Source organism: Pseudomonas asturiensis, assembly GCF_900143095.1.
GTDB lineage: Bacteria > Pseudomonadota > Gammaproteobacteria > Pseudomonadales > Pseudomonadaceae > Aquipseudomonas > Aquipseudomonas asturiensis.
In genome coordinates this window covers 120,431-178,101 of the sequence record NZ_FRDA01000007.1, presented here as the reverse complement: position 1 = coordinate 178,101, position 57,671 = coordinate 120,431, and the positions used below count along the sequence as shown (strand labels likewise).

The following is a 57,671-nucleotide window of genomic DNA, read 5'->3' as shown; positions in this document are numbered from 1 at the left end:
TGGCTGGCGCGCCTGCTCCGGTGCTGGCTGCGCTGGACGATCTGGTGAGCATTGCCGATCGCCTGGCTGCGCGATTCCCGCAGTTGCCGCTGTATTTCGACCTCGGCGAGCTGCGTGGTTATCACTACCATACGGGCGTTGTGTTCGCGGTGTTCGTGCCGGGTGTCGGGCAGTCGATTGCTCAGGGCGGTCGTTACGACGACATCGGTGCCGACTTCGGTCGTGCCCGTCCGGCGACTGGCTTTTCCACCGACCTGAAAACCCTGGTCACCCTGGGTCAGGCAGAAATCGTATTACCGTCCGGCGGTATCTGGGTGCCGGACAGTACGGATGCGGCACTCTGGCAGCAGGTATGCCAGTTGCGCAGCGAAGGTCAGCGTGTGGTTCAGGCCTTGCCTGGGCAGCAGGTGAGCGCCGCGCGTGAAGCCGACTGTGACCGGCAATTGATTCAGCATGGCGAGCACTGGCAGGTCATGCCGCTGGCTTATTGAGTATTCCTGCCGGCCGCTGCCGGCACCAAGTTTGCGTGAATGAGGACGAGTGTTATGGGTAAGAATGTCGTAGTCCTGGGCACCCAATGGGGTGATGAGGGCAAAGGCAAGATCGTTGATCTGCTGACCGAACATGCTGCCGCCGTAGTTCGTTATCAGGGTGGCCACAACGCGGGTCACACCCTGGTGATCGACGGTGAGAAGACCGTATTGCACCTGATTCCGTCCGGTGTACTGCGCGAAGGCGTGCAGTGCCTGATCGGCAACGGTGTCGTGGTTGCTCCCGACGCATTGCTGCGCGAAATCATCAAGCTGGAAGAGAAAGGCATTCCGGTGCGCGAGCGTCTGCGCATCAGCCCTTCCTGCCCGTTGATTCTGTCTTATCACGTTGCGCTGGACCAGGCGCGTGAAAAAGCCCGTGGCGAGTTCAAGATCGGCACCACCGGTCGCGGCATCGGCCCGGCTTACGAAGACAAGGTTGCACGTCGTGGTCTGCGCATCGGCGACCTGTTTCACCGTGAGCGTTTCGCGTCCAAACTGGGCGAGTTGCTGGATTACCACAACTTCGTACTGGTCAATTACTACAAAGAGCCTGCCATCGATTTCCAGAAGACGCTCGACGAGTGCATGGAATACGCTGACCTGCTCAAGCCGCTGATGCTCGATGTGACCGCCGAACTGCACGGCATGCGTCGCGACGGCAAGGACATCATGTTCGAAGGTGCCCAGGGTTCGTTGCTGGACATCGATCATGGTACATACCCGTACGTCACCAGCTCCAACACCACCGCTGGCGGCATCGCCACGGGGTCGGGTTTCGGTCCGATGTACCTGGATTACATCCTGGGTATCACCAAGGCCTACACCACTCGCGTCGGTTCCGGTCCGTTTCCGACCGAGCTGTTCGATGATGTCGGTGCGTTCCTGGCCAAGCGCGGCCACGAGTTCGGTGCAACCACGGGCCGTGCTCGTCGTTGCGGCTGGTTCGATGCGGTCATCCTGCGTCGTGCTATCGAAATCAACAGCATTTCGGGCCTGTGCCTGACCAAGCTGGACGTGCTCGACGGTCTTGAAACCATCAACATTTGCGTGGGTTACAAGAACGAGAACGGCGCTGTGATCGAAGCTCCTACCGATGCCGACAGCTACATCGGCCTTGAGCCGGTCTACGAGCAGATGCCAGGCTGGACCGAATCCACCCTGGGTGCCCGCACGCTGGAAGAACTGCCTGCCAACGCACGCGCTTACATCAAGCGTGTCGAAGAGCTGGTAGGCGCACCTATCGACATCATCTCTACCGGTCCTGATCGCAACGAAACCATCGTTTTGCGTCACCCGTTCGCGTGATACCTCGTTAGCTGCAAAAAGAAGGGCCGCCATGTGCGGCCCTTTTTTTGTCTGCAGCGCTCCAGGAGAGTCGGGTTTCGCGTCCGCTACTGCCCGGCCAATAAAATGTGAATTGCATCACGGCACGGCGCTTGCTATACAAACGACAAATTAGTGCCACTATTTTAATGGCGCTCAAGGTGGAGGGATTCTCCTGTGTCGGCTGTGTTATCTCTGTTGCGAAGTCGTTTGTTGCGCCCTGTCTTTATTGCGCTGGGTATCGCCCTTTTGGTGCAGGTCGTGGTCGCGGTTGCGCTCACCCGGAGCACGGTCACTGCGCTTGAAGCGGATCTTGCCAATCGGTTGGGGGTAGATTCGCAACATGTGTCGTCCGAACTGGAACGTGCGAGTAGTGAGGTGACATCCAGTCTGGACGCACTCTCGTCCAGTACACGCCAGCGACTCAGTGGCGGCCTGTCCACACGCCTGAAGGAAGAGCAGGCGCAACTGCGCGCCACGCTGGAAAAAGACCTCAGGGAATCCGCTACCGACATGGCCGAACTGCTGGCTGCCGTTGCGCCTCGCGCCATGTGGGATAACGACACGCCGACCCTGTCCGAGTTTGCCCGTCGTGCCCAACGCAACCCAAACGTACTGTTCGTGGTGTATGACGATGCTACGGGCGAGCACCTGACGCGGTACATGAATCGTGACAATCCTCTGGTCAAAGCGCTTCTCGCCAAAGGTGAGGGTGAGCGGGCCATGGACAAGATCCTCAATGCCGCGAAAAACGACCCTTCGGTTTACTACGTCGAAGCCTCCATCAGTCCTAATGGTGTCGAGATCGGCAAGGTGCGCATGGGCGTCTCCACTGCATCGGTCGAAGAAAATCTGGCCGCACTGGACAAGCGTTTCGCGACCTTGATCACCAGTGGCGAGCAACTGGTCTCCGAGAGTCTGGCGGGGGCTTCCAAAGACAGCTCGGCGGCGTTGCGCACTCGTCTGGAGTCAGCGCAGTCGGCCGCGACGGCGATGGCCAGCAATACCCGTTCTGCTGTTCAGGAGGCGGCTGAGACCCTGCGTTGGAACATCGGCCTGGGACTGGCGCTGATCGGCCTGGCGGTGTTGCTGCTGCTGGCCGTTGTGCTCGGCCGTCGTGTGGTCAACAAATTGCACCTGCTGATTGCTGCGCTCGATGATCTGGCGGCGGGCGAGGGGGATCTGACGCGTCGCGTCAAGCTCGACAGCAATGACGAAATCGGCGACATGTCGGCAGCGGTCAACCGGTTCATCGACAAGCTTCAGCCTATCGTTCGCGAAGCGGGAGAGGTCGCTCAACTGACCGGTGTCGAGATTGGTGCGATGAGCCAGCGAAATGCCGGTGCAGACGCCGCGGCGGCCTTGCAGCGTGACGAAGTGGCGGCCAGTCTGCAGGCGTTGGCGCAAATGGCCGATGAGGCTCAGGCGGAAAGCCAGGCCATGCAGGAGGCGTTACGGCAGGTGATCGACATTAAGCAGGCCACGGATGAGAACACGCGTACGTCCAACCAGGTCGGCGGCTTGATCGAGGCATTGGCCGGTCAGGTCGAAACCGGCTCGCAAGTGATCGAGCGTCTGGCACGGCAGAGCGAACAGATCGAAGTGGTGCTGGAGGTGATTCATGGCATTGCCGAGCAGACCAACCTGTTGGCCCTCAACGCAGCGATTGAGGCTGCGCGAGCGGGCGAGACGGGTCGCGGTTTTGCGGTGGTGGCCGATGAGGTTCGCGCGCTGGCCAGCAAGACCCAAAGTTCGACCGGTGATATTCAGGAGCACATCACCAAGTTGCAGGCCGGTGCCAAAGAAGCGGTGGCAACTATCGGTCTGGCCGGTCGACAGGCGAAGGAAGGTCTGGCCGTTCTGCGCGACAGTGCGCGACTTCAGCAGACGGTGCAGACCTCGGTGGAGCAGGTTCATGCCGCTATCGGTCTGGCCACGCGTGCCGCCGAGCATCAGGCACAGGGCGCTCAGGCTGTGAGAGGGCGTGTGGAAGTGATTCATGCCCAGGCCGAGAAGGCCGCTCAGGCTGTCGTGGAGACGACGGCCAGTGGCCGGACGCTCGACAAGCTGTCTGCGCGCTTGAAGGCGAGCCTGGGGCAGTTCCGGGCCTAGTCCAGGCCTGCTTGATTGCCTGTTATAGCGTGTTTTTGTTCACGTGCAACTATAGGTTTTGCCAGTAGCAAGTACGGGATTCGGGCAGGTTAATACTCCATGGGGATCGTCACCGAGAGATCGACGATCCAGCGTTTCAACGCACAAACCATGGAGCGTATTCGATGGCCATCAAGAAAAAAAACAGTAAAAAAGTAATTCCTACGACCAGGCCGTTTCCCCCGTTCATCGGGGAATTGCCTGATGTCGTGCACAAGTGGGTCGGGGTTGAGGTGGATCTGGACGCCAGTTCAACGCCTGCCGGGCCTTCGGGGGCGACTTACAACATGGCGGGCGGGCCACTGCCGGTAAGTGTGACGGCGGGCACAACGCCTGCGACCAATCAACTTCCTTTCGTTGATGGCGATGCGGTCACTGTCGAGCTCTCGGTGGAGGGCGTTGCAGGGATTGTCTGGAGTGACTCATTCACCGCCAGGTTCAGGTACATCCCCGATCCAAGGCGCAGTTACTTCGGTGATTACCGCACGTTTTATATTCCTGCTGATGAGGTGAAAGCCTATGCAGGGAAAAAACTGGCCCTCAAGTGCATTGCACAAAGTCCGCGCGGCAAGCTGCGTGTTTCTAATCCGTTGGCTTTTCTGGTCAGAGGACTGCCTGCGTCCGATAAGGATGCCGGGACAACGCCAGGGGAGGGCAGTGTTGCCTTGCCTGAGCCGGTGGTGCTGGAAGCTATCAGTGATACGGTCGATCCTGACAGCCTTGGCACTCAAGGCGAGTCGAGGTACCTGACCGTCGCGATTGACTACGCGATGGAGCCTGGCGATATCGTCAGGTTTTCCATGACAGGCCGGGATGTCGAACAGAAGGAAATAGTGTTTACGGACAGGGAGGTTCTGATCAACGAGTCCAGCCTTGCGAAGCGTCCGCTGACCATCACTTTCCCTGAAGAGCAGATCAAACCCTTGATTGGAGGGATCATCGTTCTCTCGTATCAAGTGGGAAGAAAGGGCGCATGGCAGCGTTCGCCCGTAAAGACCATCGGCATCGGCATCGGGCCGAGCCTGACCGGGTTGCCGCCTTTCGTTAATGAGGTTAAAGAAGGTCGGCTGGATCCGGCCAGCGTTACCCAGTCCGTTGATGTGCATATCCCGTCAGCGGGCACGAGAGTGGGGGACAAGCTCACGCTCTACTGGAATGACACCTCAAGAAAACGTCCGTTTACGGCTAACACTGTGGTCACGCAGTTGAATGTGGATGGCGACGTTTCATTCAAAGTGCCGGTGGATCAGGTCGTGAGTTTCAATCGCGGCAAGGTGGTCATCCTGTTTTATACGATCGAACGCGGGTCGGATGACGGCAAGAAAGCCTCCTATCGTTCAGGCGACTACCGCTTCTTTGTGGGTGATGAGCACGAGCAACGTCTCGCAGGCTCGGCCGTTCTCACAGCTCCCAAGGTCGATGGCATTAATGCCGGGGCCATTGATCCTTCGCTCCTCAATGCGGGAGTGGGCATCACGGTGCCTTTTTCGGGGACTCAGGAGGGGGACAGCGTATCGGTTTTCTGGCAAACAGGTAGCGATGCGCCGGCATTGATAGGGACCGTTCAGGTCGATGCTACAAACGTTGATGTGAATCTGTCATTCCTGGCGCCTGCCGAAGCGGCGAAGGCAGCGCTCGATAAGAAAGTCACGGTCTACTATGTGATCACGCGCCAGTGGCTGGAAGGCCGGTCGCAAAAATTCCGCTCGCAGGAAGTGCTATTCAGCGTGGGTGTCGTGGCAGAGTCCGGGCAGCCTCCTGCGCCGATCATCAAGCACGCGTACGAAGACTGGCTCGATCCAATGGCTGTCCTGGCCGGCGAGACGGTGACGGTCCAGCCTTATCCTTCGATCGCTGTGGGAGATGAGGTCAGGCTCACCTGGTTGGGGATGCCGGGCGCAGGAACGCCGGAACTGCCGCCGCAAACGGTCAGTGACGTCAGCAAGCCGCTGGTGTTTACGATCCCGCCGTCGGCGGTGGGCTGGAGCATGGGGGCGCAAGTCTGGGTCTACTACGAGATAACCCGTAAGGGTCGCGCTGAGCTCGTGACGTCCGAGGCGGCAGTCATTGATGTCGATATGCTGGGCCATGATCATTTGAGTGTGCCGGTGGCCGATCAGGCGTCCTGGGATTTGCTCGATCTGTCCCGGCCCTTCGAGTATGTAACGTTCTCGCTGAAAAAATGGCCGTTCATACAGGCTGGCCAGAGAATATGGCTGTCCCTTGAGGGGGTAGACAAGAATGACGCTCCCTGGAAAGTTCATCTCTGGATCGCGAAGCGGGTGACGACGGCGCAGGCTTCTCAAGGGATTATCGCGAAGATTCCTTACAGCAGGTTCGTCAGTGTCAAGGACGGCAGCAAAATCAGGGTGTTTGCGAAGGTCACGTATGATGGTGATATCGGTCCCAAGTATGCTGATCACTTTCCCGTGCTGATCTTGAGCGTGCAGCAGCCCTCTCTTGTCGTTCCTGTCAGTTTGAGCATTTTGCCGACTCACATGACGCTGAAGGCCTCATATCCACCTGAAGGCAATACCCCTGTCGGTGCGACGGCTGAGCTCAAGCCGCAAGGGGGGACCGTGCCTTACCGCTTTGAGTCCGATGATGCGAGCGTTGCCGACGTGAGCCCGAAGGGTGTCGTCAGGGCTATGAGCAATGGCGAGGCTGTGGTCGCCATCCATGATGCTGCCGTTGCCAGGGTTGAGGTGGGCGTCTACGTCGAAGGTTTTCCAGAGCTCTATCTGCTGGAACGAGGCACGTATGAAGAATGCGAGGCTTGGGCAAAGGAGGATGGGCTGACGATTCCGACACTGAGTGATTTAAGGCGCGTGTGCACCGATCCGGCCAATCCGGTGGATTTCAGTGATATTTCTCCCGCCATTCTCTGGACGAGTGATACGGACGATTCGCAAACGTACCGCACGCTGTATCTGCCAGTGGATGATCTGGAGCGCGTCGTCGACAGGGCGAGCGCAGATTTGATGATGGCCTATGGTTCGGTCATCGTGTTCGAGGCTCAGTACGAGGAGAGTGAAGAGGACGACGAGGTGTCCGACGTCTGAAAGGAGCGGGCAAAGGTGGGGGTGAAGAAGTCATTACCCGGAAAGCAAAAAACCGAGCCATTGGCTCGGTTTTTTTGAATTGGTGCCCAGAAGAAGACTCGAACTTCCACGACCTTGCGGTCACCAGCACCTGAAGCTGGCGTGTCTACCAATTTCACCATCTGGGCAGCATCAGCGACGTCTCCGTTGCTGATGGGGCGCACTATACGGCTATCGTTTTATTCTGTAAACCCCTGTTTTGATTTAATAATCAAAACCCCGGAATGCAAAAACCCGCTTTCGCGGGTTCTTGTGAGGCGTCAACCTGTTGTAGGCTGTTGCCTTGAATTGGTGCCCAGAAGAAGACTCGAACTTCCACGACCTTGCGGTCACCAGCACCTGAAGCTGGCGTGTCTACCAATTTCACCATCTGGGCAGTATCTTGAGGCATCAGCCTGTCGATGGCGCGCACTATACGGAGCGCCTTTTGGGCTGTAAAGCCCATGGGTGAAAAAAACTTCAAATAATTCGCCAGCGGTGTGTATCAGGTGTTTCAGAGCAGTCCAGGGCGTTTTTCGGTGAGCTGTTTGAGCGTGAAATTTCCCGTTTCATAAGGTCTATGCCAAACTAACCCCCATATATACAAGGTGAAAACTATCTAATGGCCGATTGGCAGTCCCTCGATCCCGAGGCCGCTCGTGAAGCGGAAAAATACGAAAACCCCATTCCCAGCCGTGAGCTGATCCTTCAGCACCTCGCCGAGCGCGGCTCGCCAGCGAGTCGTGAGCAACTGGTCGAAGAGTTCGGCCTGGTCACTGAGGATCAATTCGAGGCTCTGCGCCGTCGCCTTCGTGCGATGGAGCGCGATGCTCAACTGATCTATACCCGCCGGGGTACTTATGCGCCAGTGGACAAGCTCGACTTGATCCTCGGTCGCATTTCCGGTCACCGCGACGGCTTTGGCTTCCTGGTGCCCGACGACGGTTCCGATGACCTGTTCATGAGCCCGGCGCAAATGCGTCTGGTGTTCGACGGCGACCGTGCTCTGGCACGTGTTTCCGGTCTGGATCGTCGCGGACGTCGTGAAGGCGTGATCGTCGAGGTCATTTCCCGCGGTCACGAATCCATCGTGGGCCGTTACTTCGAAGAGAGCGGCATCGGTTTCGTCATCCCGGACAACCCGAAGATTCAGCAGGAAGTGCTGGTCACACCCGGTCGCAACAATGGCGCGAAGATCGGTCAGTTCGTCGAGGTGAAGATCACCCATTGGCCAACGCCACGCTTCCAGCCGCAAGGCGACGTGATCGAGGTGGTGGGCAACTACATGGCGCCCGGCATGGAAATCGACGTTGCGCTGCGCACCTACGACATTCCTCACGTATGGCCTGAAGCCGTGCTCAAGGAAGCGGCCAGGCTCAAGCCGGAAGTCGAAGACAAAGACAAGGAACACCGCGTCGATCTGCGTCATCTGCCGTTCGTGACCATCGATGGCGAAGATGCCCGCGACTTCGACGATGCGGTCTATTGCGAAGCAAAACCTGGCAAGCTGCGCCTGTTCTCCGGTGGCTGGAAGCTCTACGTGGCGATTGCCGACGTTTCCAGCTACGTGAAGATCGGTTCGGCGCTGGACGCCGAGTCCCAGGTGCGTGGCAACTCGGTGTACTTCCCCGAGCGCGTCGTGCCGATGCTGCCCGAGCAGTTGTCCAACGGTCTGTGCTCGCTGAACCCGCATGTCGATCGTCTGGCCATGGTCTGCGAGATGACCATCTCCAAGACCGGCGAGATGACGGACTACGTGTTCTACGAAGCTGTCATCCACTCCCATGCGCGCCTGACCTACAACAAGGTCAGCACGATTCTGGAGCAGCCGAAAACCGCTGAAGCGAAGAGCCTGCGTGGCGAGTACGGCAATGTGGTGCCGCACCTCAAGCAGCTTTACGCCTTGTACAAGGTGCTGCTGGGCGCACGCCATGTGCGGGGTGCCATCGACTTCGAAACGCAGGAAACCCGAATCATCTTCGGCTCCGAGCGCAAGATCGCCGAGATTCGTCCGACTACACGCAACGATGCTCACAAGCTGATCGAGGAGTGCATGCTGGCGGCCAACGTGGCCACGGCTGAATTCCTGAAAAAGCACGAGATCCCTGCGCTGTATCGCGTGCACGATGGTCCGCCACCAGAGCGTCTGGAAAAGCTGCGCGCCTTCCTGGGCGAGCTGGGGCTGTCGTTGCACAAGGGCAAGGAAGGGCCGACGCCGAAGGATTATCAAGCGCTGCTTGAAACCGTTCGCGATCGCCCGGACTACCACCTGATCCAGACCGTGATGTTGCGTTCGTTGAGTCAGGCGGTGTACAGCTCGGACAACAACGGCCACTTCGGTCTGAATTACGAAGCCTATACGCACTTCACCTCGCCGATCCGTCGTTACCCGGACCTGCTGACGCACCGTGCGATCCGCAGCGTGATCCGCTCCAAGCAGGACACACCGCACGTACGCCGTGCCGGTGCGGCAACCATACCCAAGGCGCGCATCTATCCTTACGACGAAGCGTTGCTGGAGCAGTTGGGCGAGCAGTGCTCGATGAGCGAGCGTCGAGCCGACGAAGCCACGCGCGATGTGGTCAACTGGCTCAAGTGCGAGTACATGAAGGACCGCGTGGGTGAGTCGTTCCCTGGCGTGATCACAGCTGTAACCGGGTTTGGTCTGTTCGTTGAGCTGACCGATATCTACGTCGAAGGCCTGGTGCACGTCACTGCATTGCCGGGCGATTATTACCACTTCGATCCGTTGCACCACCGCCTTGCCGGCGAGCGCACAGGCCGTAACTTCCGCCTGGGCGACACGGTTGAGGTGAAGGTCATGCGTGTCGATCTGGACGAGCGCAAGATCGACTTCGAAATTTCCGAGCAGTCTGCAGCGACCACTTCCTCGCCCGGGCGCAAGCGCCGTGGTCAGGAGGCCGCAGCACCTGCGACGACTGCCGAGAAGGAAAAGGCTCCGGCCAAATCCGGACGCCGTACGGCCGCCACCAAGGAAGCACCGGTCGAGGCTTATCGCCCGAGCGATGCGGCGGCGAAGAACGCAGAAGTGCGCAAGAGTCGTGAAATGAAAAAAGCCCTTCTGGCTGAAGCGAAGGGCGGTAGCAAGGCATCGTCGGGAAAGTCTGACAGGCCCGCTTCGGGCTCTGCACCTTCCTCAGGCAAAACCAGCAAACATCGTAAAGGGGGCTCGTCGAAAACGGGCTCCGCGTCATCGTCGAAAAGCGGCGGCGCTCGTAAACCCAAGGCTAATTCATGAGTCAGTTGGAAAAAATCTACGGCGTGCATGCCGTGGAAGCGTTGCTTCGTCATCATCCGAAGCGGGTCAAGCACATCTGGCTGGCAGAGGGGCGTAGCGACCCTCGCGTCCAGGTGCTGGTCGAACTGGCCGGTCAGAATCGCGTCACCATCGGCCAGGCCGAGCGTCGCGAAATGGACGCCTGGGTCGAAGGTGTACACCAGGGCGTTGTCGCGGATGTAAGCCCGAGCCAGGTCTGGGGCGAGGCGATGCTCGACGAGCTGCTTGATCGCACTGAAGGCCCGCCTCTGTTGCTGGTGCTCGATGGCGTGACCGATCCGCATAACCTGGGCGCCTGCCTGCGTACGGCGGATGCGGCGGGTGCGCTGGCGGTCATCGTTCCCAAGGACAAATCCGCAACACTGACGCCAGCTGTACGAAAAGTGGCATGCGGTGCGGCGGAAGTGATTCCGTTGGTGGCCGTGACCAACCTGGCCCGCACGCTGGAAAAGCTCCAGCAGCGCGGTCTTTGGGTGGTGGGTACGGCGGGGGAGGCTGAGCAGGAGTTGTATCAGCAGGACCTGACCGGGCCGACCATCATCATCATGGGTGCCGAAGGCAAGGGCATGCGTCGCCTGACCCGCGAGCACTGCGACTATCTGGTACGCCTGCCCATGGCGGGTAGTGTCAGCAGCCTTAACGTCTCGGTTGCGACCGGCGTATGCCTGTTCGAAGCGTTGCGCCAGCGCAGTGCCAAGGCGACTGGCAAGAAAGGCTGATTGTCAGCGTTTGATCGTCCCCATGCTTTGCGTGGGGCGCGATCGCTCTCCTGGTCCGGCGTGCCTGCTCAAATAATCACCAATTGCCTTGCGCCGCCCACGACCCTTCTCTACAATTGCGCCCCTTGCTGTCATGGCAGGCGCGCATGTGCCTGTTCCTGAGCAAGACTAACAGTGTCATTCACTCCTTGTCTGACCGCTTTCAGCGGCAGGCTACAACCCGTAAGGAGCATTCATGCGTCATTACGAAATTATCTTTTTGGTCCACCCGGATCAAAGCGAGCAAGTCGGCGGCATGGTAGAGCGTTACACCAAGCTGATCGAAGAAGACGGCGGCAAAATCCACCGTCTGGAAGATTGGGGCCGTCGTCAACTGGCTTACGCAATCAACAATGTTCACAAGGCTCACTACGTGATGCTGAACGTTGAGTGCTCTGGCAAGGCTCTGGCCGAGCTGGAAGACAACTTCCGTTACAACGATGCTGTGATCCGTAACCTGGTCATCCGTCGCGACGAAGCCGTCACTGGCCAGTCCGAGATGCTCAAGGCTGAAGAAAACCGCAGTGAGCGCCGTGAGCGTCGTGACCGTCCTGAGCACTCCGACAGCGCCGATGGCGATGACGGCGACAACAGTGACGTTAGCGATAACGCTGACGAGTAATCCACGGACCTTTTGAGGAGCCAATTACATGGCACGTTTCTTCCGTCGTCGTAAATTCTGCCGCTTCACCGCTGAAGACGTCAAAGAGATCGATTACAAAGATCTCAACACTCTGAAAGCTTACGTATCCGAGACCGGCAAAATCGTTCCAAGCCGTATCACCGGTACCAAAGCACGTTATCAGCGTCAGCTGGCCACCGCTATCAAGCGCGCCCGCTTCCTGGCCCTGCTGGCCTACACCGACAGCCACGGCCGCTGAGACCGGGTAGTCGACAAAACGTAACAAGGGATAGAAAGCATGCGTGCCCTGGCTGAATTCATCATGCGCGGCCGCATGCAAGCCACTCTCGTAGTGGCTGGATGTGCGGCATTGCCGCTGTTTTTCTGGTTGAGTGCTGCCGCAGGTTGCCTGGTGCTTCTGCGGCGCGGGTTCAGTGATGCCGTTGGTGTCCTGTCCTGGGCTCTGCTGCCGGCTTTGGTCTGGTGGTATTTCGGCGAACCGCGTACAGCCATGGTGCTGGCCGGTTCGCTGAGTTTGGCAATGGTGTTGCGTGCCAGCGAGTCCTGGGTCCGTGTGCTGCTGGTCAGCGTAGCGTTGGGTGTGGTGTACGCAGTGGTGCTGGGTGCGGTTTTTCGCGAACCCATTGAAGCGATGTCGCAGGAGTTGCAGAAACACCTGCCGGCAATGCTCTCTGGGCTCTACGAGCAAATGAACGTAGAAGAGCGCGCGCGTCTGGGAGCACTGATTGCACCCGTCCTGAATGGCCTGATAGCGGCTTTGTTGCAAATCGTCAGTGTGCTGAGCCTGATTCTTGGGCGCTACTGGCAAGCGTTGTTGTACAACCCTGGTGGTTTCGGGCGCGAGTTTCGCGCCGTGAGAATCCCGCTGGTGCCAGCATTGGTGCTGGTGGTGTGCATGCTGGTGGGGCCGAATTTCGGTCCTCAGATGGCCATGCTCACACCGCTCTGCAGCGTACCGCTGGTATTTGCAGGGCTGGCATTGATACACGGACTGGTCGCTGAAAAGCGCCTGTCCAGGTTCTGGCTGGTAGGGATGTACATCACGCTGCTGGTATTCATGCAGCTGATCTATCCGTTGCTCGTGGTGATAGCCATTGTCGACAGCCTGATTGATTTTCGCGGTCGCCGGGTATCGAAAGATTCCGGCAATGGTCCTGCGAACGGTGAAGGTTAAAAGTTAAGAGGATTTCCACATGCAACTGATCCTTCTGGAAAAAGTCGCCAACCTGGGCAACCTGGGCGACAAAGTAAACGTTAAGGCCGGTTACGGTCGTAACTACCTGCTGCCTTACGGCAAAGCCACCGCTGCAACCGCTGCCAACCTGGCTGCGTTTGAAGAGCGTCGTGCCGAGCTGGAAAAACTGGCTGCAGACAAGAAAGCATCTGCCGAAACTCGCGCTGCCCAACTGGCTGAGCTGGAAGTGACTATCACTGCCACTGCTGGTGACGAAGGCAAGCTGTTCGGTTCGATCGGCACCCACGACATCGCTGATGCACTGACCGCCTCGGGCGTTGAAGTTGCAAAAAGCGAAGTTCGTCTGCCGAACGGCACTATCCGCAACGTTGGCGAATTCGACGTAGCCGTGCACCTGCACAGCGACGTAGAAGCGACCGTACGCGTTGTCGTAGTGGCTGCTTAATAAGCAGTACGTGATCGTCTGGCGGCATTGCCGTCAGAGGATTAACATCGGGCACGATCCTGTTCACAGGTCGTGCCCTTTGTCTTTATGGCATCCCTATTCTGTAAACCTCGAATTCAAGTGGCCATGAACGAAATCTCCAGCCCTGAGCAATACGATCTGCAAACCGCTGCCCTCAAGGTGCCGCCACATTCCATCGAGGCCGAACAGGCTGTGCTCGGTGGTCTGATGCTGGACAATAACGCCTGGGAGCGGGTGCTTGATCAAGTTTCGGACGGTGATTTCTATCGACATGACCACCGCCTGATCTTTCGGGCTATCGCCCGTCTGGCCGACCAGAACAGCCCTATAGACGTAGTGACGCTGGCCGAACAGCTGGACAAGGAAGGGCAGACCTCTCAGGTCGGCGGGCTTGGCTATCTCAGTGAGTTGGCGAAGAACACGCCTTCGGTCGCCAACATCAAGGCGTACGCGCAGATCGTTCGCGCCCGGGCAACCTTGCGGCAATTGATCGGCATCAGCACCGAAATTGCGGACAGCGCGTTCAACCCCGAAGGCCGTACCGCTGAAGAAATCCTCGACGAGGCCGAACGGCAGATTTTTCAGATTGCCGAAGCTCGGCCAAAGACGGGCGGCCCGGTCAGCGTCAACGACTTGCTGACCAAAGCCATCGACCGGATTGATACGCTGTTCAACAGTGACAACGCCATCACCGGGCTGTCGACCGGCTATACCGATCTGGATGAAAAGACCAGCGGCTTGCAACCGGCGGACCTGATCATCGTCGCCGGTCGTCCGTCGATGGGTAAGACCACCTTTGCGATGAACCTGGTCGAAAACGCCGTGTTGCGCAGCGACAAGGTCGTGCTGGTCTACTCCCTCGAGATGCCAGGTGAGTCGCTGATCATGCGTATGTTGTCCTCGCTGGGTCGCATCGATCAGACCAAGGTGCGTGCCGGTCAGCTGGACGACGACGATTGGCCGCGCCTGACATCAGCCGTCAACCTGCTCAATGACCGCAAGCTGTTCATCGACGACACCGCTGGTATCAGCCCGTCGGAAATGCGCGCGCGTACCCGCCGGGTAGTGCGTGAGCATGGTGATGTGGCCATGATCATGATCGACTACCTGCAGTTGATGCAGATCCCGGGATCAAGCGGTGACAACCGGACCAACGAGATTTCCGAGATTTCCCGCTCTTTGAAAGCGCTGGCCAAGGAATTCAACTGTCCGGTCATTGCCCTGTCGCAGCTCAACCGCTCCCTGGAGCAACGTCCGAACAAACGCCCGATCAACTCCGACCTCCGGGAATCCGGAGCGATCGAGCAGGACGCCGACGTCATCATGTTCGTGTACCGCGACGAGGTGTATCACCCGGAGACCGAGCACAAGGGCATCGCCGAGATCATCATCGGCAAGCAGCGTAACGGCCCTATCGGCACCACGCGCCTGGCGTTCATCGGCAAATACACCCGCTTCGAGAACCTGGCGCCGGGCAGTTACAACTTCGATGATGATTGATATCAGGTGACAACTCATCCCTGTGGGAGCGAGCTTGTTCGCGAAGAGGTTGGCGCTGAAGCCATCCACTCAATTCCGACCATTGCCGTCGGACTTGATCAAAAAATGTGCTATATTCCGCGCCCGCGATTTTTCCAACGTGCAAACGTAGGTCCTGAACATGCAATCAGCCAAGCCGTTATTTGACTATCCCAAGTACTGGGCCGAATGTTTCGGACCAGCACCCTTCCTGCCCATGAGTCGGGAAGAGATGGATCTGCTTGGCTGGGATTCCTGCGACATCATTATCGTGACCGGTGATGCGTACGTGGATCACCCCTCGTTCGGCATGGCGATCATCGGGCGTCTGCTCGAGTCCCAGGGCTTTCGCGTCGGCATCATCGCCCAGCCCAACTGGCAGTCCAAAGACGACTTCATGAAGCTCGGCGAGCCGAACCTGTTCTTCGGTGTCGCTGCCGGCAACATGGACTCGATGATCAACCGCTACACCGCGGACAAGAAAATCCGCTCCGATGATGCCTACACCCCGGGCGGCATGGCGGGCAAGCGTCCAGACCGTGCGAGCCTGGTTTACAGCCAGCGCTGCAAGGAAGCCTATAAGCACGTGCCGATCGTGCTCGGCGGCATCGAAGCGTCCCTGCGCCGTATTGCGCACTACGACTACTGGCAGGACAAGGTTCGCAACTCGATCCTGATCGACGCCTGCGCCGACATCCTGCTCTACGGCAACGCCGAGCGCGCGATCGTCGAAGTCGCCCAGCGTCTGTCCTACGGTCAGAAGGTCGAAGACATCACCGATGTGCGCGGCACAGCGTTCATTCGTCGCGACACGCCGCAAGGCTGGTACGAAGTCGACTCCACGCGCATCGACCGTCCGGGCAAGATCGACAAGATCATCAACCCGTACATCAATACTCAGGACACTGAAGCCTGCGCCATCGAGCAGGACAAAGGTCCGGTCGAAGACCCGAACGAACCTAAGGTTGTGCAGATTCTCGCCAGCCCGCGCATGACCCGTGACAAGACCGTCATCCGCCTGCCATCGGTGGAAAAGGTTCGTAACGACGCTGTGCTGTATGCCCACGCCAACCGCGTGTTGCACCTGGAAACCAACCCGGGCAACGCCCGTGCGCTGGTGCAGAAGCATGGCGACGTGGATGTCTGGTTCAATCCGCCGCCCATTCCGATGACCACCGAAGAAATGGACTACGTGTTCGGCATGCCTTACGCACGTGTTCCGCATCCTGCGTACGGCAAGGAAAAGATTCCGGCCTACGACATGATCCGTTTCTCGGTGAACATCATGCGGGGCTGCTTCGGCGGCTGCACCTTCTGCTCCATCACCGAGCATGAAGGCCGCATCATTCAGAACCGTTCCGAAGAGTCGATCATTCGCGAAATCGAAGAGATCCGCGACAAGGTGCCAGGCTTCACCGGCGTCATTTCCGACCTTGGCGGGCCGACGGCGAATATGTATCGCATCGCCTGCAAGAGCCCGGAAATCGAATCCGCGTGCCGCAAGCCGTCCTGCGTGTTCCCCGGCATTTGCCCGAACCTGAACACCGATCACTCGTCGCTGATCCAGCTGTATCGCAGCGCGCGCGCCTTGCCGGGTGTGAAGAAGATTCTGATTGCGTCCGGTCTGCGCTACGACCTGGCAGTCGAGTCGCCGGAGTACGTCAAGGAGCTGGTCACGCACCACGTGGGCGGCTACCTGAAGATCGCCCCGGAACACACCGAGGAAGGTCCGCTCAATCAGATGATGAAGCCGGGCATTGGCAGCTATGACAAGTTCAAGCGCATGTTCGAGAAGTACACCAAGGAAGCAGGCAAGGAGCAGTACCTGATTCCTTACTTCATCGCGGCCCACCCAGGCACCACCGATGAAGACATGATGAACCTGGCGCTGTGGCTCAAGGGCAATGGCTTCCGTGCCGACCAGGTGCAGGCGTTCTACCCCTCGCCAATGGCCACGGCCACGGCCATGTACCACTCGGGCAAGAACCCGCTGCGCAAGGTCACGTACAAGAGCGACGCGGTCACGATCGTGAAGAGCGAGGCGCAGCGTCGTCTGCACAAGGCGTTCCTGCGCTATCACGATCCGAAGGGCTGGCCGATGCTGCGTGAGGCGCTGGAGCGGATGGGGCGTTCCGACCTCATTGGTCCGGGCAAGGATCAACTGATCCCGTTGCATCAACCTGCCACGGACAGCTACCAGAGCGCGCGCCGCAAGAACTCGACGCCTGCCGGCAGCCACAAGGTGGCCAAGGCGGCCAAGACCACGCTGATCCAGACCCAGCACACCGGTCTGCCGCCGCGCGGCAGTGACGGCAGCAAACCGTGGGACAAGCGTGAAGAAGCGAAGGCCGCCGCCATGGCACGCAACAAACAGGCGGCCAAGGAGCGTATGGAGGCGGCCAAGGGCGGCAAGGGCAAAGGCGGCAAGCCTGCTCGCAAGCCGGTCGTTCCGCGCTGACAGACGCGCGTCGCCAGGGTTGATCACGCTTGAGTGTGATCAGCCCTGGTGCTCGGCGTCGTTTCGTGTGTTCTGAGCCTCGAGTCGGCCCGCTTCGGCAACCAGCCTGCGGCTGACACCGACCCCGACGCGTACGGCCACGAACTTCCAGGTCACATGGTTCTGCACGAACTGCAACATGCCTGTAGTCATCTTCACCATCATGGCCCTGTCCGGTCTGCCAGACATGCGTGACGTGCTGTTCATGTACTGGGCCACTCGATGCTTCAGTCTGGACAGCTGTGTTTTCCCGTTGCGCGCCAATAGGCTTTTGCCAACGCCTTTGCCGATTTTTGCTATTCCGCCAAGCAGTTTTCCGGCGTGTCCTGCGTAGGGAATTACGAAGAGCGCCAAACCAAGGGATCCTGATCGCATTCGGGATTTTTCTCCGGATATAACGTCCTGGATTTCTGGCCATGGCGTGAGCCGAACAAGAAAGTTGCCTACCGCTTTAAAAAGGTCAGGGCCGGCCCTCTCCAGCTCTATTGGCGTAGCGCCTTTGCACTGCTCATAAAGCGCGTCGGTGTTTACATGAAACAGCCTGTCCTTGACCGTGTTTGCGATGGTGATGCAACGTTGAGTGAGTGTGGTGAGCGGCAGGTGCTGTGGCAGGTTTGCCGTCGACGGGGGCAGTGGAGGCGCGAGGCGTTCGGCGATCAAGACGGCGGTCGCGCCTTGTTGTGGTTCATGGCCCTGTAAATATGCACGCTGATCGAACGGCATCGGCGTGCCGGCACGGACCATGACCGGGGTCGTGATCACCGAGGCGATCGCCCATGACTCGATGTCAAAGATGCCGCCTTCCACGAGTGCTTCAAGATCAGGGCGGTGTCGAATAATCATCAGCAGCGGGAACACTTCATAGTAAGTGGTCATGTGTTGGTAGACAGTCTTGAGCACAAATCCACTGCGTCCTCGCAGTGGTTCGCGGTGCTGTTCGTTCTCGGTAGCGGCCATGACGTCCTTGACCGGCAGTCTCAGTGAATACAGCGTGACCTCGCCGTTTTCGATGGCGATCCGGTGCTTGAGCGGCAGGTGAACCAGCAGCTTTCTGATAAGGGTTGCGTAGGCCTGGCGGGTGTCTTTCAGGTGGTTTGCGAAGTCCTGTTCGAAAAGCGGGTTGATCGGTGGCAGGGATTTGTAGAGCAGCTCTGTTTCCCTGAAAACCGGATATGGTTTTTCATTCATGAAAAAGCCGGGGATTCTCCAGTCGTTGATGTCTTCACCGGACACGTAGACATCAAGCAACGTATACACCTTGCGATTGATCTCATGAGCGCTGTAGGGGTGACCTGTTACCGAGGCGGTGCCGTGGCCATTCAGGTAAACCGGCGGATAGCTTTTGGGGACCAGTTTTTGTCCGGCGGTCAGCGGGTAGGCGGGAATCTGGTAGTTTTCCTGTTCCAGTATTCGCGTGATTTCCGGCGTTCGGGTTGTCTGCGCCATGATCTCGATCGCCATTTCCCTGCGTTGAGGTGCCGGTCTGGCCAGCGCATTGACTGCCTGGAATGACTCGGCTTCGGCGTGTTCGAATGCGCTGATTGCCAGCTCGATTTCCTGTTGGGAGTAAGGCGGGTCTGCCTGGGCGCGAAGATGCCCATTGACCTGAGCCCACGTCAGCAAGGCTGGCATCCTGAGGGCGACATACGCGATCTGCTGCTCCTCGGTGTCCATCTTTTTGCTGAACACGGCAGGCATTTCAATCAGGGCATCAAAGCTCATCCAGCGTGATGAACCGAACTCGATGGACTCGGCAAGTGCGACGCCGTGCTGAAAACTCACCCACACCTCGGTACAGCCATAGGGCAGGTCGTCCGGGACATCGCTGATCAGCCATTCGGGATGATCATCAAGTGCGAGCATGACGCCGGCCACGACAGCCTCATTCATGGACGCTGCTTTTTGGGTCGCGATCAGGTGGTGATGCAGGTCGGTCAGGATTGCGCTGTGGCTGCGCCCCCAGTTGTCGTCTTGGGTGAAGGAGTACCCGGCGATGCTGTCAGGCTGCCGGGTTTCCTGAGCCTGAAGATTGTCGCTGATGGCATGCCACAGAATCCGGTCAGTCAGCGTTGCCAATGAGCGGGCTGTTTCAGACTCGGGCCATTGAAGCCTGGCCAGGATTGCCTGCCCCAGTGTCGTGGCCTGTTCGGAGCGCAGGATTTGAGCGATCACTGCTACCGGCGAGGTCCGGATATGCTCCTGCGTGTGAGTGGCGAGCAGGTGCGCCCCCAGTTTGCCGAGTAGCGTAGTGGGTTCATCGTTCAGGTACTCGGCACACGTTTGCCGGATTTTCGAGAGCATGTCGGGCGTGAGCAGGGCACTGATGTCGAACTGATCGAGAAGCCCCAGTTCCTGGCTGGCCTGCACCTCCGCGAGCGTGTTCAGCAGGCCATTGATGGTCGCTGTGTCGCGCGATTCGGGTAGCGAGATGCCGTAGTTGTAACGCAGCATCAGCGCCAGGCTCACGCTGCCATCGGTGCGTGCAGGTTCTGCGAGTGTTTCGGTCTGCTCTCGACGTCTGCGCAAAACCGTCGGTGGAATGTCGCTGGTCACACCTATGGCCTGTGCATCGTCAGTCAGCACTTTTACGCTATCGTCCATCTCGATGAACCAGTCCCTGAGCGTGCCGTCCTTGCGAGTGATCCGGCGGGTGAATTCAGGTGTCTGTATGGCGCGAAGCTGCAGGCTTTTCTGCGCGCAGTGCTTGCCGAACTCGGAGTCCGGGTCAGGCTTGATCCGGATCTGTTCCAGGCTGTTCGAGGGGCCGGTGTCTTTCAACGCATCCTGCAGTGCGGCCCGGGTCGTCTGGAAATCAGCGCGCTCAGCGGGTGGCAGCAGGTCAGGGTGAGCATTGGCGGGTTGAACGGGCGATGCTGCGGGTGCCTCTGTCGAGGTGGTGTCTGTCATTACATCTTCTCAATCAGTGAGGGATCATTGAGAAGGGATATAGTCAGAAGAGGGTCAGTCAGGGGGCGTAATTAAATATCACCCCTGCTCCTCGTGTTATTGCTCCTGTGCGCTTCATTTCCGTGCGACCCTTGCACCACTCGTCTGAGGCGGCACGATTTTGGTGCGCTGCGCCCCCAGATATGCAATACCCGCGTCGTTGGCGCAGGACTTTGACCGGATGGCATAAGTCTTGCGCGGATCATTTACCGTTCAGGCTCGCAGGAGGCACGCCGTGTCGATTCATATTGCCTTGCACCATGTCACGCATTACCGCTACGAACGCGCCGTCGAACTGGGGCCGCAGATTGTTCGCCTGCGCCCGGCCGCCCATAGCCGCACGCGTGTGCTGTCTTATTCGCTGAAAGTGCAGCCTGAAAACCACTTCATCAACTGGCAGCAGGATCCGCAGGGTAATTACCTGGCACGTCTGGTGTTCCCCGAGAAAACCGATGAGTTCCGCGTCGAGGTCGATCTGGTCGCCGAAATGGCGGTGTTCAATCCGTTCGATTTTTTCCTCGAACCTTATGCCGAGAACATTCCGTTTCTGTACGCCAGCGAAGAACAGCGCGAGCTGGCGCCGTATCTGGAAAAACTGCCGCTGACGCCCAGATTTCAGGCCTACCTGGACAGCATCAGCCGCGAGCCGATACCTGCCATCGATTTTCTGGTCGGGCTCAACCAGCGTCTGAGCCAGGACGTTGCGTACCTGATCCGCATGGAGCCGGGCGTGCAGACGCCCGAGTACACCCTGGAGCACGCCTCCGGCTCATGCCGGGACTCGGCCTGGTTGCTGGTGCAGTTGCTGCGCCACCTGGGCATGGCAGCGCGGTTTGTGTCGGGGTACCTGATTCAGCTCAAGGCCGACGTTGCGGCGCTGGACGGCCCTTCCGGCACCGACGTCGACTTCACCGACCTGCACGCCTGGTGCGAGGTGTACCTGCCGGGTGCCGGCTGGGTCGGCCTGGACGCCACCTCCGGCCTGTTCGCGGGCGAGGGGCATATTCCGTTGGCGTGCAGCCCGGAACCGTCGTCTGCCGCGCCGATCAGCGGGCTGGTCGAGCCTTGCGAAACACAGTTCAGCCATGAAATGTCGGTGGAACGGGTCTGGGAAGCGCCGCGTGTCACCAAGCCGTATACGGAAGAACAATGGCAGGACATTCAGGCCCTCGGTCATCAGATCGACGCTGACCTGCAGCGTGACGATGTGCGCCTGACCATGGGCGGTGAGCCGACGTTCGTATCGATTGATGACCGTGACGGTGCGGAATGGAACACGGCTGCACTCGGCCCTAAAAAGCGCGAGCTGTCTGCCGAGCTGTTCCAGCGGATGCGTGACCATTACGCGCCATTGGGCATCGTGCATTTCGGTCAGGGCAAATGGTATCCGGGCGAGCAACTGCCACGCTGGTCGCTGAACTGCTTCTGGCGCAAGGACGGCCAGCCGGTCTGGCGCAACAATGCGTTGATCGCCAGCGAGACCGAAAACTACGGTGTCACGGGCGAACTGGCGGGGCGTTTTCTGGCCAGCGTTGCCGAGCGGCTGAAGCTGCCGGCCCGCTTCGTGTTCCCGGCCTACGAAGACAATTACTACTACCTGTGGCGCGAAGGTGCGCTGCCGGTGAACGTCACAGCCGAGGATTCAAGGCTGGGCGACGAGATGGAGCGGGCGCGTCTGCGCAAGGTCTTCGCTCAGGGTCTGGACAAGGTCATCGGCCAGGTACTGCCACTGGCGCGCACGGCCGACGGCGACAGCTGGCAGAGTGGCCGCTGGTACCTGCGTGACGATCACTGCCGTCTGGTGCCGGGCGATTCGGCGCTGGGCTACCGCCTGCCGCTGGCTTCACAGCCGTGGGTCAAGGCGGCCGAGTACCCGTTCATTCATCCGACCGACCATAACCAGGCATTCCCGGAGCTGGCTGACAGCGATGCACTGATCGCGCAGTCCAAAGCCTCCGACACCGATGCCGAGCGTGCCCCGGTGCTCGACGAGTCCGCCGACTGGCTGACCCGCACGGCCCTGTGCGCCGAAGCGCGTGACGGGCGCTTGTACCTGTTCATGCCGCCGCTGCAGAAGCTTGAGGAATACCTTGAGCTGGTCGCGGTGATCGAAGCGACAGCCCAAGAGCTGAACTGTCCTGTATTGCTGGAAGGCTACGAGCCGCCGAGCGACCCGCGCCTGTGCAACTTCCGTATTACCCCGGACCCGGGCGTGATCGAAGTCAACGTGCAGCCTTCCGCCAGTTGGGATCAACTCGTGGAACGCACCGAGTTTCTCTATGAGCAGGCGCGTCTCACGCGCCTGACCACCGAGAAGTTCATGATCGACGGGCGTCACACCGGCACCGGTGGTGGCAACCACTTCGTCATGGGCGGCGCGACACCTGCCGATTCACCGTTCCTGCGCCGTCCCGATCTGCTGCGCAGCCTGATCAGCTACTGGCACAATCATCCTTCGCTCTCGTACCTGTTTTCCGGTCTGTTCATCGGCCCGACGTCGCAGGCTCCACGCATCGACGAGGCCCGCAACGATTCGCTGTACGAGATGGAAATCGCCTTCTCGCAAATGCCCAAGCCCGGCGAAGAGGTCGCGCCGTGGGTCGTCGACCGTTTGCTGCGCAACCTGCTGATCGACGTGACGGGCAACACGCACCGCGCCGAATTCTGCATCGACAAGCTGTACTCGCCCGACGGTGCCACCGGCCGACTGGGTCTGCTGGAGCTGCGTGCCTTTGAAATGCCGCCGCATGCGCGCATGAGCCTGGCTCAACAGTTGCTGCTACGTGCCTTGGTCGCGCGCTTCTGGCGTGAGCCTTACGCACCCGCCAAGCTGGCGCGCTGGGGCACGCAACTGCATGACCGCTTCATGCTGCCGCACTTCATCGAGCAGGATTTCGCCGACGTGGTGGCCGACCTCAACAGCGCCGGGTACCCGGTGCGCGCCGACTGGTTCGCCGCCCACCTGGAGTTCCGCTTTCCGAAAGTCGGCGATTACGCCGTCAACGGTATTCAACTGGAGCTGCGTCAGGCGCTGGAGCCCTGGCACGTGCTGGGTGAAGAGGGTTCGGGCGGTGGCGCGGTGCGCTACGTGGATTCGTCGCTGGAGCGCCTGCAGGTTCATCTCACGGGGCTGCCGCCACAGCGCTATATGCTGACCTGCAACGGTATTCCGGTGCCGTTGCAGCCGACCGGTCAGGCGGGGGAGTTCGTCGCGGGTGTGCGTTATCGCGCCTGGCAGCCAGCCAACTGCCTGCAACCGACCATCGGGGTGCACGCGCCGCTGGTGTTCGACCTGCTCGACACCTGGATGCAGCGCTCACTGGGCGGCTGCGAGTATCATGTCGCCCATCCGGGCGGGCGCAACTACGAAACCCTGCCGGTCAACGCCAATGAAGCGGAAAGCCGTCGCATGTCGCGTTTCTTCCGCATTGGCCACACACCGGGCAAATTGGAGGTCCCGTCGCTCAACATTAACGACGAACTGCCGATGACGCTGGATATGCGCCTGCATTCTCCTGGTTAACAGCGGCTCCACGAGTCGGGTGCGCACGGACGTGACACCCGACCACGCCCCTTGAAGTCCTTTTGCTGCCCTGCCGAGCCTTCCATGCCCGACTTGCTTGACCGATACCCGCTGTCCGAGGGTACCTACCACGAGATGCTCGATGCCGACGGCACGGTTCGTCCGCACTGGCGGCGTCTGTACGAGCACATGCGCCGCAGTTCGCCTGCGCAACTCACCCAGCGTCAGGCATTGCTGACCCGGCAGATTCAGGAAAACGGTGTGACGTACAACGTTTACGCCGATCCCAAGGGCGCTGATCGTCCGTGGGAACTGGATCTGCTGCCACACATTATTCCGGCTGACGAGTGGGCACATGTGGCGGCCGGTATTGCCCAGCGCGGGCGCTTGCTCAATGCAGTGCTCGCTGACCTGTACGGCCCGCAGACCTTGATCGCCAATGGCCTGCTGCCTGCCGAACTGGTGTTCGGGCATAACAATTTTCTGTGGCCTTGCCAGGGTGTGAAACCACCCGAAGGCACGTTCCTGCACATGTACGCCGTGGATCTGGCGCGCACGCCTGATGGCCGCTGGTGGGTCACGGCTGACCGAACCCAGGCCCCGTCCGGCGCAGGCTACGCGCTGGAAAACCGCCAGATCGTCGCGCGTGCCTTGCCGGAAGCCTATCGCGATCTGCAGGTCCGGCACCTCTCCGGTTTCTTCGGTGCCTTGCAGCAGACCCTGGCCCGTCAGGCCCCGACCAGCAATGAAGCACCCCTGATCGTGCTGCTGACGCCGGGGCGCTTCAACGAAAGCTATTTTGAACATCTGTATCTGGCACGCCAGTTGGGTTATCCCCTGGTCGAAGGTGGCGACCTCACGGTGCGCGATGCCACGGTATACCTGAAGACCCTCAGCGGCCTGCGCCGGGTTCACGCGATCATGCGTCGTCTGGACGATGACTTCTGCGATCCACTGGAGCTGCGTACCGACTCGGCGCTCGGCGTACCGGGGCTGCTGGAAGCGGTTCGTCGAGGCAACGTGCTGGTGGCCAATGCCTTGGGCAGCGGTGTGCTGGAGTCGCCGGGCCTGCTGGGTTTTCTGCCGAAGATCTGCGAATACCTGTTCGGCGAAGAACTGATCCTGCCTTCCGTGGCGACCTGGTGGTGCGGCGAGCCGCCGGTGTTGGCGCAGGCGCTGGAAAAGCTCCCTGAGCTGCTGATCAAGCCTGCGTTTCCGTCGCAACACTTCGTGCCGGTGTTTGGCCGCGACCTTGATGAAGCGCAGCGCAAGGCGCTGGCCGCCCGGATGCAGGCCCGACCTTACGCCTATGTCGCACAGGAGCTGGCGCAACTGTCGCACGCGCCCGTTTTGCAGGCCGATGGCGAGGCCTTGCAGCCACGTGCCATTGGCATGCGGGTCTATGCCGTCGCGGGCCTGGATGGCTACCGCGTACTGCCGGGCGGGCTGACACGCGTGGCGGCCGATGCAGATGCAGATGTGGTTTCGATGCAGCGTGGCGGTGCCAGTAAAGACACTTGGGTGTTGGGCGAGCGTTCCTACAGTGGTGTTCACCCTGGCGAACCCTTGAAAGGTCAGCGTGCGCTGGGCGTCTATGACCTCATCCGGCGCGATCCCTATCTGCCGTCGCGGGTCGTGGAAAACCTGTTCTGGTTCGGCCGCTACTGCGAGCGTTGCGATGACAGCGCGCGCCTGCTGCGCATCATGTTCACTCGCTACGTCGACGATGACGATCCGCAGGCCTTGCAGGCCGCCGTGACGCTGGCCGAAAGCCTGGGCGTGCTGCCAGAGGTCGAGGAAGACGAAACGCTGCAGCATCGCCTGCTGACCGCGTTGCTGGGCGAAGAATGGCCGTTCAGCCTGCGCGCCAACCTGCAGCGTCTGCAGTGGGCGGCCTCGCAAGTGCGCGGCAAGTTGTCTCGGGAGAACTGGCAAGCGCTGGTCGAACTGCAACGTGAAGCGCTGAGTCTGGAGACCGGGGAGCCGGACTTTGGCGAGTTGCTGGATTTCCTCAACCGTCTGGTGATGTCGCTGGCGGCGCTGTCCGGCTTTGCACTGGACGACATGACCCGCGATGAAGGCTGGAGCTTTCTGATGATCGGGCGGCGTATCGAGCGCCTGAAGTTTCTCAGCATCAGCCTGGCGGCTTTCCTGCGCGGCACCACTGTTTCGGATCAGGCAGGCCTGGAGTGGCTTCTGGAACTGGGCAACAGCAGCATCACCTATCGATCGCGCTATATGGCAGTGCCGCACCTGATTCCGGTGCTGGACCTGTTGTTGCTCGACGACCAGAACCCCCACGCCGTGCTCTTTCAGCTCAAGCTGGTGCAGCGCTCGTTGCGCCGCCTGAGCGATAACTTCGACGCGCCGCGTGACAACAGCCTGGCCGTTCTGGCCCAGCGTCTGGCCAGCTTCGACCTCGGCAGCCTCGAGAACCCGCTGTTTGGTCAGAGCAGTATCGACGCGGTGCTGGACGGGCTGGCCGACCTGCTGCAAGGCATCGGCGAGAGCGCGGGTCAGGCTTCTGATCGCCTGGCCTTGCGCCACTTTGCCCACGTCGATGATGTCAGCCAACGCACGGTATCTGTCTGATGAGCGCTCTCTACCAGATTTTTCACGACACGCACTACAAGTACGACAGCCCGGTGTCGCTGGCCCAGCAACTGGCGCACCTGTGGCCGCGCAGCAATCCATGGCAGCGCTGCACCGAGCAGAGCCTGGAGATTTTTCCCACGCCCACCTCGCGCCGCGATGAGCTGGACGTGTTTGGTAACCCGCTGACCCGGCTGGCTTTCGAGCGTCCGCACGATGAGTTGCAGGTCAACGCGCGCCTGCAGATCGAAGTGCTGGAGCGGCCTTATCTGGACTTCAACCTGTCGCCGGAATGGGAGGTCACGCGCAGTGCCTTGACCTACAGCGCCAAGCCGATGTCCGAGGATGTGCTTGAGGCCTGTCGCTACCGCTTCGAGTCACCGTATGTGCATTTGAAGCGCTCGTTCGTCGAGTTCTCGCAGGATTGCTTCCCGCCGGGGCGACCTTTGCTGCTGGGCGTGCAGGCGCTGATGGAAAAGATCTTCGACGAATTCACCTTCGACAGCGAGGCCACGCAGGTGGCGACGCCGTTGGTGGAGGTGCTGGAGCGGCGGCGCGGCGTCTGTCAGGACTTCGCGCACCTGATGCTGGCGTGCCTGCGTTCGCGTGGGCTGGCGGCGCGTTACGTCAGTGGCTATCTGCTGACCCAGCCACCGCCGGGTCAGCCTCGCCTGATCGGCGCGGACGCCTCGCACGCGTGGGTGTCGGTGTTCTGCCCGGCATCCGGCTGGGTGGATTTCGATCCGACCAACAACGTGCAGCCCGCGCTTGAGCACATCAGTCTGGCCTGGGGGCGCGACTTTTCCGACGTGTCACCGCTGCGGGGTGTGATTCTGGGCGGCGGGGCGCATGATCCCGAAGTGCGGGTCACGGTCATGCCGGTCGCGTGACGGGCGCTTAATTCCCTTCGCCCGCCAAACGTTTATTACTCGGCGGCCTCTAGCCATCAGACACTGTGCCGGGCCCGGTCGTACGCATCGTGCGGACAACTGGCGCTCGCCCCACAGGCGTAGGCGGCAAGCAAACTGCGAAACAGGCTATTGAGCTGCATGAAGGTCTTTCCATGAGGGGAGTGATAGGCCGATGGTAGAGTGGCGCTCGATGGCTGGCTGTTTGATTGTTTCGATGGCCCTGATAGTTCACGTGTTCGGCTCACGCTATTGGAACCCTGCCGCTGTTCGACGCTCTGTTTTCAATCGTCTGTTTTTAAATCTGAACAACTGCCCTGGAGATTCAAATGATTCGCAAGCTTGTAGCGATTTCTCTGTTGACGCTGGCCAGTGGTCAATTGCTGGCCGCTGAGTGCTCGACCACCATCGACTCGACTGACCAGATGATGTTTGACAAGAAAGCCATCGAAATCGACAAGAGCTGCAAGACCTTCACGGTCAACCTGACGCACTCCGGCAGCCTGCCGAAGAACGTCATGGGGCATAACTGGGTATTGAGCAAGAAGTCCGATTCCCAAGGCATTGCCACTGACGGGATGAGCGTCGGTATCGACAAGGACTACCTCAAGGAAGGCGACCCGCGCGTGATCGCCCACACCAGGCTTATCGGTGCTGGCGAGAAAGACGCAGTAACCTTCGACGTTTCGAAGCTTGATCCGGCCGAGAGCTATGAGTTCTTCTGCACGTTCCCCGGCCACATCACCATGATGAAAGGCAGCGTAACGCTGAAGTAACCCATCGGCGGGTTCTCGGCGTCGCTCGGCCTCCCGGCCAGCCACAGAACGTGGGAGGCGGCTTGCCGGCGATGGCGTCACTTCAGTCGCTTGCATGTCGTCTGAAACAACGAATCGCCAGCACACCACCCCCCACGCCAAGCGTGAGTCCGCGCCGCTGCATGAAGGCCTTACGGCGCGTAAGGCAGTTCGCGCTTGTGCTGGGTCTTGGCATAGGTGTCGCAGATGATCCTGAACGCCTCTTCGCGCACCGGCTCGCCATGCAGGAAAGCGTCGATCTCGGCATAGGTCACGCCGTGCGAGGCTTCGTCCGGCTTGCCGGGTGACAGGTCTTCCAGGTCTGCTGTCGGCACCTTCTCGACCAGCGATTCCGGCGCGCCGAAGTGACGAGCGATGGCCCGCACCTGATTTTTCACCAGACCACTCAATGGCGCGAGGTCGCATGCGCCGTCGCCGAACTTCGTGAAAAAGCCCATCACTGCCTCTGCCGCGTGGTCAGTCCCGATCACCAGACCCTGATACGCACCGGCAATGGTGTATTGGGCGACCATGCGCATCCGCGCCTTGGTATTGCCGAGCACGAAGTCCACCGTGCTGGCGTGATGCCCTTCAAACGCCTTCACTTCGGCCGCGAGTGCCTTGACGCTAGTGCCGATGTTTACGGTGTGGCGCTCGTCCGGCTCAATGAAATCAACCGATGCCTGGGCTTCGTGCTCGTCGGCCTGTACCACGTATGGCAGGCGCACGGCGATAAAGCGATAGGCGCTGTCGCCCGTGCTCTCGCGCAGTTCCTTGACCGCACGCTGAGCGAGCAGGCCGGCGGTCAGCGAGTCGACGCCGCCACTGATACCCAGCACCAGGGTCTTGAGGCGGGCGTTTTGCAGGCATTGTTTGATGAAGTCGACGCGGCGGGCGACTTCGGCCTGCAGGGCGTTCTGGTCCGCGAAAGGTGGCTGGACCTTGAGCTGTTCAGCAATCTGGCGCTGTACGGCGTGCATGATTCACTCCTCTTGAGTAGTCAGTTTCAAACGGGTTTATCAGAAGGCGGCAGATCCGGCACCTTGAACACATGCCGCAGGTAAGCGACGAAGTTCGGGTCCTTGCATTGTGCCTTGCCGGGCTCATCGGAAATCTTCGCCACGGGCTGGCCGGCGCAGGCGGTCATTTTCAGCACCATGTTCATCGGTGCGATGCCGGGAACGTCGGCCGTCAGGTTGGTGCCGATACCAAAACTGACATTGATGCGCCCGCGCAGTGCCCGGAAAATCTCCAGCGCCTTGGGCAGGTTCAGGCCGTCCGAGAACACCAGCGTCTTGCTCATCGGATCGATGCCCAGGTTGCGATAATGCAGGATGCATTTTTCGGCCCACTTCACCGGGTCGCCCGAGTCATGGCGTAAACCGTCGAACAGCTTGGCGAAGTACAGATCAAAATCGGTCAGAAACGCGTCCGTGGTGATGCAATCGGTCAAGGCAATGCCCAGCAGCCCGCGGTATTCACGCACCCAGCAGTCGAGGGCGGCAATCTGGCTGTCGATCAGGCGCGGCCCCAGTTGCTGGTGGGCCATGATCCACTCGTGAGCCATGGTGCCCAGCGGTTTCAGGTCAAGCTGGCGCGCCAGGTGGACATTGCTGGTCCCCACAAACTGGCCAGGAAAATCATGCTTGAGTACACCGAGGACTTCTTCCTGAACGCGATAGGAAAAGCGCCGGCGCGTGCCGAAGTCTGCGACCTTGAGTTCGGCCAACTCGTCGGGCGTGGCGTTGCAGCTCAGCCACTCGAACTTGTCGTAAAGCCGCTCACGCGCCTGGCTGAGCAGGATTTTCGGGTAACGGTGACGGTTGCGTACTTCGCTGACAATGGCCAGCAGCGGTACTTCGAACAGAATCACATGCAGCCATGGGCCGTGCAGACGGATGCACAGCTCATCGTTTTCGATGCTGGTTTTGACGTAGCGGGTGTTGAAGCGAAACAGCCCCAGAAAGCGCAGGAAGTCGGGCTTCATGAACGTGATGCATTCCAGAAAAGCCAGGTGTTCGGGGCTCAGTGACAGTTCGCACAGCAGCTCGATCTGCAGCCGTATTTCATCCAGGTACGGACGCAGGTCCTCGCCGTTGCGGCAGCGAAACTCCCACTCGACATCGACGTTGGGGTAGTTGTGCAGGACGGCCTGCATCATGGTCAGCTTGTAAAAATCGGTATCGAGCAGACTTTGCACGATGCGATTGGAAAAGGCGCTCTCGCTCATTGTTTCGGGTCTCCAGAGCAGCCGGAAAACAGGGGGCTCGCGACGTCCTGTCCTGTTGCCACGGACAGCTCACGGCCTGCTGGGTGGGCATTGTCGCCCTTAACTGACCGGTTGATCCAACTGTTCGAGCATCCATTGCAGGAACACCCGGATTTTGGGCACGTCAGCGGTGTGCTCCGGGTAAGACAGGTAATAGGCGCTGTTGGTGCTGGGCAATGCAAAATCCCAAGGAATCACCAGCTTGCCGTCGGCCAGTTCTTCTTCCACCAGAAAGCGCGGCAGCAAGGCAACGCCGCAACCGACCTGTGCGGCGCGGATGCACATGTAGAAGGTTTCAAAGCGCGGGCCGTGGTAGCTGTGGTCGGTGTGATGGCCCTGGCTTTCGAACCATTCATGCCACGCCTGAGGGCGGAAGGCGTTCTGCAGCAGGACCAGTTCGCTCAGTTGCGTGGGGTCGGTGAAGGGCTCGTCGGGCAGGCAGTCGGGCGAGCAGACCGGGATCAGTTCCTCGCCGAACAGCTTCACGCTTTCGGCGCCGGGAATGGCAGCCTGGCCAAAGTAGAACGACACGTCGCAGCGGCCCTTGATCAGGTCGTCGGACTCTTGTTCGTTGAGCAGGTCCAGGTGAATGTGCGGGTGACGCAGGCGCCAGCCCTTGAGGCGCGGCACCAGCCAGCGCGCGCCGAACGTTGAGGGCGTCGAGACGCGCAGCACTTCGGTCTCGCCGCCGTAGGAGCGCAGAAAGTGGGTGGACATCTCGACCTGATTGAGGATCTTGCGCACTTCTGCCAGGTACAACGCACCCGCCGGGGTCAGTTGCAGGCGGCGGCGCACACGTTGAAACAGCAAGTGCTGCACCAGCTCTTCAAGCTGCGCCACCTGCTTGCTCACCGCGCTCTGGGTCAGGTTCAACTCCTCGGCCGCACGGGTGAAGCTCAAATGCCGGGTCACTGCCTCAAAACATTGCAGCGCAGCGATCGATGGCAGATGACGTTTGTTGAGCATGGCGTGGCTTCTCTTCTACGGGGCGCGATGCGGGCATGAGCATCATGAATAATCGGAATGATATCTCGCCTAAAGGTCGTTTGTTGCCTGCCTGAAGGCCGGTTATTACTAAAGGTGCCGGCATCATCGCAGAGGAGGGCTGCGATTGGCTTGCAGGTATGCGGCGAGATAGCGGCATTTTTCGCCGGATCCACTAGCCTCAAATGGTGCGTCTCGTAGCGTTTGCGCACCGGGCGTGTGCACTTCGGTGACGCACGTTGTTACAGGCGGGTTGCACATCGGTCGATGTCGAGGTTGCTGTTCAGGTCTGTTCGGGTTGCGCTTTTTTATCGCTGGTTGCACCTTTTGCGGTGCAGACGGTTGCACGGCGTGTGCTCAATGAGATCAGGTCATTGAATGACAAGCTAAACATGACATTTTCCGGAACAAAAAAAGTGATGGCACGCCCCTTGCTCTAAGCATTGGCGTAGTCGCAGTGCCAATTAAAAAAATCCAGGAGCACCACTCATGTCGCATACGTTTTACAGGAAAGGTTTTCTGACAATTGCAGTAGCAACTGCATTGGGCGTGTCTTCGTTGGCGCAGGCTGACGTAAAAATCGGCGTTGCGGGGCCAATGACTGGCGCTAACGCAGCGTTCGGTGAGCAGTACATGAAGGGTGCGCAGGCCGCTGCCGACGTCATCAACGCGGCAGGCGGCGTGAACGGGGAGAAGATTGTGCTGGTTGCCGGCGACGATGCCTGCGAGCCCAAGCAAGCGGTCGCAGTGGCTAACCGTCTCGCGGATCAGGACAAGGTTATCGGCGTTGTCGGGCACTTCTGCTCGTCTTCGACCATTCCTGCCTCCGAGATCTACAATGACGCCGGCATCATTGCCATCACCCCTGGCTCCACCAACCCGCAGGTTACCGAGCGTGGCATGGACGCGATGTTCCGTATGTGCGGCCGTGATGACCAGCAGGGTATCGTGGCTGGCGACTACATCGTGGATGTCCTGAAAGGCAAGAAGATTGCGGTCATTCACGACAAGGACACTTATGGTCAGGGCCTGGCAGATGCCACCCAGACTCAGCTGAAAAAGCGCGGCGTGACGCCGGTGTTGTATGAAGGCCTGACCCGTGGCGAGAAAGACTTCAGCGCCCTGGTGACCAAGATCCGTTCGACCGGTGCCGATGTGGTCTACTTCGGCGGCCTGCACCCGGAAGCCGGTCCGCTGGTTCGCCAACTGCGCGAGCAAGGCCTCAAGGACGTCAGGTTCATGTCCGACGACGGCGTCGTGACCGACGAACTGGTGACCACCGCTGGCGGCGCCAAGTACGTGGATGGCGTGTACATGACCTTCGGCGCCGACCCGCGCATGCTGCCTGACAGCAAGGCGGTCGTGGAGCAGTTCCGCAAGGGCGGTACCGAGCCTGAAGGCTACACCCTGTACGCTTACGCTTCGATTCAGGCGCTGGCGGCTGGCTTCAACGGTGCCAAGTCTAACAAGGGTGAAGATGCAGCCAAATGGCTCAAGGCACACCCGGTCAAGACCGTCATGGGCGAGAAGGCCTGGGACAGCAAGGGCGACCTGAAAGTCTCCGACTACGTGGTTTACCAGTGGGACAAAGACGGTAAATACCACCAGCTTGAAAAACAGAAATAAAAACGTGCCTTCGTCAGCCGCGCTCGCTTGAGGTGAGCGTGAGCTGAAGGGTGGATGGGCTCGCCCATGAGCGAGCCTGCATTTTCTGTTGCTTTCGGACCTGTTCGCCGCGCCTCACGAGGGCTCGGCGGGCGGGATGCTGAGCTGCCTTTCAAGTGTGTGAGCGTGCGTGATGGACGGTATATTCCTGCAGCAAATGATCAACGGACTGACACTCGGGTCTGTCTACGGCCTGATCGCCATCGGCTACACGATGGTCTACGGCATCATCGGCATGATCAACTTCGCCCACGGCGACGTGTACATGATTTCCGCCTACCTGGCCGCGATCGGCCTGGCGGTACTGTCTTTCTTCGGACTGGAATCCTTTCCATTCCTGATTCTGGGAACGCTGATCTTCACCATCGTGGTGACGGGCGTTTACGGGTTTGTGATCGAACGCGTGGCCTACAAGCCGCTGCGCAACTCGACCCGACTGGCTCCACTGATCAGCGCCATCGGCATCTCGCTGATTCTGCAGAACTACGCGCAGATCAGTCAGGGTGCTCGCCAACAGGGCGTGCCCACGCTGCTTGAAGGTGCCTGGCGCTTCGAAATTGGCACCGGCTTCGTGCAGATCACCTACACCAAGATCTTCATCCTCATCGCCGCCTTCGTCGGCATGGGCGTGCTGACCTACATCATCAAGTACACCAAGCTGGGCCGCATGTGTCGTGCCACCCAGCAGGACCGCAAGATGGCGTCAATCCTGGGGATCAACACCGACCGGGTCATCTCCTACGTGTTCATCATCGGCGCGGCCATGGCGGCTCTGGCGGGCGTGCTGATCACCATGAACTACGGCACCTTCGACTTCTACGCAGGCTTCGTCATTGGCATCAAGGCATTCACCGCAGCGGTATTGGGCGGGATCGGTTCGTTGCCCGGCGCGATGCTCGGTGGCCTGATTCTGGGCGTTGCGGAGTCGCAGTTCTCCGGCCTGATCAACTCCGACTACAAAGACGTGTTCAGTTTCGGCCTGTTGGTGTTGATCCTGATTTTCCGTCCCCAAGGCCTGCTGGGTCGCCCACTCGTGGCGAAGGTATAAGTATGTCCGCTCCTATCGCTAAACCTGTTGATATCAAGAAAAGTCTGATCGACGCTGTGGTGGCTGGTCTGCTGGCGCTGATCGTGTTCGGTCCGATTGTGGGCATCGTGCTCGACGGCTACAGCTTCAACCTGCAGCCGACCCGTGTGGCGTGGCTGGTGGCGGTGGTCATGGCCGGGCGCTTCCTGATGAGCCTGTTTCTGCAGACACCCAAAGGCGTGCGCATTTCCCAGAGCTTCGAGAGTTCAGGGTCGGGTGTGCACGTGCTCAAGCCGGATCACAAATCGAGCCTGTACTGGATCATCCCGGCGCTGATCGTGATCGCCATTGTGTTCCCGATCTTCGCCAACAAGTACCTGCTGACCGTGGTCATTCTCGGGCTGATCTATGTGCTGCTGGGGCTGGGCCTGAACATCGTGGTCGGTCTGGCCGGGCTGCTTGACCTGGGGTACGTGGCGTTCTACGCCATTGGTGCCTACGGTCTGGCGCTGGGGTATCAGTACCTCGGGCTGGGCTTCTGGTCGGCGCTGCCACTGGCGGCGATTGCGGCGGCGTTGGCGGGCTGCATTCTGGGCTTTCCGGTGCTGCGCATGCATGGCGACTACCTGGCCATCGTGACCCTGGGCTTCGGCGAAATCATTCGTCTGGTGCTCAACAACTGGCTGTCGTTCACCGGTGGTCCGAATGGCGTACCGGTGCCTTCACCCACCTTCTTCGGCCTGGAGTTCGGGCGTCGTGCGAAAGACGGAGGGGTTCCGATCCACGAATACTTCGGCTTCGATTACAACCCGGACCTCAAATTCCTGTTCATCTACACCGTGCTGTTCCTCGTGGTGCTGGCCGTGCTGTTCATCAAGCACCGCCTGACCCGCATGCCGATCGGCCGTGCGTGGGAAGCCCTGCGTGAAGACGAGATCGCCTGCCGCTCGATGGGCCTCAACCACGTGCTGGTCAAGCTGTCGGCGTTCACCATCGGTGCATCGACCGCGGGCCTTGCAGGCGTGTTCTTCGCCAGCTATCAGGGCTTCGTCAACCCGACCTCGTTCACCTTTTTCGAGTCGGCGCTGATTCTCGCCATCGTGGTGCTCGGTGGCATGGGATCGACTGTCGGTGTGGTGATCGCAGCCTTTGTGCTGACCGTTGCGCCCGAACTGCTGCGCAGCTTCTCTGAGTACCGCGTGTTGCTGTTCGGCATTCTGATGGTGTTGATGATGATCTGGCGGCCACGCGGCTTGATCCGCATCAGCCGCACCGGTGTGGTTCCGCGCAAGGGTGCGCTGGTCAAAGAAGGAGCCGCGCAATGAGCAACGAAGTGATTCTTTCCGTCGAGCACCTGATGATGCATTTCGGCGGCATCAAGGCCCTGAGTGACGTGAGCCTCAAGGTTCGCCGCAACTCGATCTTCGCCCTGATCGGCCCCAATGGCGCGGGCAAGACCACGGTGTTCAACTGCCTGACCGGCTTCTACAAGGCCACCGGCGGCCGCATCGAGCTGCATACGCGTGACAAGACCACCAACGTGATCAAGCTGCTGGGCGAGCCGTTCAAGGGCACCGATTTCGTGTCGCCGAAAAGCTTCCTGAGCCGCGTGTATTACAAGATGTTCGGCGGCACCCACCTGGTCAACCGGGCAGGTCTGGCGCGGACGTTCCAGAACATTCGCCTGTTCAAGGAAATGTCGGTGGTCGAGAACCTGCTGGTTGCCCAGCACATGTGGGTCAATCGCAGCCTGATCAGCGGGATCCTCAACACCCGCGGCTACCGCAAGGCCGAGGAAGACGCGCTCAACACCGCGTTCTACTGGCTGGAAGTGGTGGACCTGGTGGACTGCGCCAATCGTCTGGCCGGTGAACTGTCCTACGGACAGCAGCGCCGCCTGGAGATCGCCCGTGCCATGTGTACGCGTCCGCAGGTGATTTGCCTGGACGAGCCGGCTGCGGGTCTCAACCCTCAGGAAACCGAAGCCCTGAGCGGCATGATCCGCCTGCTGCGCGACGAACACGACATGACCATTGTGCTGATCGAGCATGACATGGGCATGGTGATGGGGATATCCGACGACATTGTGGTCCTCGACCACGGCAACGTGATTGCCGCAGGCGGGCCGGAGCAGATCCGCAACGATCCGAAAGTGATCGCGGCGTACCTGGGTGCTGATGAAGAGGAATTGGTATGAGCAAGCCGATCCTCGAACTGAAAGAGATCGATGTGTTTTACGGGCCGATCCAGGCCCTCAAGAAAGTGTCGATGCACATCGACGAAGGCGAGACGGTGAGCCTGATCGGCTCCAACGGTGCGGGCAAGTCCACGTTGCTGATGTCGATCTTCGGCCAGCCACGTGCGGCCAGCGGACAGATCATCTATCAGGGCACCGACATCACTCAGAAGTCGTCGCACTACATCGCTTCCAACGGCATTGCACAATCGCCGGAAGGGCGGCGGGTGTTCCCCGACATGTCGGTCGAGGAAAACCTGATGATGGGCACCATCCCGATTGGCGACAAGCACTCGGCCGAAGACATGCAACGTATGTTCGAGCTGTTTCCGCGCCTCAAGGAGCGTCGTAATCAGCGCGCCATGACCATGTCCGGCGGCGAGCAGCAAATGCTGGCCATCGCCCGTGCGCTGATGAGCCGTCCAAAACTGCTGCTGCTCGACGAGCCGAGCCTGGGCCTGGCGCCAATCATCGTCAAACAGATCTTCGCCACCCTGCGTGAACTGGCGGCGACCGGCATGACCATCTTTCTGGTCGAGCAGAACGCCAACCACGCCCTCAAGCTGTCCGACCGCGCTTACGTGATGGTCAACGGCGAGATCCGCCTGTCTGGCACCGGCCAGGAATTGCTGGTCAATGAGGAGGTCAGGAACGCCTATCTGGGCGGGCACTGATTTCGTCGCAACGCTTGCTGTTTCAACCGTGCGCCTCGGGTGTTTTGCATCCGGGGCGTCGTTTTTCAGAATTGTGGAAAACAATTTTGACAGGTGTCCAGACTGCGACATAAAACCGCTGCAAAGGGTTGTTTTGTCACGGTTTCGACTTGTTCAGGTTTACTGTGGAACCGGCTGTTAATAACTTGGGTGTATTTGGCTGCAGGCCTTTATTCATAAGGCGTGTAGGATTGTGGTCAACATTTGATCAGTCGATTTCAAGCGCCCGTTGGCGCTGTTTGTCAACCGTCCTGAGACTGGTTGTTCATACAGCCTGGCGATGTCTACATCCTGTGGATAAGTCTGTGGGCAAGCATTGGAAAGAGTGAGGCAAGCGGCATCCTGGCTGGGCTGCAGGCCATCACCGGGCATTTGTGTGACTGGCCCTCTTTCGCTGTGCGAGGCAAAGTCAAGGCAAAAACTTTGCAGGTCGCGCTGCAGGCCGCGGTTTGCGCGTCCTGTGGCGTTTGAGAGTTGCCCCCGGATTTTGTGGGTCTGACTGTGGATAACATGGGCAAAACTGCCTGTGAGCCTTGTTCTGCAAGGCTTTGGATGTGCTGGTTGTTTTTTGTACAGTTGACTGTGCGTGCCGCTGTGATTTATCCCCAGGCTTGATCCAGAGCGTTCGTGAAGGGCATTCTTCTTTTTTGGCTTTATTTATTAACAGGCTGCGCCGCTTTAATTACGACCGGCCGCGCCATGTCAGGAGAACGAGATGACTTCCACGGTATTCATTACAGGCGCCACTTCGGGGTTTGGCGAGGCATGCGCGCGCCGCTTCGCCGAAGCAGGGTGGTCGCTGGTGCTGACCGGTCGCCGCAAGGATCGCCTGGATGCGCTGAGCGCCGAGTTGTCGAAGCAGACCAGGGTTCACACGCTGGTACTGGACGTACGTGACCGTGCCGCCATGGAAAGCGCCATCGCAGAGCTGCCGGAAGAGTTCGCTACGATTCAGGGCCTGATCAACAACGCGGGTCTGGCGCTGGGCATCGATCCGGCACCCAAGTGCGATCTGGACGATTGGGACACCATGATCGACACCAACATCAAAGGTCTGGTCTACAGCACACGCCTGCTGCTGCCACGTCTGATCGCCCATGGTCGTGGCGCGAGCATTGTCAATCTGGGGTCGGTGGCGGGTAACTATCCGTATCCGGGTGGCAACGTGTACGGCGGCACCAAAGCGTTCGTCGGGCAGTTCTCGCTCAACCTGCGCAACGACCTGATCGGCACCGGCGTACGCGTGACCAATCTGGAGCCAGGCCTGTGCGAAAGCGAGTTCTCGCTGGTGCGTTTCGGTGGCGATCAGGCCAAGTACGACGCGACCTATGCCGGGGCAGAGCCGATTCAGCCTCAGGACATCGCCGACACGATCTTCTGGATCATGAACACCCCGGCCCACGTCAACATCAACAGCCTGGAACTGATGCCCGTCAGCCAGACCTGGGCAGGGTTTGCAATCGATCGTAATCGCGGCTGATCAGTTTCTTTCGGGCGTGGGCGGCGGGAAGGCCGTGACGAAGCGGTTTTCCAGATAGTCCGCCAGCCCGATGTAGCAGGTTGCCAGATGGTAAGGCGTGGTCGAGGGCATGTCGCTGCGGCTGACCGTGCCATCGGGGTCGACGCACTCGTTCCAGCCTCTCGCACGCAGGAAGCGCTGCTCGAAGTCGAGCAACTGCCGGGTCAGCGCTGACTCGCACTCGGGACGCAACGCCATCGCTCGCAGGTATTCGGCCTGCGCCCAGATGCGCTGGGTGCTGTCCTGCACCTTGCCTTCCAGCGTCAAGGTTGCCGTAACAGCACCGTTCTGTGGATCGACACCTTGTGCCTGTGCATAGGCGAAGGCGCGGGTCATCGAAGCATGCAGGGGGCTGCCGTGCATCTCGGGAGAGGACTCCAGCAAAAAGAACCATTCGAACTGATGGCCCGGCTCGTACCAGTTATCCACAGCACCCAGCGGTTTCTCCAGCATCACCCCCGTGGTGTTATCCACAAAGCGCAGTTGCATGTTGATAGCCAGGGCGTCCATGGCTGACTGGGTCTGCGGGTCGGCACGTACCGATAGCGTCGCCAGAAAGGCTTCGGCCAGATGCATCAGAGGGTTCTGCAAAGGGCCCGTACCCAGCGTTGACCAGTCCTCGTTCAGTTGTGCTTCGTACAGACCCGCCTCATCGGCGAAACGCTCGGCGACGACGTTGAGTGCTGCGTTGAGTACCGACTCCGCGAGCGGATCCCGGGCCTTTGCCCAGTAATGCGCACAGGCGAAGATGATGAAGGCGTGGGTGTAAAGGTCCTTGCGACGATCCAGCGGCTTGCCCTGTGGGTCGATGCTGTAAAACCAGCCGCCATGGTCGCCATCGTGAAAGTGCTGCTGCAACGAGCGAAACAGCGCTCCGGCGCGTACAGAGGCGTCAGGTACGTCGGAATGGCCGATCAGGCTGGAAAACAGGAACAGCTGCCGCGCACAGGCCATGGCCCGATAGCGTTGCGGTGGCAGGGGTTGATGATTCGCGTCGAGGGCTTCGTACGGCAACGCCAGTTGCGCATTCCAGCCGGGGCCTTGCCAGAGCGGCACGATGACCCGCAGAAAATGCGTCTGCAGGGCAGCGAAGACCGAGGTCATCTCAGGCGTGGGGGCGGAACTGGAAGCGTGTGGCATCGGGGTCGTCGCAGCTGAATCGGGATGCGCGACATGTTAGCAGGATTGCCGCGCAAGTCTCGATGGGCCTTTTGATCGCCCGATACATCGCGCTCATGGTTATCCACAAGTGTTTCCGGGTAAACGCAAAGCTTGTGGGAGGCGACTTGCCGTCTATGAGTTTTTCAGTTGGCCCATCACTACCAAGCCTGACGCCATCGCCGGCAAGCCGCCTCCCACGAAAGCACAGTGTTTCTCCAGGGCATTGCGTTGTGTTAGCTGAGCCTGAAACGGCACGCTCTCACAGCCGCCCACGGAATGTCTCTTCAGCCTGCCAGCAACCAGACACCTGTCGCGGCCGACGCAGCACCGGCCAGGCGCACCAGTGGTGCTGCGGCGCGCGGCAGGACGCGAACGACTGCGTAACCCGCTGCATGCAGTGCGGCGGTGGCGGCAACGAAGCCAGCGGCGTAGGCCCATGGGCTGGACATGTCCGGCAGCTCAAGGCCGTGAGCCACGCCGTGAAACAATGCGAACAGCGCAGTCGCTGCAACAGCCAGCGGCAACGGTGGACGAACAGCCAGTGCGACCGCCAGGCCCAGCGCCAGTACCGACGCTGCAATACCGCTCTCCAGTGCAGGCAGGTTCAAGCCTTCGAAGCCCAGCACGCCGCCGATCAGCATGGTGCCGACGAACGTGCAGGGCAGTGCCCAGCGCGCTGTGCCTTGTTGCTGTGCGGCCCACAGACCGACCGCCAGCATCGCCAGCAAGTGATCAAGACCGCCCAGTGGGTGGCTGATACCGGCGATCAAACCGTTATCACCATGGCCAGGGTGCGCCATGGCCAGGGTCGGGACCAGCAACAGGGCGAGGGCGCCGAGGACTTTTTGGGTGTTCATCGAGAGTTTCCTTGTCGTGGGATCAGGCGGCCGCGTTCAGCAGGCCCTGGCGTTCAATGAAGGCAATGATCTGTTCCAGACCCTGGCCGGTTTTCTGGTTGCTGAAGACGAAGGGCTTTTCACCGCGCATCCGCCGCGTGTCGCTGTCCATCATCTCCAGCGAGGCACCTACCAATGGCGCAAGGTCGATCTTGTTGATGACCAGCAGATCCGATTTACAGATGCCCGGGCCGCCTTTGCGTGGCAGCTTGTCGCCTGCCGAGACATCGATGACATAGATGGTCAGGTCCGACAGCTCCGGGCTGAAGGTCGCGGACAGGTTGTCGCCACCCGATTCGACGATGATCAGGTCCAGACCCTCGAAGCGACGATTAAGCTGGTCGACGGCCTCCAGATTGATCGACGCGTCTTCACGAATCGCCGTGTGCGGGCAGCCGCCGGTTTCTACGCCGATGATGCGCTCGGGCGCCAATGCTTCGTTGCGCACCAGAAAGTCGGCGTCTTCGCGGGTGTAGATATCGTTGGTCACGACCGCCAGGTTATAGCGATCACGCAGCGCCAGGCAGAGCGCCAGTGTCAGTGCGGTCTTGCCCGACCCGACCGGGCCACCGATGCCGACGCGCAGGGGTTGGCTGTTCATTGAGTTCTCCATGGATGCATATCAGGACCGGAATAACCGGCTGTATTGACGTTCGTGGGCCATGCTCGCCAGTGACAGACCGAAGGCCGCACTGCCGCAATGGCGGATGTCTTGTGCGCTGGCGCTGGCCTGCGCCTGCTGCAACAGCGGCAGCAGTTCGCTGGTCAGGCGCTGGGCGGCCTGCTGGCCGAGTGGCAGGGTCTTCATCAGCACCGCCAATTGGTTTTCCAGCCAGCTCCAGAGCCAGGCTGCCAGTGCATCCTGCGGGCTGATCTGCCAGGCGCGAGCGGCCAGTGCCCAACCGAGTGCCAGGTGTGGCTCGGTCGTCTGTTCCAGAAAGCGTCGCGCATCGCGGTCCAGTTCCGGCAAGCCGTTGAGCAGCTGTTGCAGGGAATAGCCCATCTGCCGGCTTTCCAGATGCAGCTCGCGGGTTTCCCGGCTGGCGCGATGCTGCTCGCTGACTTGCAGCAGTTGTCCCCAGTCTTCATCGGCCGCGGCCTGGCAGTGAGCCAGCAGCAACGGGGCTTCGAAGCGCGCCAGGTTGAGCAGTAATTGATCACCGATCCAGCGACCTGCGGTCTGCGGGTCGGTCACGATGGCGTTTTCCACGGCCATCTCCAGCCCTTGCGAATAGCTGTAACCGCCAATCGGCAGCTGCGGGCTGGCCAGGCGCAGAAGCGCCCAGGCGCTGTTCACGTGCGCACACCGAACTGATGCAGGCGAGGGGGATAGTTGAAATCCTCTTCTCCTGCACGTGAATGATGATGGCCTCCGCCATAAGCACCATGTTCCGGCTGGAACGGGGCTTCGATGGTTTCAGTGCTGGCACCCAGTTGATCGAGCATCGCCTTGAGCACGTAGTCGTCGAGCAATCGCAGCCAGCCGTCTCCGACTTGCAGGGCCACGTGGCGATTACCCAGATGGTAGGCCGCGCGGGTCAGTTCGAAGGTGCTGCTGCAGGTGACGTGCATGAGCTTTTCCGGGCGAGCGCAGACCCGCACGACACGGCCGTCCTCGGCCTGCAGAAACTCGCCATCACGCAGCGGCGATTGCCCGCGTGGCAGAAACAGGCCCACGTCCTCGTTTTCTGCACTGAAGCAGCGCAGGCGGCTCTTGCTGCGCGCCTCGAAGTTCAAATGCAGCTCGGCGGCCCACTCGGCCTGGGGTTCGATTCGGTTGTGAATCACCAGCATCAGATAGCTTCCAGCCAATTGCGATGCCTCAAAGCAGAGCAAGGGGCTTGCCAACAGTGCAGAACGTGGGAAAAGACTGACGGAACCGGAGTATCCACTCAAAACAGTGCGCGCTATTGGTGCTTGATGGATTTAATGCGCCAGAATGGTGCGGTAGCGGTTTTGAGGGATCGTGCCCGTTCCAGAGGCCTGTTGCACTGTGTGCACAACGATGAACGCGCAACGTGGGAGCGATCAGAACGATCTGGTTTTCATTGATCAGTCGTGACTGCCCAGACCACGCCAATGCCTTGCGCCGATGAAGATAAAGCGCAACTGCTGAGTGATCTTGGCTTGCGGCGTGAGGTGTGGCGCGAGCGAGGCGGGAGGAGGGTCGATCAGTTCGGGCAGCATGGCGAACACGCTTTTGACCACCAGGTCGGCGATGATCGACAGCGAGTCGGCACTCAAATGCTGCCACTTGGGCATCTTCGCGAGGTCGGCAGTCAGGTCGGCGCTGATGCCTTCGCGCAGCGCGCCCAATGCCTGGCGCACCTTCAGCGAGCCGCCGTATTGTTCGCGAGCCAGAAACAGGAACTGCGAGCGATTGGCGGCCACGCGCTCCAGAAATATTTGCACCGAGGCGCGAATCAGACCGCCCATGGCAAATTCGTTATGCCGCACCAGCCGGATGGTTTCCCGAAAGGTCTGGCCCACTTCGCTGACCAGTACCAGACCGAGTTGGTCCATGTCTTCGAAGTGGCGATAGAAGCCGGTCGGCACGATGCCTGCCGTGCGTGCCACTTCGCGCAGGCTCAGGCTGCCAAAACCGCGTCCGCTTTCCATCAAGTGGTGGGCGGCGTCCAGCAAAGCTCTTCGGGTCTGTTGTTTCTGTTCGGCGCGGGGCAGCATGGCTCAAACGATTCTGGGGATAGACTGCGTCGCACTTTAACAAATGCGCTTTGCCTGCGTCGAAAGGCTTTTCGGCGTTTGGCGTGATCAGACTCTTTGATACTGCTGAACCAGGCGGTCAGGGCCGTTCTCGGCAATACGCAGTTCGCGCTCCGATGCCGAAGCGGCGTAGGCATTGGCGGCGAAGATGGACAGAAACAGGCTCAATAACAGGTGGGGTTTCATGGTTGTGCTCCTCGAAAGAGCGGACGATGGGAACAGGCGTGCACTATGACGCCGGTCCCGTCGAGACAGAAGTTCATAAAGATGATGGTGAAAATCGACCAAAATGATTCGCTCGTTGCGCTGCGCCGCAAGGTTTGCAGCTTATTTGCCCATCTCGATCAAACCCTCGACGCGTTTGTCAGTCGAACGGGCATGTCGTACTCAGTGTTCCAAGGCAGGGGCACTGTTTTCTGGAGAGTCATGCATGACGCGCAGCCGTAGGATTTTCGCGTGGACAGGCGCCACTTTGCTGGTGGTGCTGGCCGTGTTGGTCATTGTGATTGTCACTTTCGACTGGAATCGCATCAAACCCACCCTCAATGAAAAGGTCAGCGAAGCGCTGCATCGCCCGTTCGCCATCAATGGCAATCTGGACGTGCGCTGGTCGCGTGAACCTGAATTGGGTGGCTGGCGCGCCTGGGTGCCCTCGCCGCATTTTGTGGCTGACGACCTGACGCTGGGCAACCCCGAGTGGTCGAAGCAGCCGCAGATGGTCACGCTCAAGCAAGTGGAGTTTCGGCTGTCGCTGCTGCCGTTGCTGGCCCAACACGTGGTGATTCCGCGTATTGATCTGACCGGGCCTGAAGCAAAGCTGGAGCGGCTGGCCGATGGTCGTGCCAACTGGGTGTTTGATTTGCCCAAGTCCGACCCCAACGCCGAGCCTACGAAGTGGGAAGTGGACATTGGTGCGATCAAATTCGACAAAGGGCTGGTCAGCTTCAATGATCAGACCCTGAATACGCAGCTGGATGTGGTGATCGAGATGCTCGGCAAGCCCATCCCGTTCGGCGAAATCGTCGGCAGCAAGGAAGCGAAAAAGGCCCAGGACAAGGGTGTGGTGCCGCAGGATTACGCGTTCGGACTGACCGTCAAAGGTCAGTATCACGGTCAGAAGCTCAGCGGCACAGGCAAGATCGGTGGGTTGCTGGCACTGAAGGATGCCAATCAGCCGTTCCCGGTGCAGGCCGATGTAAAGGTTGGCGACACCCATGGCGTGATCGCCGGGACGGTGACTGATCCTCAGAATCTGGGTGCGCTTGATCTGCGTTTGAAGCTGTCTGGTGCCAGCCTGAGCAATCTCTACCCGCTGACCGGCGTCACGCTGCCTGATTCGCCTGCGTATTCAACGGACGGTCGGCTGATCGCCAAGCTGCATGACCCGGACGGCGCTCGTTTCAGCTACGAAAAATTCAACGGCAAGATCGGCAACAGCGACATTCACGGCGATCTGGGCTTCGTTGCCAGCCAGCCACGGCCCAAGCTCACCGGCGTGCTGGTGTCAGACCAGTTGCTGTTCAGTGATCTGGCGCCGCTGATCGGTGCCGACTCCAATGCTGCGCAGAAAAAGCGTGGCGGCGAGAGCAAGCAGCCTGCAGGCAAAGTGCTGCCGGTCGAGGAGTTCCAGACCGATCGCTGGCGTGCGATGGATGCCGACGTCGAGTTCACTGGCAAGCGTATTGTTCAAAGCCCGGATCTGCCGTTCACCGACCTTTATACGCATCTGATCCTGAATGACGGACAGCTTGGCCTCGAACCTCTGCGTTTTGGTGTGGCGGGCGGCAAGCTGGATGCGGACATTCGTCTCGATGGTCGCGACAGGCCGCTGCAAGGCCGGGCGAAGTTGTCGGCGCGTAACTTCAAGCTCAAGCAACTGTTCCCGACCTTCGAACCGATGAAGACCAGCTTCGGTGAGCTTAATGGTGATGCCGACATCAGCGGGCGGGGCAACTCGATTGCCGCGTTGCTGGGGACAGCCAATGGCGAGATGAAAATGCTGGTCAACGACGGCGCAATCAGCCGTGGCCTGATGGAAATCGCGGGGCTCAACGTGGGCAACTACGTGGTCGGCAAACTGTTCGGCGACAAAGACGTGAAAATCAACTGTGCGGCGTCCGACTTCGGCATCAAGGATGGACTGGCCACCAGTCGCTTGTTCGTTTTCGACACCGAGAACGCGATCATCTATATCAGCGGCACGGCGAACATGAAGACCGAGCAACTGGACTTGCAGATCAACCCGGAGTCCAAAGGGTTTCGTGTGTTCTCGCTGCGCTCGCCTTTGTACGTTAACGGCCCGTTTGCCAGGCCCAATGCGGGCGTGCAATCCGGTCCGCTGTTGCTGCGCGGTGCCGGGATGATCCTGCTGGGCGCAACCGTCGGGCCTGCGGCAGGGCTGCTGGCGCTGGTCGCGACCGGCGACAGCGAGCCTAACCAGTGTGGGCCGCTGCTGGAGCAGATGCGTTCAGGCAAGGCGCCCAAGACCGTGAAATAAGCGCCTGGCCAGGCCAGGCGTCTAATGTGACACCGCGCTGCCTTTCAGCCGCCAACGGACGGTGAGAGGCAGCTTGCCGGCGATAGCGTCGTACCTGTCGCCAAAAGTTCGTCTGACAAAACGCATCGCCGGCAAGCCGCCTCCCACAAAAACCATGTTTCTCCAGCGCGTTACGTTGCGTTTGATGAAACTAAGGCTGCACAAAAAATCCTGGCTTTTGCGTTGGCAGATGCTCTGAAACAGCGCTTTCTTACAGCACACCACGGACCGTGGGAGGCAGCTTGCTGGCGATGGCGTCATACCTGTCGCCAAAAGTTCGTCTGACAAAACGCATCGCCGGCAAGCCGCCTCCCACAAAAACCATGTTTCTCCAGCGCGTTACGTTGCGTTTGATGAAACTAAGGCTGCACAAAAAATCCTGGCCTTTGCGTTGGCAGATGCTCTGAAACAGCGCTGTCTTACAGCACACCATGGACCGTGGGAGGCGGCTTGCCGGCGATAGCGTCGTACCTGTCGCCACAGGTCGCCAGACACATCGCATCGCCGGCAAGCCGCCTCCCACCAAAAAATAGCGTTTATCCAGGCGGCACAAAAAAGCCAGGATAAAAATCCTGGCTTTTGCTTTCAGTCCCGAATCACAGGTCGTTCAGGATGTCCGCCATGTCGTCGGCATGCTCTTCTTCCTGCGCGAGGATTTCTTCGAAGATGCGACGGGTAGTCGGATCGGTGTCGCCGATGTACTGAATGATTTCACGGTAGCTGTCGACTGCAATGCGCTCGGCAACCAGGTCTTCGTAAACCATTTCCTTGAGGGTGTTGCCTGCCACGTACTGCGCGTGGGAGTTCTTGGACAGAGTGTCCGGGTTGAACTCCGGCTCGCCGCCCAGTTGCACGATTCGCTCGGCCAGCTTGTCGGCGTGCTCGGCTTCCTGTTGCGCGTGCTCCAGGAACTCGGCGGCTGCAACGCTGGCCTTCAGGCCCGTTGCCATGTAGTAGTGACGCTTGTAGCGCAGGACGCAGACCAGCTCGGTCGCAAGCGACTCGTTGAGCAGGCGCAGGACCGTTTCGCGATCGGCGTTATAGCCTTCGGTGACCGCACCATTCTCAACGTTCTGGCGCGCACGCTGGCGCAGGCTGTTTACATCGGATAGCTGTGGTGCAGAATTCATGGGTGATCTCCAGGTTCATCAGGTGGTGTGTCTCGCTCTGTGTGTCGCGTGGCAAGATCATCAACCTTTGTGAGTGATGAACAACGAGAAAGTTTTATCCGATTTTGCAGGTTTCATACGGGACGAGCGGTGTAAAAAATATAAGAAACGAGTGCTCTGCCCTGCGGTCCCAAGCTTGAGACCTATTTAATCGTGGAGATTCACATGCTCAAGTTTCTGGGAAGCACCGTCGGTATCATTTTTCTGATCGGCCTGATCGTGGTGATTGCCTTGTTCAAGCTGGTGTTCTGACACGGATGCAAAAATGCTCACATGAAAAAGCCCGATGCATCACGCATCGGGCTTTTTCGTTCTGCAAGCGAGTTACATCGAACGTTCGTTCATTTCACGCTGTTCGCAGGTCATAAAACCTTTGTTGGTTACACGGCCGTCGCTGTTGAAGCTGACGTGGTAGACCTGTTTGTGGCCGTCTTTGCTCATCACGTAGTTGTTGCAGGTGCCGGTATTGACCTTGCGGTCGATGGTGGACGAAGGCTCACCGCCAATGGTCAGCACCTGTTGACGGGTCATGCCGTTCTCGACCTGCTTGACCAGTGGCTCATTGCGATAGGTGACGTAGTCCACCGGGTTCTGCACGGTTGTGTTGCTGCAGCCAGCCATTGTTGCCAATACGAAGGTTGCTGCGAGGATTTTGTTGTACATCGTTATTGCTCCACATGTCAGAGCCGGTCTTGGCCCGTTGCACGTTGGAGCGGAGGAGGTGTGCAAGAGTTCGAAAAAAGATGGCGATGAGGCAGCACCCCTGATGGTCGCGTTGTTCTGGCTTGCCAAAAAACACCGCTAAGGTTGAGAGGGTTGTTCAACTCGTTTCAGCACAGGGAGATCTACATGGCGCAAGAACAGGCGACGCGTTATCCATTGTTGCTGGTACCAGGCTTGTTAGGGTTTGTGCGGCTGCTGGTGTATCCCTATTGGTTCGGCATCGTGAAAGCGCTTGAACGTGGCGGGGCGACGGTGATCCCGGTGATGGTATCCGGGGTCAATTCGACCGAGATACGCGGCGAGCAGTTGCTCAAGGTCATCGAGCAGACTGTCCGGGAAACCGGCGTGGCCAAGGTCAATCTGATCGGTCACAGTCAGGGTGCGCTGACGGTGCGCTATGTCGCAGCCAAACGGCCCGACCTGGTGGCATCGGTCACGTCCGTGGCCGGCCCCAATCACGGTTCGGAGCTGGCGGACTACCTGGAACGGCACTACCCGCCGGGTACGCCGGGCGGGCGTGTGGTCAACGCGGTGATCGGGCTGCTGGCCTGGGTAATCGTCGTGTTCGAAACCGGCTATCGCGGGCCGAGGTTGCCGATGGACATCACGGCTTCGCACCAGTCCCTGACCACTACCGGGGTTGCGCTGTTCAACAAGCAATATCCTCAGGGATTGCCCGAAGTATGGGGCGGGAGCGGCGAAGAACAGGTGGGCGGGGTGCGCTATTACTCCTGGTCCGGGATCCTCAAACCGGGCATTACCAATCGCGGACGCAACCTGATTGATGGCACTAACGTGACCTGCCGAATATTCGCTCGCACGTTCAGGAAAGAGCGAGGTCAATCTGATGGCATGGTCGGGCGTTTCAGTTCGCACCTGGGCACGGTCATCGGGGATGACTTTGCGCTCGACCATTTCGACATCGTCAACCAGACCTTCGGGCTGGTCGGCAAAGGCGCAGATCCCGTGCGCCTGTTCATGGAACACGCCGCGCGCCTCAAGGCTGCCGGTCTTTAACTCAATCAGGCAGTAATTCGTAATCAGCCGTTCGTATGTGACGGCCAGGAAGTGATGCGATGGGCGATAAAGAGCTGTATGAGATCGAGTACACCCTGTTGGGCGAGCACCATGTAGATGTCATCGAAGACCTGGACGTGCCGATCATTGAAATCGTGCATGAGCTGGCGCTCAAGCATCAGGTCGAGCTGGATGATCTTCCCGAAGCCGGCATGCCTCACGCCGCCGGCATCACGGATGTGTCGATCCACAGCGTGGAGGGCGGTGAGGGCAGCGCAACGGCCTAGCCTTTCCTGAGTGTCAGCGGGGTCTTCCAGCGTTCGGCGAGGATGACCCCGCACAGGGTCAGCGCGCCGCCATACAGATGATAAAGCGCCAGCTGTTCGCCGAGCGCCACGGCAGCAATCAGGGCCGTGGCAATTGGCATCAGGTTGAAGAACAGTGTGGTGCGGCTTGGGCCCAGGCGCATGATCGAGGTCATCCACAACCAGGGCGCCAGCATCGAGGTGGGAATCGCGGCATACAGCACCAGCGGAATGTTGCTTGCGTTCAGCCCGGTACGTGGCGACAGAATGAACAGCGGAAACAGCACCACAATCGCCACCAGAATCTGCATGTACAGCAAGTGCAGCGGCGGCGGACGCAACTGCCATTTTTTCAAGAGCATGCTGTACAGCGCGTAGGCCGCTGCGGCGACCAGCACGATGGCATCCCCCCGATTCATCCCTTGCTCGATGAGCCCCGTCAGGTTGCCTGCAGCGACGACCACGATCACCCCCGCAAAAGAGATCACTGCGCCCAGCAATGCGCCGTAGGTCAAGCGCATGCCCAGGCAGGCAATGGACAGCCCCAGCGCCATGACAGGCACCAGCGACTGAATGATCCCCATGTTGGTGGCCGTGGTCATGCCCGCCGCGAAATAGGCAAGGCTCTGATACACCGCCATGCCCAGCGCGCCCAGTACCACGATTTTGCCCAGTAGAGGCCTGATCGATGCGCGATTCTTCCAGACCGGGATGAGCATGAAGGGCGTGAACAGCAATCCCGCCAGCAGCCAGCGGTAGAAGCCGATTTCAGACGGGAAGATGACTTCGGACGCCGCCTTGGTGATGACGGTGTTGACGGACCAGATAAAGATGGTCAGCAGTGGAAAAGCGTATTGCATGGGAATGCCGGAAATTGAACGAGGCGCAACTATCCACCTGTTTCAAATGAATGCCAATCGTGGCGCCTCGTTGTGTCTCATATTTTGCAACATCTTGGCTACACTGATTTCAAGCCTGTGCCGACCGGTACAGCGGACCTGGAGAGTCGAACGATGAAGACACTCGGTATTCCTTTGTTGCTCGTTGGCCTGATGTTTTCCGCGCAAGGTTTTGCCGCTACGGCGCAGCAGAACAAGATGACCACCTGCAACGCTGACGCCAGCACCCGGTCGCTCAAGGGCGACGAGCGCAAGGCCTTCATGAGCACCTGCCTGAAAGCGGCGCCTGCTCCGGCAGCGACGCAGCAGGAAAAAATGAAAACCTGCAACGCAACGGCCTCCACTCAAGCGCTCAAGGGCGACGCCCGCAAGACGTTCATGAGCGATTGTCTCAAGAAGAAATAATTTTTCGCAGGCGTGTGTAGCGCCCGGCAACCGGCGCGAGTGCGGTAAACACTGCGCTTGCGCGCCATTGTGATCCCGGTCATCGCATCGATGACCGGGCCGTGGACTTTCCGGCTTCTGGATGACTGGTTCTCGGCTGCGAACGCTGGCAGACTGCCCACCTCTTCGTGTTGCCCTTTGAGGGTCTATGCCAACGTTTTCTGCGCGTCAGGTGTTAATAGCCAGCTGGATTCTCGTGTTTGGCGGTCTGCTGATGGTATTGCCCTTCAAGCTGCTGCCCAGTCTGCTGGCTGGCCTGCTGGTCTTCGAACTGGTCAACATGCTGACCCCCAAGCTGCAAAAGCTCATCGCCGGCGAGCGCGCCAGATGGCTGGCCGTTGCGCTGCTGGGAACCCTCATCGTCAGCCTGCTGACCCTGATCTTCGCCGGTGTGATCAGTTTCGTCCTGCATGAGGCGGAAAACCCTGGCGCGTCGCTGGACAAGTTCATGACGCTGGTTGACCGCGCCCGTGGCCAGCTTCCGCCTTTCATTGACTCGTACCTGCCCGCCAGCGCCGCGGAGTTTCAGGTTTCGCTGTTTCAATGGCTGCAGAAACACGTTGGCGAGTTGCAACTGATCGGCAAAGGCGCGGCACATATGTTCGTCACCATGCTGATCGGCATGGTGCTTGGCGCGATCATCGCCCTGCAGCGGATTTCCGACGTGCACACCCGCAAACCGCTGGCCTCGGCATTGTTTGACCGGCTTTATCTGGTCAGCCGCGCATTCCGCAATATCGTCTTCGCCCAGATCAAGATTTCCCTGCTCAACACGGCGTTCACGTCGGTGTTTCTGGCCATTGTCCTTCCGTTGTGCGGCATCCACCTCCCGCTGACCAAGACCCTGATCATCATGACCTTTCTGCTCGGGCTGTTGCCGGTGGTGGGTAACCTGATGTCCAACACGCTGATCTTCATCGTCGGCATGTCGATCTCGATCTGGGTTGCCTTGGCGGCGCTGGGTTATCTGATCGTGATTCACAAGGTCGAGTATTTCCTCAACGCGCGAATCGTGGGCGGGCAGATCAATGCCAAGTCCTGGGAGCTGCTGCTGGCCATGCTGCTGTTCGAAGCCGCGTTCGGCCTGCCGGGCGTGGTGGCAGGACCGATTTACTACGCGTACCTGAAGAGTGAATTGCAGAAGGAAGGGCTGGTTTAGCGTGGTGACAATCGGCGACCAGCGTCAGCCGTAACGCTTCTTCGCTTCAATCGCCAGACCACTGCCGATGCTGCCGAAGATGTTGCCTTCCACATGACGTGCATTCGGCAGCATGGCCGACACGCTGTTGCGCAGCGCCGGAATGCCGCTTGAGCCGCCGGTGAAGAACACCGTATTGACCTGCTCGACACCCACCCCTGCCTGGTTCAGCAATTGCGTCACGCTGTTGCGGACCCGCTCGAGCTGCGCGTCGATTGCCGCTTCGAACATCGCCCGGCCAAGGTCCACGCTCAGGCCGGGCTCGATACGGTCCATCAGCAAGTGACGGTTATCGGCCTGGGTCAGCTGGATCTTGGTCTCTTCCACTTCCATCGCCAGCCAGTGTCCGGCGCGTTGTTCGATCAGCTTGAACAGCCGGTCGATGCCGCCGGTGTCTTCGATGTCATAACGCATGCTGCCCAGCGCCAGCTGGGATTTCTGCGCGTAAACGGCGTTGATGGTGTGCCAGGTGGCCAGATTGATGTGGTGACTGGTGGGCATGTAGGCGCCGCTTTTCATGCGGCTGCCGTAACCGAACAGCGGCATCACGCCTTGCAGGCTTAACTGCTTGTCGAAGTCAGTGCCGCCAATGTGCACGCCTCCGGTGGCCAGGATGTCATCCTGACGATCCTCATGATCACGACGTTCCGGCGACAGGCGTACCAGCGAGAAGTCGGAGGTACCACCGCCGATGTCGACAATCAGCACCAGCTCCTCGTGGGTGATGGTGGACTCGTAGTCGAACGCTGCTGCAATGGGCTCGAACTGGAATGACACGTCCTTGAAGCCGATCTTGCGCGCAACCTCGGCCAATGTGTCTTCGGCTTCCTGGTCCGCCTGTGCATCGTCATCGACAAAATGCACCGGACGACCCAGCACCACCTGTTCGAATTCGCGTCCGGCCGTTGTTTCGGCGCGCTTCTTCAATTCGCCGATGAACAGCGCCAGCAAGTCCTTGAACGGCATGGCCGTGCCCAGCACGCTGGTGTCGTGCTTGATCAGCTTGGAGCCCAAAAGGCTCTTGAGCGAGCGCATCAGGCGGCCTTCGTAGCCTTCCAGGTATTCGTGAAGCGCCAGGCGGCCATAGACCGGGCGGCGCTCTTCCATGTTGAAGAACACCACTGAGGGCAGGGTGATCTTGTCGTCCTCCAGCGCGATCAACGATTCCACCCCTGGCCTTTGCCAGCCGACAGTGGAATTGGACGTGCCGAAATCGATGCCGCAGGCACGGGCCGGGGATTGGTTATTCATGTCTTTTACGTTCCAGTCAAAAAACGGCCGCGCAGTTTATGTCAGCGCGGGGCAATTGCGTAGGGCGATGCGTCGCTTATTCCGGGTTATCTATTGCGGGTTATCGGTATTTGCGCCCAGGGCTTGAACTCAGGGCCATTACCCCCAATCTTGATGGGATTCCCGGTAGCGCAGGTGGTCCAAGACCTGATCCGCATGTCAATGTGGCTGGTTATCGGTGTATTTTTCGACGTGAAGTCTTTCAGGTGCCTCGAACACGAGGAGGCTGGGCGTGTTATACCAGCGCATCTGGCTGCGCTGGATAATTGGGATGGGTGAGTGTTAGATGGATTTCAAAGACTACTACAAGATACTGGACGTCGAGCCGACTGCTGACGACAAGGCGATCAAGACCGCCTATCGCAAGCTGGCGCGCAAGTATCACCCCGACGTCAGTAAAGAGGCGGGGGCCGAGGACAAATTCAAGGAAGCGTCCGAGGCGTATGAAGTCCTCAGCAGCCCCGACAAGCGCGCCGAATACGATGAGCTGCGCAAGTACGGGCGTCAGGGACGTCCTTTTCAGGCCCCACCGGGCTGGCAGAGCCGCGCCGGTGCGGGCGGGTTTGGTGAAGAGACGGCGGACTTTTCCGAGTTCTTCAGCTCCATTTTCGGCGGGCGGGCCCAGCAGGGTGGTCGCAGCCGCAATCCGGGTCGCAAGGGCCAGGATGTGGAAATGGAGCTGGCCGTCTTTCTGGAAGAGACCCTGTCGGCCGAGTCCAAGCAGGTCAGCTTCAAGGTGCCGCAACAAAGCCCCAACGGGCAGCGCATGAGCGACATCACCAAAACCCTGAACGTGAAGATTCCGGCAGGCGTGGTCGATGGCGAACGCATTCGTCTCAAGGGGCAGGGCGCACCCGGAGTCGCCGGTGGGGCCAATGGTGATCTCTACCTGATCATTCGTCTGGCGCCTCACCCGATGTTCGAGGTTGAAGAGCACGATCTGGTCATCACCGTTCCACTGGCGCCTTGGGAAGCTGCGCTGGGCACCAAGGTCGCGGTGCCGACCCTGACCGGTCGTATCAACCTGACCATCCGCCCCGACAGCCAGAACGGTCAGCGCCTGCGTATCAAGGGTAACGGTCTGATGAGCAAGAGCGGCGAGCGCGGCGACCTGTATGCCCAGCTCAAGATCGTCATGCCCAAGCAGATCGACGAAGCAAGCCGTGCGCTGTGGCAGAAACTGGCGGACAGCTCGGCGTTCGACCCGCGGGCGCAGTGGGGAAATTGATCACGTGTGAGTGAGCGATGCTGCTCTGTCTGACGCAGCACTGCCTCACAGCAAACTCACGATCGTGGGAGGCGGCCTGCCGGCGATAGCGTCCGTTCAGTCACTGACGGGGCGCCGGATAAATCGAATTGCCGGCAAGCCGCCTCTTATCAAACAACCTGTAACTCACGTGATTTTGTGGGAGCGTACCGGGCGGCGCTCCGCTTGTCCGTGAATGCAGCCTTTCAGCCACTGCATCCGGGGCGGATGTACCTGCCTTTTCGCGGACAAGTCCGCTCCCACGATCCGGTGTTTGCTGCGCTACAGCGCTACGTCGAAGACGTGGTGGCACTTCAAACAATTCCGTGTTTGCTGCCAGACAGAGTAGCCCCGAAAATACGGCGGTATCTCCGACAAAATGGCGTATGCCCGGTCTTACTGTGCGGGCACTGTCATCGCAGCCATCAGCTCTTGGGCAGTACCACAGTAAAGGTGGTGCCGTCGCCGATGGTCGAGGTAACAGTGATGCTGCCGCTGTGGGCGTTGACCACTTCCTTGACGATGAACAACCCCAACCCCAGGCTGGTCGAGGTCGTGCGGCTTTCGCTGTTTTCTTCGGAGCTGCGCACCAGCGGGTCGAAGATCGTGCCGATGGCGTCTTCGGCAATCGGCTTGCCTTCGTTGTGGACCACCAGTTCGACCGTGTCCGGTCCGCCTTTGATCTGTACGCTGATCTCGTGACTGGCCGCACCATGCTGCAAGGCATTGCCGATCAGGTTCTGCAACATCTGGCCGATGCGCCCGCTGTCCCAGTGCCCCTGTGTGTCGCCTTCAATGGTTAACACAGGGGCCGATCCCGGCTGGCCAGCGCTGGCCTCTTCAAGCGCTTCACGGCAGGCACCTGCCAGGTCCATGTACTTGCGCTCGACCGGCAGGCTGGCGCCCAGGCGGCTGCGCACGAACTCCAGCAGATCACCGACCATCGTGCCCATGTGCCGGGTACTGGTCTTGATGCGCGAAATATAGCCCTGGGTCTTGTCGTCCATGACCAGCTTGCGAGCCAGCAGCTCGGTGGACATGCTGACCGCCTGGAGCGGCGCACGCAGGTCATGGCCCAGAATCGCCAGAAAGATGTCCCGCGAACGCGCCACACGCTCGGCGTAGGCCGCAGTGGATTCGGCGAGAGCTTCGTCGATGGCTTCGTTGAAACGGATCACGTCGCGAAAATCCGCCAGTTGCGGCGTGGTCAGGCTGTCGACCCAAAGGCGAATGACGCTGGCGCGCAGGTGCCTGAACTCCGAGGTCATCTGCACCAGATCAAACCCGACTTCATGGCGCAGCTCCCCATGGCTGGCAGCCGCCTCATCCAGGCTTGGCGTTTTGTTCAACTCCTCACCTCGGGCCTTGGCGATCTCTTCACTCTTGCTCTGCGCGGTCTTCATATCGCGCGCAGCCGCCAGCAGGATCGATTTGGCGTGGTCGCGCAGTTCGAGGGTGTTCATGGTGTCGGCAGCAGGTGTGAGTGTTCTGGCGAAGTCTTCCCATTCATCGACGATGCGATCCACGTGGAGAACGATGAATTCGGAGAGGCGCATGGCCGGTTACCTTGCTGGGGGAGCTTGACGGAGATGGCGCATCTTACCGCCTTTACACGGCGCTACCTATATACGGTTGACTGACATTTCTGTCAGTAGACGCTGTTTTTGTGACGCCCTATCGTGGATCGACGGATTACTTGAGCGGAGGTCCGCAGCATGAGCGTAGAAACGGTTACTGATTCAACCTTCCAGAAGAGCGTTATTGACGCCAGTCAGGAGAAATTGGTGGTGGTCGAGTTTTCGACGGTAGACAAAACGACCAAACGTGATCCTTCCGTTCTCAATGCCAGTGGCAAGATGGATGAGGTGATAAACGAGCTGGACACGAAGTACGCCGGTAAAGCCGTATTTTGCAGAGTCGAAATCAAACTGGATTCGGACTTGAAAGACACTTTAAATCCATACGCCTCAGGCACTTATGGCATCAATCATGGCCCGACAATGATTCTGGTGCTCAACGGCAAGAACATGCGCGAACTCGTTGGGCTGCAGACCGGGGAACGGATGGTTCAGGTCATCGACGAGGTGTTGGCTGAAGCCTTGCCAACGTTTCCTGAATGGGTTGACGCGCGTATCAATCTCGCCGCACAGAGCATCGTTGACAAGAAAACGGCAAGCCTGGACGAAGTCGCCTTTGGAAAACTGGGCGTTTTGCTGACCTTGCGCAGGGTACTCAATAAAAAGGCGACGCCACAGGATTTAGGCATGCTGGATGCCATCAACGACGTGCTGCAAATGCTTGAGGTACTTCACGCAGATGAGACGTTTATTGGAAAAATAAACGCTTAGATTGCGGTCGGAGGCACGCGGGCACGGAATGCCCCCTGCGCCATGAGGTGTGGGAGCTGAAGGGAGAACCACCATGAGTGTTATCGTCGTAAACGATGATGAATTCGTAAAGGCGCTGGAAAAAAAGCCGCCGTTTTTATTGGCAGAGTTCAGCCGGCCCGGAAAAAACACGTTCGGCGAAGATGATTACAGTACCCGGACGGGAAAAATCATGGATGACCTTGCGTTGGAGTATGACGGTAAGGTCGTGATATTACGTTTGCCGATGGAGAGTTGTGAAAAGACAGTCAAGGCCTACAACGTTGAGTCTGTACCGACCGTCATTTTCTTCAAGCAGGGTGAGAGGCTGGAAACAGTGACTGACTTTCATCTGAAGTTCTGGTTCAAGACCCGGCTGAACGAATGGCTGGCTCAAGAGTAAAGCGCTTGATGAGCAAGCCAGGCTTGAGGGGCCTTCCCAGTGGAAGGCCCCTCAGGGTTCTAGAACAGAAAATACCGCTGCGCCATCGGCAGCACATCTGCAGGTTCGCACCACAGCAACACGCCGTCGGCCTTGACCTGATAAGTCTGCGGGTCGACGTCGATGTCGGGCAGGTAGTCGTTGTGGATCAGGTCTTTTTTCTGCACGGTGCGGCAGCCTTTGACTACGCCTATCTGCTTTTTCAAATCCAGTGATTGCGGCACACCTGCGTCGAACGCGGCCTGGCTGATGAAGGTCAGGCTGGTGGCGTGCAGCGAACTGCCGTAGCTGGCGAACATCGGGCGGTAGTGGACCGGCTGCGGCGTCGGGATCGAGGCATTGGCGTCGCCCATCAGGCTGGCGGCGATAGCGCCACCCTTGAGGATCAGCGTCGGCTTGACGCCAAAGAACGCCGGGCGCCAGAGCACCAGATCCGCCCATTTACCGACTTCGATGGAGCCCACTTCATGGCTGATGCCGTGGGTGATCGCTGGGTTGATGGTGTATTTGGCGATGTAGCGTTTGGCGCGGAAGTTGTCGTTGCCGGGGCCGTCCTGGGGCAACGGGCCACGCTGCTTCTTCATCTTGTCGGCGGTCTGCCAGGTGCGCATGATTAC

At 59.6% G+C, this 57,671-nt stretch carries 48 protein-coding genes, 2 tRNA genes and 1 pseudogene (2 of these 51 running past the window's edge); 32 read left to right on the top strand and 19 right to left on the bottom strand.

The annotated features are described in order from the left end of the window. From BUB69_RS14680 to BUB69_RS14665, 5 genes and pseudogenes are all read left to right on the top strand, one after another. On the top strand, window positions 1-491 hold the end of the coding sequence (locus tag BUB69_RS14680) for an ATP phosphoribosyltransferase regulatory subunit (RefSeq protein WP_073167962.1). It extends 697 nt beyond the left edge of the window; the window shows 491 of its 1,188 coding nt (coding positions 698-1,188); its start codon lies beyond the left edge, outside the window; its stop codon occupies window positions 489-491. 54 nt (window positions 492-545) lie between these two features. Next, window positions 546-1,838 carry an adenylosuccinate synthase gene (locus tag BUB69_RS14675; RefSeq protein ID WP_073167960.1) on the top strand — a complete coding sequence of 431 codons (1,293 nt, stop codon included), beginning with the start codon at window positions 546-548 and terminating at the stop codon, window positions 1,836-1,838. Between the two features lie 531 nt (window positions 1,839-2,369). Beyond that, window positions 2,370-3,062: pseudogene (locus BUB69_RS29625) on the top strand (methyl-accepting chemotaxis protein); the annotation flags it as partial. Between the two features lie 21 nt (window positions 3,063-3,083). Further along, window positions 3,084-3,968, top strand: a complete 885-nt coding sequence (locus BUB69_RS29620) for a methyl-accepting chemotaxis protein (protein ID WP_425439371.1) — start codon at window positions 3,084-3,086, stop codon at window positions 3,966-3,968. Between the two features lie 164 nt (window positions 3,969-4,132). After that, on the top strand, window positions 4,133-7,069 hold the full coding sequence (locus BUB69_RS14665) for a hypothetical protein (RefSeq protein WP_073167956.1): 2,937 nt from the start codon (window positions 4,133-4,135) through the stop codon (window positions 7,067-7,069). Between the two features lie 80 nt (window positions 7,070-7,149). Here BUB69_RS14665 and BUB69_RS14660 read toward each other — a convergent pair. Further along, window positions 7,150-7,236: transfer RNA gene (locus tag BUB69_RS14660), tRNA-Leu, on the bottom strand. Window positions 7,237-7,397: 161 nt separating this feature from the next. Then, a tRNA-Leu gene (locus tag BUB69_RS14655) sits at window positions 7,398-7,484 on the bottom strand. A 225-nt stretch (window positions 7,485-7,709) separates the two neighbouring features. On the opposite strand from BUB69_RS14655, the gene rnr reads away from it, so the two are divergent. From rnr to BUB69_RS14615, 8 genes are all read left to right on the top strand, one after another. Beyond that, the gene (gene rnr / locus BUB69_RS14650) at window positions 7,710-10,346 is read left to right on the top strand and encodes a ribonuclease R (RefSeq protein ID WP_073167954.1); all 2,637 of its coding nucleotides are present in this window, start codon (window positions 7,710-7,712) and stop codon (window positions 10,344-10,346) included. Further along, window positions 10,343-11,104, top strand: coding sequence for a 23S rRNA (guanosine(2251)-2'-O)-methyltransferase RlmB (rlmB, locus tag BUB69_RS14645; protein WP_004883581.1), 762 nt, complete (start codon window positions 10,343-10,345; stop codon window positions 11,102-11,104). The genes rnr and rlmB overlap by 4 nt, the downstream gene beginning before the upstream one ends. A gap of 235 nt (window positions 11,105-11,339) precedes the next feature. Then, a complete protein-coding gene (rpsF, locus tag BUB69_RS14640; protein ID WP_004883583.1) occupies window positions 11,340-11,765 on the top strand; it encodes a 30S ribosomal protein S6 in 426 nt (141 codons plus the stop codon). A 28-nt stretch (window positions 11,766-11,793) separates the two neighbouring features. Beyond that, window positions 11,794-12,024 carry a 30S ribosomal protein S18 gene (gene rpsR, locus BUB69_RS14635; protein ID WP_002551829.1) on the top strand — a complete coding sequence of 77 codons (231 nt, stop codon included), beginning with the start codon at window positions 11,794-11,796 and terminating at the stop codon, window positions 12,022-12,024. Between the two features lie 39 nt (window positions 12,025-12,063). Next, window positions 12,064-12,960: a YybS family protein gene (locus tag BUB69_RS14630; protein ID WP_024685846.1), complete on the top strand. Its 897-nt coding sequence runs from the start codon at window positions 12,064-12,066 to the stop codon at window positions 12,958-12,960. A 19-nt stretch (window positions 12,961-12,979) separates the two neighbouring features. Then, the gene (rplI, locus tag BUB69_RS14625; protein WP_004883587.1) at window positions 12,980-13,426 is read left to right on the top strand and encodes a 50S ribosomal protein L9; all 447 of its coding nucleotides are present in this window, start codon (window positions 12,980-12,982) and stop codon (window positions 13,424-13,426) included. Between the two features lie 126 nt (window positions 13,427-13,552). Continuing rightward, the gene (dnaB, locus tag BUB69_RS14620; protein ID WP_024685845.1) at window positions 13,553-14,947 is read left to right on the top strand and encodes a replicative DNA helicase; all 1,395 of its coding nucleotides are present in this window, start codon (window positions 13,553-13,555) and stop codon (window positions 14,945-14,947) included. Between the two features lie 160 nt (window positions 14,948-15,107). Continuing rightward, window positions 15,108-17,423 (top strand): YgiQ family radical SAM protein, encoded by a 2,316-nt coding sequence (locus tag BUB69_RS14615; RefSeq protein ID WP_073167952.1) that lies wholly within the window; start codon window positions 15,108-15,110, stop codon window positions 17,421-17,423. Window positions 17,424-17,462: 39 nt separating this feature from the next. Here BUB69_RS14615 and BUB69_RS14610 read toward each other — a convergent pair whose 3' ends face one another. Beyond that, window positions 17,463-20,369 (bottom strand): MFS transporter, encoded by a 2,907-nt coding sequence (locus BUB69_RS14610; protein WP_141121863.1) that lies wholly within the window; start codon window positions 20,367-20,369, stop codon window positions 17,463-17,465. A gap of 274 nt (window positions 20,370-20,643) precedes the next feature. Here BUB69_RS14610 and BUB69_RS14605 point away from each other — a divergent pair, with 274 nt between their 5' ends. From BUB69_RS14605 to azu, 4 genes are all read left to right on the top strand, one after another. Next, complete coding sequence (locus tag BUB69_RS14605) at window positions 20,644-23,931, top strand: transglutaminase family protein (protein ID WP_073167950.1); 3,288 nt, start codon at window positions 20,644-20,646, stop codon at window positions 23,929-23,931. An 84-nt stretch (window positions 23,932-24,015) separates the two neighbouring features. Next, the gene (locus tag BUB69_RS14600) at window positions 24,016-26,523 is read left to right on the top strand and encodes a circularly permuted type 2 ATP-grasp protein (protein WP_073167948.1); all 2,508 of its coding nucleotides are present in this window, start codon (window positions 24,016-24,018) and stop codon (window positions 26,521-26,523) included. After that, window positions 26,523-27,413 carry a transglutaminase family protein gene (locus tag BUB69_RS14595; protein ID WP_073167946.1) on the top strand — a complete coding sequence of 297 codons (891 nt, stop codon included), beginning with the start codon at window positions 26,523-26,525 and terminating at the stop codon, window positions 27,411-27,413. The genes BUB69_RS14600 and BUB69_RS14595 overlap by 1 nt, the downstream gene beginning before the upstream one ends. Window positions 27,414-27,760: 347 nt before the next feature. Next, on the top strand, window positions 27,761-28,207 hold the full coding sequence (gene azu / locus BUB69_RS14590) for an azurin (protein ID WP_073167945.1): 447 nt from the start codon (window positions 27,761-27,763) through the stop codon (window positions 28,205-28,207). A 170-nt stretch (window positions 28,208-28,377) separates the two neighbouring features. On the opposite strand, the gene nadE is transcribed toward azu, so the two are convergent. The 3 genes from nadE to BUB69_RS14575 form a co-directional block, all read right to left on the bottom strand. Next, on the bottom strand, window positions 28,378-29,205 hold the full coding sequence (gene nadE, locus BUB69_RS14585; RefSeq protein WP_073167944.1) for an ammonia-dependent NAD(+) synthetase: 828 nt from the start codon (window positions 29,203-29,205) through the stop codon (window positions 28,378-28,380). Between the two features lie 26 nt (window positions 29,206-29,231). Further along, complete coding sequence (gene pncB, locus BUB69_RS14580) at window positions 29,232-30,455, bottom strand: nicotinate phosphoribosyltransferase (RefSeq protein WP_073167942.1); 1,224 nt, start codon at window positions 30,453-30,455, stop codon at window positions 29,232-29,234. Window positions 30,456-30,554: 99 nt separating this feature from the next. Further along, window positions 30,555-31,460 (bottom strand): LysR substrate-binding domain-containing protein, encoded by a 906-nt coding sequence (locus BUB69_RS14575; protein WP_073167940.1) that lies wholly within the window; start codon window positions 31,458-31,460, stop codon window positions 30,555-30,557. 507 nt (window positions 31,461-31,967) lie between these two features. On the opposite strand from BUB69_RS14575, the gene BUB69_RS14570 reads away from it, so the two are divergent. The 6 genes from BUB69_RS14570 to BUB69_RS14540 all read left to right on the top strand — a co-directional run bounded on the left by BUB69_RS14570 (window position 31,968) and on the right by BUB69_RS14540 (window position 38,599). After that, complete coding sequence (locus tag BUB69_RS14570) at window positions 31,968-33,104, top strand: ABC transporter substrate-binding protein (RefSeq protein WP_073167938.1); 1,137 nt, start codon at window positions 31,968-31,970, stop codon at window positions 33,102-33,104. A gap of 172 nt (window positions 33,105-33,276) precedes the next feature. Further along, complete coding sequence (locus tag BUB69_RS14565) at window positions 33,277-34,191, top strand: ABC transporter permease subunit (protein WP_004883614.1); 915 nt, start codon at window positions 33,277-33,279, stop codon at window positions 34,189-34,191. 2 nt (window positions 34,192-34,193) lie between these two features. Then, window positions 34,194-35,495: a high-affinity branched-chain amino acid ABC transporter permease LivM gene (livM, locus tag BUB69_RS14560; protein WP_073167936.1), complete on the top strand. Its 1,302-nt coding sequence runs from the start codon at window positions 34,194-34,196 to the stop codon at window positions 35,493-35,495. Then, window positions 35,492-36,367: an ABC transporter ATP-binding protein gene (locus tag BUB69_RS14555; RefSeq protein ID WP_073167934.1), complete on the top strand. Its 876-nt coding sequence runs from the start codon at window positions 35,492-35,494 to the stop codon at window positions 36,365-36,367. Before livM ends, BUB69_RS14555 begins: the two co-directional genes overlap by 4 nt. Next, a complete protein-coding gene (locus BUB69_RS14550) occupies window positions 36,364-37,080 on the top strand; it encodes an ABC transporter ATP-binding protein (RefSeq protein ID WP_024696326.1) in 717 nt (238 codons plus the stop codon). Before BUB69_RS14555 ends, BUB69_RS14550 begins: the two co-directional genes overlap by 4 nt. Before the next feature lie 754 nt (window positions 37,081-37,834). Next, window positions 37,835-38,599 carry an SDR family oxidoreductase gene (locus BUB69_RS14540; RefSeq protein WP_024696324.1) on the top strand — a complete coding sequence of 255 codons (765 nt, stop codon included), beginning with the start codon at window positions 37,835-37,837 and terminating at the stop codon, window positions 38,597-38,599. Here BUB69_RS14540 and BUB69_RS14535 read toward each other — a convergent pair whose 3' ends face one another. The 7 genes from BUB69_RS14535 to BUB69_RS28875 all read right to left on the bottom strand — a co-directional run bounded on the left by BUB69_RS14535 (window position 38,600) and on the right by BUB69_RS28875 (window position 43,605). Further along, the gene (locus BUB69_RS14535) at window positions 38,600-39,778 is read right to left on the bottom strand and encodes an AGE family epimerase/isomerase (protein ID WP_073167930.1); all 1,179 of its coding nucleotides are present in this window, start codon (window positions 39,776-39,778) and stop codon (window positions 38,600-38,602) included. Window positions 39,779-40,083: 305 nt separating this feature from the next. Beyond that, window positions 40,084-40,656: a HupE/UreJ family protein gene (locus BUB69_RS14530; protein WP_024689420.1), complete on the bottom strand. Its 573-nt coding sequence runs from the start codon at window positions 40,654-40,656 to the stop codon at window positions 40,084-40,086. 22 nt (window positions 40,657-40,678) lie between these two features. Next, a complete protein-coding gene (gene ureG, locus BUB69_RS14525) occupies window positions 40,679-41,296 on the bottom strand; it encodes an urease accessory protein UreG (protein WP_003347890.1) in 618 nt (205 codons plus the stop codon). 21 nt (window positions 41,297-41,317) lie between these two features. Next, entirely contained in the window at window positions 41,318-41,992 is a 675-nt protein-coding gene (locus tag BUB69_RS14520; protein ID WP_073167928.1) for an urease accessory protein UreF, read from the bottom strand. Further along, a complete protein-coding gene (gene ureE / locus BUB69_RS14515; RefSeq protein ID WP_073167926.1) occupies window positions 41,989-42,489 on the bottom strand; it encodes an urease accessory protein UreE in 501 nt (166 codons plus the stop codon). Before ureE ends, BUB69_RS14520 begins: the two co-directional genes overlap by 4 nt. Window positions 42,490-42,747: 258 nt before the next feature. Next, a complete protein-coding gene (locus BUB69_RS14510) occupies window positions 42,748-43,380 on the bottom strand; it encodes a TetR family transcriptional regulator (RefSeq protein ID WP_024689417.1) in 633 nt (210 codons plus the stop codon). An 87-nt stretch (window positions 43,381-43,467) separates the two neighbouring features. Then, window positions 43,468-43,605, bottom strand: coding sequence for a hypothetical protein (locus BUB69_RS28875; protein WP_175561739.1), 138 nt, complete (start codon window positions 43,603-43,605; stop codon window positions 43,468-43,470). A 244-nt stretch (window positions 43,606-43,849) separates the two neighbouring features. Here BUB69_RS28875 and BUB69_RS14500 point away from each other — a divergent pair, with 244 nt between their 5' ends. Further along, complete coding sequence (locus tag BUB69_RS14500; RefSeq protein ID WP_073167922.1) at window positions 43,850-45,916, top strand: AsmA family protein; 2,067 nt, start codon at window positions 43,850-43,852, stop codon at window positions 45,914-45,916. A 635-nt stretch (window positions 45,917-46,551) separates the two neighbouring features. Here BUB69_RS14500 and BUB69_RS14495 read toward each other — a convergent pair. Next, window positions 46,552-47,085, bottom strand: coding sequence for a ferritin-like domain-containing protein (locus BUB69_RS14495; RefSeq protein WP_024689415.1), 534 nt, complete (start codon window positions 47,083-47,085; stop codon window positions 46,552-46,554). A 192-nt stretch (window positions 47,086-47,277) separates the two neighbouring features. On the opposite strand from BUB69_RS14495, the gene BUB69_RS29830 reads away from it, so the two are divergent. Continuing rightward, window positions 47,278-47,376, top strand: coding sequence for a small membrane protein YohP (locus tag BUB69_RS29830; RefSeq protein ID WP_442587048.1), 99 nt, complete (start codon window positions 47,278-47,280; stop codon window positions 47,374-47,376). 72 nt (window positions 47,377-47,448) lie between these two features. On the opposite strand, the gene osmE is transcribed toward BUB69_RS29830, so the two are convergent. Beyond that, window positions 47,449-47,787: an osmotically-inducible lipoprotein OsmE gene (gene osmE, locus BUB69_RS14490; protein WP_024689414.1), complete on the bottom strand. Its 339-nt coding sequence runs from the start codon at window positions 47,785-47,787 to the stop codon at window positions 47,449-47,451. Between the two features lie 186 nt (window positions 47,788-47,973). Here osmE and BUB69_RS14485 point away from each other — a divergent pair, with 186 nt between their 5' ends. Both BUB69_RS14485 and BUB69_RS14480 read left to right on the top strand, forming a co-directional pair. Further along, window positions 47,974-48,864 (top strand): esterase/lipase family protein, encoded by an 891-nt coding sequence (locus tag BUB69_RS14485; protein ID WP_073167920.1) that lies wholly within the window; start codon window positions 47,974-47,976, stop codon window positions 48,862-48,864. A 59-nt stretch (window positions 48,865-48,923) separates the two neighbouring features. Further along, a complete protein-coding gene (locus BUB69_RS14480; RefSeq protein ID WP_024695538.1) occupies window positions 48,924-49,151 on the top strand; it encodes a hypothetical protein in 228 nt (75 codons plus the stop codon). Here BUB69_RS14480 and BUB69_RS14475 read toward each other — a convergent pair. Then, entirely contained in the window at window positions 49,148-50,029 is an 882-nt protein-coding gene (locus BUB69_RS14475) for a DMT family transporter (RefSeq protein WP_073167918.1), read from the bottom strand. The genes BUB69_RS14480 and BUB69_RS14475 overlap by 4 nt on opposite strands. Before the next feature lie 153 nt (window positions 50,030-50,182). Between BUB69_RS14475 and BUB69_RS14470 the strand changes: the two genes are divergently transcribed. Together BUB69_RS14470 and BUB69_RS14465 are read left to right on the top strand one after the other, a co-directional pair. Then, window positions 50,183-50,473 carry a PsiF family protein gene (locus BUB69_RS14470; protein WP_073167916.1) on the top strand — a complete coding sequence of 97 codons (291 nt, stop codon included), beginning with the start codon at window positions 50,183-50,185 and terminating at the stop codon, window positions 50,471-50,473. A gap of 187 nt (window positions 50,474-50,660) precedes the next feature. After that, window positions 50,661-51,671 carry an AI-2E family transporter gene (locus BUB69_RS14465; RefSeq protein WP_024689409.1) on the top strand — a complete coding sequence of 337 codons (1,011 nt, stop codon included), beginning with the start codon at window positions 50,661-50,663 and terminating at the stop codon, window positions 51,669-51,671. Between the two features lie 24 nt (window positions 51,672-51,695). On the opposite strand, the gene BUB69_RS14460 is transcribed toward BUB69_RS14465, so the two are convergent. Next, entirely contained in the window at window positions 51,696-52,961 is a 1,266-nt protein-coding gene (locus tag BUB69_RS14460; RefSeq protein ID WP_073167915.1) for an Hsp70 family protein, read from the bottom strand. Window positions 52,962-53,286: 325 nt separating this feature from the next. Between BUB69_RS14460 and cbpA the strand changes: the two genes are divergently transcribed. Beyond that, on the top strand, window positions 53,287-54,228 hold the full coding sequence (cbpA, locus tag BUB69_RS14455) for a curved DNA-binding protein (RefSeq protein ID WP_073167912.1): 942 nt from the start codon (window positions 53,287-53,289) through the stop codon (window positions 54,226-54,228). 443 nt (window positions 54,229-54,671) lie between these two features. On the opposite strand, the gene BUB69_RS14450 is transcribed toward cbpA, so the two are convergent. Beyond that, window positions 54,672-55,802, bottom strand: coding sequence for a sensor histidine kinase (locus tag BUB69_RS14450; RefSeq protein WP_073167910.1), 1,131 nt, complete (start codon window positions 55,800-55,802; stop codon window positions 54,672-54,674). A gap of 159 nt (window positions 55,803-55,961) precedes the next feature. Here BUB69_RS14450 and BUB69_RS28250 point away from each other — a divergent pair, with 159 nt between their 5' ends. Then, on the top strand, window positions 55,962-56,594 hold the full coding sequence (locus BUB69_RS28250; protein WP_084537107.1) for a thioredoxin family protein: 633 nt from the start codon (window positions 55,962-55,964) through the stop codon (window positions 56,592-56,594). A 73-nt stretch (window positions 56,595-56,667) separates the two neighbouring features. Next, on the top strand, window positions 56,668-57,015 hold the full coding sequence (locus BUB69_RS28245) for a thioredoxin family protein (protein WP_084537106.1): 348 nt from the start codon (window positions 56,668-56,670) through the stop codon (window positions 57,013-57,015). A 59-nt stretch (window positions 57,016-57,074) separates the two neighbouring features. Here the strand turns inward: BUB69_RS28245 and ureC are convergent, their stop codons facing one another. After that, a protein-coding gene (gene ureC / locus BUB69_RS14440) for an urease subunit alpha (RefSeq protein WP_073167908.1) crosses the window boundary here: on the bottom strand, window positions 57,075-57,671 show its final stretch. Its footprint extends 1,104 nt past the window's final position; only the last 597 of its 1,701 coding nucleotides appear in the window; the start codon falls outside the window, past its right edge; its stop codon occupies window positions 57,075-57,077.

Excerpts from the sequence above, each read along its gene's own strand:
- livM (WP_073167936.1), top strand. The coding sequence starts at position 34,194 with ATGTCCGCTCCTATCGCTAAACCTGTTGATATCAAGAAAAGTCTGATC.
- BUB69_RS14535 (WP_073167930.1), bottom strand. The coding sequence starts at position 39,778 with ATGCCACACGCTTCCAGTTCCGCCCCCACGCCTGAGATGACCTCGGTC.
- BUB69_RS14485 (WP_073167920.1), top strand. The coding sequence starts at position 47,974 with ATGGCGCAAGAACAGGCGACGCGTTATCCATTGTTGCTGGTACCAGGC.
- BUB69_RS14565 (WP_004883614.1), top strand. The coding sequence starts at position 33,277 with ATGGACGGTATATTCCTGCAGCAAATGATCAACGGACTGACACTCGGG.
- pncB (WP_073167942.1), bottom strand. The coding sequence starts at position 30,455 with ATGAGCGAGAGCGCCTTTTCCAATCGCATCGTGCAAAGTCTGCTCGAT.
- BUB69_RS14615 (WP_073167952.1), top strand. The coding sequence starts at position 15,108 with ATGCAATCAGCCAAGCCGTTATTTGACTATCCCAAGTACTGGGCCGAA.
- dnaB (WP_024685845.1), top strand. The coding sequence starts at position 13,553 with ATGAACGAAATCTCCAGCCCTGAGCAATACGATCTGCAAACCGCTGCC.
- rnr (WP_073167954.1), top strand. The coding sequence starts at position 7,710 with ATGGCCGATTGGCAGTCCCTCGATCCCGAGGCCGCTCGTGAAGCGGAA.
- BUB69_RS14500 (WP_073167922.1), top strand. The coding sequence starts at position 43,850 with ATGACGCGCAGCCGTAGGATTTTCGCGTGGACAGGCGCCACTTTGCTG.
- azu (WP_073167945.1), top strand. The coding sequence starts at position 27,761 with ATGATTCGCAAGCTTGTAGCGATTTCTCTGTTGACGCTGGCCAGTGGT.
- BUB69_RS14470 (WP_073167916.1), top strand. The coding sequence starts at position 50,183 with ATGAAGACACTCGGTATTCCTTTGTTGCTCGTTGGCCTGATGTTTTCC.
- BUB69_RS14595 (WP_073167946.1), top strand. The coding sequence starts at position 26,523 with ATGAGCGCTCTCTACCAGATTTTTCACGACACGCACTACAAGTACGAC.
- BUB69_RS14575 (WP_073167940.1), bottom strand. The coding sequence starts at position 31,460 with ATGCTCAACAAACGTCATCTGCCATCGATCGCTGCGCTGCAATGTTTT.
- rpsF (WP_004883583.1), top strand. The coding sequence starts at position 11,340 with ATGCGTCATTACGAAATTATCTTTTTGGTCCACCCGGATCAAAGCGAG.
- BUB69_RS14665 (WP_073167956.1), top strand. The coding sequence starts at position 4,133 with ATGGCCATCAAGAAAAAAAACAGTAAAAAAGTAATTCCTACGACCAGG.
- osmE (WP_024689414.1), bottom strand. The coding sequence starts at position 47,787 with ATGTACAACAAAATCCTCGCAGCAACCTTCGTATTGGCAACAATGGCT.
- BUB69_RS14675 (WP_073167960.1), top strand. The coding sequence starts at position 546 with ATGGGTAAGAATGTCGTAGTCCTGGGCACCCAATGGGGTGATGAGGGC.
- BUB69_RS29620 (WP_425439371.1), top strand. The coding sequence starts at position 3,084 with ATGTCGGCAGCGGTCAACCGGTTCATCGACAAGCTTCAGCCTATCGTT.
- BUB69_RS28250 (WP_084537107.1), top strand. The coding sequence starts at position 55,962 with ATGAGCGTAGAAACGGTTACTGATTCAACCTTCCAGAAGAGCGTTATT.
- BUB69_RS14475 (WP_073167918.1), bottom strand. The coding sequence starts at position 50,029 with ATGCAATACGCTTTTCCACTGCTGACCATCTTTATCTGGTCCGTCAAC.
- rlmB (WP_004883581.1), top strand. The coding sequence starts at position 10,343 with ATGAGTCAGTTGGAAAAAATCTACGGCGTGCATGCCGTGGAAGCGTTG.
- BUB69_RS14460 (WP_073167915.1), bottom strand. The coding sequence starts at position 52,961 with ATGAATAACCAATCCCCGGCCCGTGCCTGCGGCATCGATTTCGGCACG.
- ureG (WP_003347890.1), bottom strand. The coding sequence starts at position 41,296 with ATGAACAGCCAACCCCTGCGCGTCGGCATCGGTGGCCCGGTCGGGTCG.
- BUB69_RS14495 (WP_024689415.1), bottom strand. The coding sequence starts at position 47,085 with ATGAATTCTGCACCACAGCTATCCGATGTAAACAGCCTGCGCCAGCGT.
- rpsR (WP_002551829.1), top strand. The coding sequence starts at position 11,794 with ATGGCACGTTTCTTCCGTCGTCGTAAATTCTGCCGCTTCACCGCTGAA.
- BUB69_RS14550 (WP_024696326.1), top strand. The coding sequence starts at position 36,364 with ATGAGCAAGCCGATCCTCGAACTGAAAGAGATCGATGTGTTTTACGGG.
- BUB69_RS14540 (WP_024696324.1), top strand. The coding sequence starts at position 37,835 with ATGACTTCCACGGTATTCATTACAGGCGCCACTTCGGGGTTTGGCGAG.
- nadE (WP_073167944.1), bottom strand. The coding sequence starts at position 29,205 with ATGCACGCCGTACAGCGCCAGATTGCTGAACAGCTCAAGGTCCAGCCA.
- BUB69_RS14630 (WP_024685846.1), top strand. The coding sequence starts at position 12,064 with ATGCGTGCCCTGGCTGAATTCATCATGCGCGGCCGCATGCAAGCCACT.
- BUB69_RS14480 (WP_024695538.1), top strand. The coding sequence starts at position 48,924 with ATGGGCGATAAAGAGCTGTATGAGATCGAGTACACCCTGTTGGGCGAG.
- cbpA (WP_073167912.1), top strand. The coding sequence starts at position 53,287 with ATGGATTTCAAAGACTACTACAAGATACTGGACGTCGAGCCGACTGCT.
- rplI (WP_004883587.1), top strand. The coding sequence starts at position 12,980 with ATGCAACTGATCCTTCTGGAAAAAGTCGCCAACCTGGGCAACCTGGGC.
- BUB69_RS14570 (WP_073167938.1), top strand. The coding sequence starts at position 31,968 with ATGTCGCATACGTTTTACAGGAAAGGTTTTCTGACAATTGCAGTAGCA.
- BUB69_RS14555 (WP_073167934.1), top strand. The coding sequence starts at position 35,492 with ATGAGCAACGAAGTGATTCTTTCCGTCGAGCACCTGATGATGCATTTC.
- ureE (WP_073167926.1), bottom strand. The coding sequence starts at position 42,489 with ATGCTGGTGATTCACAACCGAATCGAACCCCAGGCCGAGTGGGCCGCC.
- BUB69_RS14510 (WP_024689417.1), bottom strand. The coding sequence starts at position 43,380 with ATGCTGCCCCGCGCCGAACAGAAACAACAGACCCGAAGAGCTTTGCTG.
- BUB69_RS28245 (WP_084537106.1), top strand. The coding sequence starts at position 56,668 with ATGAGTGTTATCGTCGTAAACGATGATGAATTCGTAAAGGCGCTGGAA.
- BUB69_RS28875 (WP_175561739.1), bottom strand. The coding sequence starts at position 43,605 with ATGAAACCCCACCTGTTATTGAGCCTGTTTCTGTCCATCTTCGCCGCC.
- BUB69_RS14600 (WP_073167948.1), top strand. The coding sequence starts at position 24,016 with ATGCCCGACTTGCTTGACCGATACCCGCTGTCCGAGGGTACCTACCAC.
- BUB69_RS14465 (WP_024689409.1), top strand. The coding sequence starts at position 50,661 with ATGCCAACGTTTTCTGCGCGTCAGGTGTTAATAGCCAGCTGGATTCTC.
- BUB69_RS14450 (WP_073167910.1), bottom strand. The coding sequence starts at position 55,802 with ATGCGCCTCTCCGAATTCATCGTTCTCCACGTGGATCGCATCGTCGAT.
- BUB69_RS14610 (WP_141121863.1), bottom strand. The coding sequence starts at position 20,369 with ATGACAGACACCACCTCGACAGAGGCACCCGCAGCATCGCCCGTTCAA.
- BUB69_RS14530 (WP_024689420.1), bottom strand. The coding sequence starts at position 40,656 with ATGAACACCCAAAAAGTCCTCGGCGCCCTCGCCCTGTTGCTGGTCCCG.